This is a genomic window from Sporomusa malonica, from assembly GCF_900176355.1.
Classification (GTDB): Bacteria; Bacillota; Negativicutes; order Sporomusales; family Sporomusaceae; genus Sporomusa; species Sporomusa malonica.
The window spans coordinates 1-56372 of the sequence record NZ_FWXI01000003.1 but is presented as its reverse complement, the minus strand read 5'-3'; the positions used below and the strand labels follow the sequence as shown (position 1 = coordinate 56372).

The following is a 56372-nucleotide window of genomic DNA, read 5'->3' as shown; positions in this document are numbered from 1 at the left end:
TAGAAAAAAAGCGAAAGGGTGTAGGGAATAATGGCACATTACGGGTTATGGCCGATAGTAATAATCAACTCGTTGATTATTATTGTCTTTGCGTTTAGTTTTTCGCGACCGCGTTCATTTAAAGATTGGCGTACCTTTGGTACATTTTCGGCTTTTATTGTGGCGTTGTTTACTGAGATGTATGGTTTTCCCCTGACAATTTATTTGCTCTCAGGTTGGCTGGGAAGCCATTATCCGGAGCTGGATATCTTTTCCCACGACAACGGGCATCTTTGGTATACGCTGCTTGGGTTTACCGGTGACCCGCATAGTAACCCTATACACGGAGTTAGCGATCTCCTGATATCTGGCGGGTTGATTTTTCTTGGGTTTACCTGGATGTTCTTATATCGAGCCCAGCGTAAGGGCGTAGTTGCGACTAGCGGACCGTACGCCTATGTACGCCACCCCCAGTATATTGCGTTTATCGCTGTCATGACCGGCTTTTTAATCCAATGGCCGACACTGCTTACGGTCCTAATGTATCCGGTACTTATCCGTATGTATGTGTGGCTGGCGCGTCAGGAAGAAAAGGACGCCCTGGAACAATTCGGTGAGGAATATGCCAGTTATGCGGCAGTTACCCCAGGGTTTATTCCTTTTAGTCGTTCAGGGATGAGTAAAGCCTCATAGGTTACACTATATTTTTTGCCTAGCTTTACAGCTAGGCTTTTTTACTCAGGGCATAATAATACTCTGCTAGTGTGTCTTTAAAAAATATCACAATTTCTTCATGACTTCTTCAAAATTTCTTCATAATTATAGTGTATACTGAAGTCATAGAATAAGTTCGAGCAGCTTGGCTCTCGGTCATATAGAGTGGCTGTTAGCAAGAACACGTAAGGAGGAACGACTATGAATAAAACGGTATGGATTGTTTTGGCGGTTGTAGCGGTTATAGCAGTTAGTATTTTCTCGGGATATAACAACTTAGTTGGCATGAGCGAGAACGTGAATGGCAAGTGGAGTCAAATCGAAAACCAGCTTCAACGCCGGGCCGATTTGATTCCCAACCTGGTTAATACGGTAAAAGGCTATGCCGGTCATGAGCAGCAAGCTATACAGGCAGTAGCCGATGCGAGGGCTAAATTGGGCGGTGCCCAAGGCCCTGTTGCTAAAGCACAGGCCAATAGCGAACTGAGTTCGGCTTTAAGTCGGCTGCTAGTAATATCGGAAAACTACCCTAACTTAAAAGCGGACAAGAACTTTCGGGCCCTCATGGACGAACTAGCAGGAACAGAAAATCGTCTAGCAGTTGCCCGTAAAGATTACAATGAAAGCGTCCAAGGGTACAACACGGCTATCCGCTCACTGCCTACCAGTATCATTGCTGGCCCGATGGGGTTTGGCCCCAAAGAGTATTTTAAAGCCGATGAGGGCGCAAAACAGGTACCACAGGTTAAGTTTTAGTGTTTGATTGGTTAGCGAAACAGAAAGGCCCGGCAATTGCCGGGCCTATAACCTTACTGCTTTGGATTGTTATTTTGAAAATACAATACAATCTTTATGAACTTTTGCCTGGTACAGAGCCTCATCAGCAAGAGCTAGTAACTTATCACTGCTAGTGGCTGCTGTGCTGGAGACTATCCCAATACTGACGGTCGAATTATACTTGGCAAGCTTTGAATTTACTGTTTGTCGGATGGTTTCCACCGTGGTACAGGCGGTCTCCTGCGTGGCATCTCGCAGAAGGAGGGCGAACTCGTCTCCGCCCAGCCGAGCCGCAACATCGGTGGGATTTGTGTGTTTTTGCAATACCACGGCAAGGGTTTTGAGTGCATCATCGCCTGCTTGGTGACCGTACGTATCGTTGATACACTTGAAATTATCCATGTCAAGCATACAGAGGAAGCCGTCATTATTAGCATTTGGCGGCCGCAATTCTTGCTTTAGTGTTTCAAAAAAATACTTGCGGTTCCATAGCTGGGTTAAGCTGTCAGTATAGACGAAATGGTAGAGCTTGCGGATCAGTAGGCCGTAGGCTATTCCGACAATTGCCTGAATAACAAAAAAAATGGCCCAATAAAAATAGTGCCACTCATTACTAATAGCGTGCTTTTCCAAAAGGTAACAGCTTAGTCCGAATAATAGGCCGAGAATACCTAAGATGACGGGAAGACTTTTTAACATAATAGTGCGGTGTTTGTACATAATCACAGTCCTTTGCCCTAAATATTCCAGGATGTGATTTTATTATACTGTACAGCCTCGGAGCTGACTATATATTTTTAAAAGGCTCTAGATAGATCTTTGTGTTGTTGCTTGTCCATTGAAGGGGGCGTTTTCCGTTGCCAACGTTAAAGTTTTCTTTGCAGACCAAACTTTTCGCAGCATTTTTTTTACTTTCGGCCATTATTACTATGGCTATCTCATATACCCTGTTTTTACATATGCGCACCAATCATTTGGATACATTAAAGCGTGACCTGATCGTCACGGCCAACATGGCTGTCATGCATGTTGCCGGTGAGGCCCAGTTGGAGCTTATCGGACAGGTGCCGGAGGAGACAGCCGACAGTCGGCTGCGACATCTTCTACAGTCGATTGGCAAAAACAGTCAAGATATTGCCAGAGTATTTCTGCTGCGGCGTTTAGAGAACGAGTTGGTAGTACGGAGTGAATGGGATGCCCGGAATGAGACCGGGCGGCAAACTGGCACGATACACTATGACCAGTCAGTTACTTTTTGGGATACCAACCGCTCGGTGGTAACAGAAAATGGTGAAAACGGTACTGTCACTGTATATGCCCCGGTAAGGGCCAACGCGCGAACGGTGGCCTGGCTGGCGCTTGAGGTAGATGCAGCAGCCGTGGCCAATGATACCCGTCATTTTGCCGAGCGGGTGTTTCTAGTCGCATTCGGAGCGGTAGCCGTAGTCGGGGTGTGCAGTTGGTTTCTTGCTAGGAATTTCGCCGCTAGAATTCAGAGGCTTGATTTAGCCATCGATCAAATTGCGGCCGGCAAGCATGATATTCACCTGAGAGTAGAGGGGAGCGACGAAGTCTCCCTGCTTGCTGCCCGGATTAATGGTCTGGCCACGGCCTTACATGGCGAACGGGAAAGTTTGATGATGGCTACGATTGAATCGCTGGTCACGGCCTTGGAAGCCAAGGACGCTTATACCTATGGGCACTCTTCCCAGGTTGCAAATATCGCGGAGGCCATTGGACGCGAGCTTGGGTTTGCTGAGGACGAGCTATTAACCTTGCGGATTGCGGCGCTACTCCATGATATTGGCAAGATAGGCATTCCTGATCACATACTCAACAAGCCAGGCAGGCTGGATGCAGAGGAGTGGGCCATTATTAAGCAGCATCCTGAAACCGGCGCTAAGATTATCGCTGGTATTCCTGCCCTTAAAGCGGTAGCCGAGAGTGTAAGACACCATCACGCCCGCTGGGATGGTGAGGGGTATCCAGCGGCCTTGTCCCGAGAAGCTATCCCCTTAGGAGCGCGTATCATTGCCGTGGCTGATACCTATCAGGCCATGGTCTCAGATAGGCCGTACCGGGCAGGTATGCCGGAAGAGGTGGCGCTGAAAGAGATTCGTCGTTGTGCTGGCACTCAGTTTGATCCTCAGGTAGTGGGCGCATTTGTGAAAAGTACATATGGTCTTAGTTAGGCGTAATAGGTAGGGCGGCAAAGGGCCGCCCTTTTTCTGATTTTCTGGTTAGTAAAATTCAATTTACATAAGTTTTTCATAGTTTCTTCAAAAGTTCTTCATATTAAAAGTGTATACTGGTGGTAATTAGGGAACACATGAGTAATTACTAAACTATATTTTACATTGCAGTAATAGGAGTCACAAAGGTAAACGAGGAGGTAATACAATGGTGCAAAATTCAGTGTTACTAGTGGACGATGATGCTAAATTGGTAAAATTGTTAAAAATATATTTTGAGAAGGATGGGTTTATCGCCTATACGGCGGCTGATGGCATTGATGCGTTAATGGCTGTGCGCGACCATCGGCCTGATATTCTGGTGCTTGACTTGATGATGCCTGGCATTGATGGCTGGGAAGTATGCCGGCGGCTGCGCAAAGATAATGATATCCCGATTATTATGCTTACTGCCCGCGATGAAGAAAGTGACCGGTTGGTTGGCTTGGAGCTGGGTGCCGATGACTATGTCACTAAACCTTTTAGTCCCAAAGAGGTGGTGGCCCGTGCCAAAGCCATATTGCGGCGTACCAACAGAGCCGTTTTACGCAAAGAGGCCATTAAAATTGGTGGTTTGACAATTGACATGGATTCTTACCAGGTAAGCCGAGACGGCCAAGTGGTGGAGCTAACACCCACCGAATTTAAGATCGTAGAACTGCTGGCTACCAACCCGGGAAAGGTGTACAGCCGCCTCCAAATCGCCGAACAAGTTCATGGGTACACGTTCGAGGGGTACGAACGAACCATTGATGCCCATATTAAGAACCTGCGGCGCAAGTTGGAGGCCAACCCTAAAGAACCGGTGTATATTCAGACCGTTTATGGGATGGGCTATAAATTAGCAGGGGTGGCCAAGGATGAATAGCATTGTCTACCGGATTACTGGCCTCATGTTTTTGTTTGTGGCCTTTACTGTGGTACTACTAATCTATCTTGCCGATTATCAGATGAATCAGCTCTTTCGGGAGTATTTGCTGGTTATGGGGCGCGGCGGCATGATGCATCACATGGGGCAAGCTGAATTGGCATTTTTGGCCTCTGTTCATAGGTCGCTAAACTGGGTCGGGGCCATACTCATTGTGCTAGGGCTGTTGGCAAGCTATTCTTTAGCACGCAGTATCACCGTACCCCTACGTAGACTTAGCATTGCTGCCGAGGCTATTGAACAGGGGAGGTTTGAGCAACGGGTACCCGTTTCCTCAAAAGATGAGGTGGGACATTTAGCCAATATATTCAATCGGATGGCCACAACTCTTGAAAGCAATATGAAATTAAGGCAGCAGCTTTTGGCCAATATTGCTCACGAATTACGTACTCCTATTGCTATTATCAAAGGACATCTGGAAGGCATGCTAGATGATGTGATTGACATGAATAAAGAAGAAGTGGCATCGTTACATGAGGAAAGCATTCGGCTCAATCGCCTAATTACTGACCTTAAAGACTTGTCCTTGGCTGAAGTTGGGCAACTTTCCCTGGATAAGCGGCCAACCAATATTAACTATCTGATACGCCGTACAATCCAACTCATGAAAACAACGATTGACGAAAAGAAAATGGTTGTCCAGTGTAATTTAAATGATAAATTGCCTGAGATTAACGTCGACCCTGACCGGATTAGTCAAGTAATTAGCAATATTTTTGTTAACGCGCTACGATATACCCCAGATAGGGGCAAAGTTTCGGTAACAACAGGATTAGAGAAAAAGGAAGGTCAGCAGTGGGTAAAAATTGCTGTCAGTGATAACGGGCCAGGTATTGCGCCTGACGATATTCCCCACATCTTTGACCATTTTTACCGCGGAGAAAAATCCCGGGACCGTAAAAGCGGCGGCTCTGGTCTGGGACTGGCGATTGTGAAGCAATTGGTGGAATTCCACGGTGGTAAAGTTATGGTCGATAGTGGACAGGGCACAGGAACCACGTTTTTTGTATATCTACCTTATATTACTGAGCGGTAACGACTTGGCGCCAAAACAATATTATGGAAATGTTATTTTAACATTTAAGAATTCACAAGTTATTCATAAATGTTTGCTATAATATTGATAAGGCTTCCATTATTTTTTGGTGAGTGGGGGTGTAAGACGGCGGCGTACAATTGTGTTCTACTCGACTAACGATAAGGAGGTGTACTGTATGGGTTATGGCATGATGGGTTATGCAGGGCAGGGCTACGGTTACGGCACTTCACTGTTTGGCGGATTCTTCCATAGCATGTTTAGCCTGCTTTATTGGGTACTGCTCTTGGCGGGGCTATACTTTCTAATGAGGTGGCTAATGGAAGCTGTATCAGGTAAATCTGCCTGTCTGGTTTCGGCAGCGCCTGTTGCAACTACCTCAGCTCTCGAAATACTGAAACAGCGTTATGCTCGCGGCGAAATCAGTCGTGAAGAATTTGAATGTATTAAACAAGATTTGGCTTAACTGCAGAAGTATAGCTATAAAAAGACAGCGTCCTTTAAGGCGCTGTTTTTTTATAGCTATACTATGGTAGAATAAAGTAAACATAGAAATGATTATAAAAAAAAGGGGGGCCATGCTTAGTATGTCTAATTCGTTTACTAATCCTTGGCTTAAAAAGGCGGCTTACTTTTTGTTGGGGGCTTTACTTGTAGCCGCTATACTTGACGCCACTACTCCCCGCTATGGTATGTACGGAGCCAGATATGGTGTTGTACCACCAGGCACTACGTCTGCCATGGTTACTAACGGCTCAGGTTGGAGTTGTTCTGGGCATATGGGAGTGCATGGCCGATATATGGGGGGGCATTCTGTGCCAATGTACAATCCCTATATCAGGCCATAATGATTGACAAATAAGGTTTAACGTGCTACAGAGATTGCGGTTCTGGCTGACAGGGCCGCATTATTTTCATGCTAGTTGGTACTTATTTGTATGTGTCGGTATTGGGGGGATTTTGGTTTGCAAAAGTTGAACGCTGACCTTTATCGGGTTACAGCAACGAATAGAAGGATGCAAAATCACAAAATATTCATAGCTAATTCATAACTTATTCACATTGTTGTGGTAATATTTATCTAAGTAAATGTTGGAGTCTTACCTAAGCCCTACATATCATTACAATTAAAAGGAGCTGGATCGTATGAATAAGATGGTATCTAAGCTAGTAGTCGCACTAATGCTGGGAGCATTTGTAGCAACCTCCGGGATGGTTTCGCCGATTGTACTCGCTGCTGAGCAACCCAATACCCAGCAAAATGAGCAACAAGTACCGCCGCCTGCTGATGGCAATAATCAGTCAAACGAGCATAGCGGTCACCACTAAGATTCAACAAAAAACGAAACCGTTTTGCCAGAGGCAAGGGGTTTCGTTTTTTTTCTTTTCTCAAACAATCTTCATTAAATCTTCATTTTTATTTGGTATACTAAATACAACCCTCAGTAATGAACAATTGATTTACACTCCCACCATGGAGAGCAGCTTGCCGGGAATATCTCCCGGCTTTTTTTTGCGAAAAAAGGGAGATATTCTTTTGTTAGAAATTCAGGGCTATCTTCATTAGATCTTCATATTGATTTGTTACAATATATATAGGCGGATGGGAATGTCTGGCCAAGCTTAAAAAACGGGAGGAATACGAAAATGAATATGTCAAGTGTTTCAGCAGGTGGTTCAGCAGGTGGCATGGCAGGTATGTCCGGGTGCAGCGGGTCTCAGCATAGCCAGATGACTGCTGGCAAAAATACAGCGGCAACTGAAAAAAATCGGATAGTGCCACCAAGCAGCTTAGTATCGATCCGAGATTAGGTAAGACAGTCGATATTTCAGCATAAAGATTACAGCGGAAATTACATAATTTGTTCATCTCGTATTCATAAGATCTTCATTTAAGTTTGTTATACTTAAATCATAAGGCACATCGATTACGATAGTAAAGAATAAGGAGGTTATTAGCATGATGATGATGATGAATGGCATGGGTGGTGGCCAAGGCATGAGTCAAGGCATGAGCCAAGGTATGAACATGGGCATGAGTGGCATGAATCAAGGCATGAACATGGGCATGAATGGTATGAATCAAGGCATGAACATGGGCATGAATGGTATGAACCAAGGTATGAACATGGGCATGAATGGCATGAACCAAGGTATGGGTGTCATGAATCATGGCGCGGGTGCGTACAACCAAATGGGGAACATGGCTATGGCCAACAATGGAGGTATGACCAACATGCCAGGTATGATACCTGGTTCCGGGTTTGAATCTATCTTGGGTAATCTGGCCGGCATTGCAATAACACTGCTGTTCTGGGCACTCCTTATTGGCGGCACTGTTTTCTTGGTAAGGGGTCTATGGGAGATGTTTAAACCGAAAAACACAGTGGCAACTGCTCCTGTTGTAGTGGCCAAGCAAGTAGAAGTGCTTGAATAACGCATAAAGTAGAAAAAGTCAGCCTCATGGCTGGCTTTTTTTGACGCTTCAAATACCGCGCATATTCATTAAAAATTCATATTCATTGTGTATAATGAAATGGCTCATGCTACTTTAATTGGGAGGGGGCTAAGGGTGCAGGAAGAATAGCTTGGACTATAGAGCGTAACAACCATATCAATTATAATGAAAAGGAGTCATTATATGCAAAACCTTCATCCTGCAGTGATACATTTTCCTATTGCTTTGCTGTTAATCGGTTTTTTGTTTGACATAGTAAGTGTAGTCCTAAAAAAAGACTCGCTGCGCGGAGTTGGCTGGTGGTGTCTACTGGTAGGCGTTATGTCTATAACCGTTGCCATTGGCTCAGGAATTTATGCAGAAAACACGGCTGGTCATAATGATGTGTCTCATGCTATTATGGAGCGGCATAAAAATATTGAGTATGCCGCCGCAGTTCTTTTTGGTCTAATGTTGGTTTGGCGTAGTATAAGAAAAACATTATTGCCTGGGACGGTAAGTCAGTTAGTTATTTATTTCGCTATTGGCGTATTGGCCGTAGGCTCAATGGCCTATGGTGCCCATCTGGGCGGGCGTCTGGTTTATGAATTCGGTGTCGGGGTGGTGGCTGTACCACAAGAGACTGGAGTACATGAACATAGCCATGGCGAAGACTCAGAACATCATCACTCCCCACCAGCCCCCGCACCTAACAGTACATCAACGGTGCCCCATCCCAGTGCACCTAGCGTCCCCAAATCGGGTGAGACTCATGTACATAGTGATGGAGCTTCTCATACCCATTAAACCATGTTAAGGCCAGCCGGTGACTCGGCTGGCTCATTTACATAGAACATAGGTCAGACATTGTTTGACTGGGAGCTGACGCGGGGATAATGAATAACGGATATACACGTTCTAGGAGGTAGACTATCATGACTAAAATATCGGAAAGCCAAACCGATACCATTCGTAGAAGGTATAACCGGACGTCCTCATTTTACGACTGGATGGACAAAATGATTCCGGTTAAGCTTCGCCGTAAGGCTGTTGAGCAAGCTACAGGCAAGGTGTTAGAGGTGGGGGTAGGCACCGGCGCCAATCTTGAATTTTACTTACCTGGTTGCCAAGTGACAGGGATTGACTTTAGTCAAGGCATGCTAAATAAAGCCAAGCAAAAACTAACAAAGGCCAGGGTGCCTGTTACTCTTTTAGAGATGGATGCTCAACATATGACCTTTCCCGATAATTCCTTTGACACTGTGATTGCTACCTGCGTTTTTTGTTCTGTACCCGATCCGGTTCTAGGCTTAAAAGAGATTAAACGAGTGTGTAAGCCAGGTGGGCGCATCGTTCTGCTTGAGCATGTACGCAGTGAAAACCCAGTTTTGGGGTGGTTAATGGATGTCCTTAACCCGCTAGCCTTACATATGATTGGTTCGAATATTAATAGGGAAACAGTAAAGAACATCAATATGGCAGGCATACAGCCGTATTCGCTTGAGGAGTATTCAGGTAAAATAATCAAGCTTATTGTGGCATCGCCAGTCTGAATCGGTTTTTGAACAACTGCAATTTTAATAACGAGTAAAGTTTCACAGGATTTACATCTAGCCTTCATGAGATATTCACATAGACTTGATACAATAAATGTAACGGCAGGACGGTGGCGTTTACATGGGTACATGGATCCAGAGCGTCTCCAATATCGGCCAAGTTTTAACTAGATATACTAGGAGGTTTGGGTATGATTATAATGTTACTATTATGGGTGGTTACGCTTGCAGGTGCGGTTTACTTAGCTAGGTGGGCATGGGAGGCTTATGGGCATAAACTGAGACTTCCGAAATTCGAGTTAGATGCTCTTGAACTGGCCAAGCGTCGTTATGCCAGCGGGGAACTTGACCGTGATGAGTATCTTTTGATCAAGCAAGAATTGGCTGGGGCTTAGCAATAACCATTAGGCTGTGAAGTAACTGAATATGTGTTTTTTTTGCCCAGTAAAAATTTACTGGGTAATTTTTTTTCTCACCCAAAGCGGTTAAATATTGCAAAATTTAGCCAATCTTCATAGGTTATTCATATTGGATTGTTATAATACAAGTACGGGAGATAATTCAAGCTAGAAAGGGAGGAAGGATATGGGTCACTACACAACACCGATGTATTCCTATGCCGGCTATGGATATGATGGACTGTCAATTGTCGGTAGCATTGCCCACCTGGTGATAACGGTGTAACTGTGGGTATTTGGAAGGTAGAAAAGATGGGTAAGAACATATGGCTTCGGTATGCGGTGTACTCTTTCTTCGGCTTGCTGCTGCTCATGATTGTATCCTCAGCTGTTTTACCGGCGCTGAGCATGAATACAGTTCAAGGTGGAATGGCGGGCAACATGAACATGGGCCAAATGCCGATGGGTTACACGAACATAAGTCAAATGCCGATGGGCATGAGTTCCAGCAGCTGTATATAAATATAAATTTAAACGGAGGGATGGTATATGTATTATTGGGGAGGATATCCAGGCAGTTACTTAGGAAGCCTATTATCTATGTTGGCTTCATTGCTTTTCTGGGGGCTAGTGATAGTAGGTTTCGCCTATCTTATACGCTGGGCGTGGGACTTGGCCGGGGAAAAGTTTGGCCAACCAAAACCTGTAGCCAATTCCCCGGAAATCGCCAAACGGCGGTATGCCAATGGCGAAATAAGCCGGGAAGAATATTTCGCTATAAAAGAAGAGTTACGCTCTTTGTAATAAGAAGCAACTTAGCAAGCAGCGTCGTGAATAACGGCGCTGTTTGCTTTTATGTACTGTCATATTTGGGGAACTACCTGCATATCATCAATAATGCGATTGGCCTATTTAAATCTAGGGGGCTGAATAAAAGTGCGTTTGCCTATGGTAACGATAAATGGATTCAGGTTGTTTTCAATTGCATTACTGTTAGTGTTATTACCAATTGTTAACTTGCTGGCGGAAGACCCACTGGAAAGTCAACCTATTGCCGCAGTTCAAACACAGCCTAGCCAACCGCCGCAGGGAGAAGTGAATATAATTGTAAAGATACCTGAGCGTGTACTTGAACTCTATGACAGTAACGGATTATATAAAAAGTACCGAATTGCGGTGGGCAAAAGTGATACCCCTACACCGATAGGGGACTGGAAGGTGGTCTGGAAGGATTATAACTGGGGAACCGGGTTTGGTACAAGATGGATGGGCGTTAACGTACCATGGGGAATTTATGGCATACATGGTACCAATAAGCCGTGGTCTATTGGCAAGTACGCAAGTCATGGCTGTATCCGTATGCGAAACAGCGATGTAGAACAGTTATTTGAGTGGGTACCGATAGGAACTATAGTTCGCATTGAGGGGCCGATAAACAAAGTCAAGAGAGAATTAAAACATAAGATGTCAGGGCAAGATGTAGTGCTCCTGCAGCGCAAATTAAAAGACATGGGCTTTCTTTCTGACAGGGCGGATGGAATCTTTGGCAAAGCCACCGAGGACGCAGTTAAAAAGTACCAGGAAGCCAACAATCTACAACCCACTGGTGTTGTAGATAATGGACTCGTTAACCTCCTGCAGATTTGAAAGGTCATTGTAGATTTTAATATAGAAGAAAATCTAGTAGCTAAAAAATCATAATTTGTTCATTAGAAATTCACAAAAATAACATAAGAAATTCACAAGATCTTCATACGAACTTCATAGTTTATTAGTATAATTAGGTAATCGCTCAAAAGGCGATAACAAACAAGTATTTGTCAAAACTGGTCTTTTGTTTAAGGGGGCGGCTTCTTTACGGCAACTGTATTATAGGCTACCTGTACATAACGCTTGTGCGGCTGAAGCCGTTACAGAGCAACGTGGTTAGCACTAATGCAAGTCAGCAAACAGAACAACCTCAACTGAATATCCCCGAAAACAAAGCTGCTCACTCAAGTCATCACGGCAAAAGGAGGAACACATTATGGCAATATCAGGAATGTCAGGAATGTCAGGAATGCATGGTGCGCATCATGGGCAACAAGCAACAAAAACCGCTGCTAACAGTAAAGCTACCGTTCAGGAGTCGCCTGTAGCAACTGACTTGGCAAAGTCCGTCGAACCCCATAAAGGACATGCAGTTGATATTTCTGCCTAATTCAGAAAACAACAAAAAATACAGACTCTTTTGAGTCTGTATTTTTTATCCTGTCAGAAAGTAAACTTTCCTTCTGGATAAGGGCAACATCGGCTTCCACTTTCGCTAAAGGCTCGGCGTAAGCCGTGTTTTCTTTATGATGAGTAGCATGGTTTCAAGCGATTAGCCGGCACAGGGTACGAGTACACAAACGCTCTGACAAACATATTTTGTTTCGCACCAGATAGTGATTTTGTACTTGGTGGCTACGCCCTGAAATTTGGCAATCCACTTACGGAAGCGAGTTTATTCACTTGGTTCTTGTCCTTATAGGATTTAAACATGTGGGAAGTTCAAAGCCAATAAGCGAAAGATTTTATAACCGGGCGCAGGCCCGGTTTGTTGCTGTTCTGTCGAAAGTATGTGGCTGTTGAAAAAAAACGCATAAAGCCAAGGAAATGTTGTCATATTAACCTTGAAACCATGAGTTGGAGTTGATGTAATGAGGTTCCTGTTCGTTCTCGTTGTTGTTGTATTAATTGCTGGTGTGGCGCTATACGGCGCACAAATGATGGGGATTCAGATTCCATATGTGTCCCAGTTTTTTGCCAATATGGCTCCTGGTGGCGGCCATGGCGGGCATCAGATGCCTGGCATGCAGGGTGGAAATGTGATGCCGCCCAGTCCGTTCAATAATTTGGCCAGTCAGAATAAAGACAGGTTGGTACAAGCCACTACCATATTGAATCAGGCGATGGAGCTCATAACTAATGATCCGTATTCCCAGATTACCCAACCCAGTCAGACAACCCCGCCGGCGCGGGATAGTGGTGGCACAGGTGCTATTACTATCCCCCCGCGCGACGGTGTAACCATTAACATTAATCCAGGCAGCCAGCGGCGGGATTTTCCGCCCAATACTGGCAATATTGTGTATGATCAAACAAAATTAGAGCAGCTGCACAACGGCATCTTTAAGTTTTCGCAGGCCATGATGCTGCTTAACGAACTCAATAACGATTTAACCGACCAGAGTGTTATGCCTGAAGCCAATCCCCCTACGGCTGACACCTATGTTGTCAGATACAACCTGATTCAGCAGAACCGGGCTAAACTGGTTCAGGCCAACCGACTGCTCCAGGAATCGGTAGCCATGGCCAACGTAAACCCGTATGCTCCTGCTGATGGGTATGTGTATAATACCCAAAAGATGCAGCAGCTGCATCAGGGAATTTTTGAATTGGCACGTAGTGCACTCATCTTGAGTCGATTGAGTGACGATTTGAACCAGCAAATGACCCAAATCGCTTTTGAGGCCAGACAGGCTAGGGTGCAAATGCCGGCTAACTCCATGGCCGGTATGAGCGGCATGGCTGGCATGAATACCATGACCAACATGCAGCAGCATGGGTCGATGACTGGGGGAGACAGTTCCTGGATATTTAATCTAGCGATTATTATCATTGCGTTTGGTATGGTGCTGGGGGTCTTGATTCTCATCAAGAGGCTGATTAATGATGTGAAAGCCTCCCAGTAATCATTTACCATAAATTAAAAAGAAAGGAAGGGACAGTATGGGTGATACGACAAAAGGGGATCCCATTTTAAGAGTAGTCCTCATTGTCTTTGTGGGGCTGCTGGTCTTCGGTTTCTTATTTGGCGGTAATTTCGGCGGTACCGGTTATGCTGGCAATAATGCAGGTCATATGGGGGCTGCAGGCGGCTATGGAGGAGGAGCCTTCTTCGGTAGTTTAATCCCTGGGCTCATCGGGTTTCTCATGCATCTGCTAGTATTGGTTTTGGTGTTTGCGCTGATTGCCGGGTTAATTATGGGCATCCGCAAATTCATCAACCAGCCGGACGGTTTTGTAAAGTCGTCCAAGGCCATGGAATATGTTAATCAAGATCCGGTGCTTAGAACTATGGCCGTCGTGCTCGCCGTTGTGTTTGGCTTATACTTTATTACGGCGCTCTTTAATGGTCTGCAGTCTGGCGGCGGGTATGGTGCGTCACCACAGGTTATGCTGTTTATGCTCATTGGGTTCTTAGTTAAGCTGTTAATGCTGGCCCTTGTTATCACCTTGACGGTGGCTTTGGTGCAGTATTTGAAAGCCCAATTTGATAACGAGCAAGGTAGCCAACAAGTAAATGGTGCCAGCGCAATTCAAGCAGAACCGCCGGCACAACTGTCTTCGCCGCCTTCTTTTAACCCAAATGGTAATAAACCGGGAGATAAACGCGAAGGGAAATAGTTGGTAACCGTGAAACTTCAACTGGAATTTGTTGTGCATTGGCTGTTGACTGTTGTTTTTGCCGTGCTTACAATTAGCGGCTTGGCTATGATCGGTGCCCGCTATGGTTGGTTGCTTAACTACGATATTGCTACCGCCGACTTTGTCCACAGGGTAATCGCCGTTCCCTATATATTGCTAGCCTTCCTTGCCCTTGGACAGGAGTTGGCGCGGGTGCTTAAAGATGACAGTCAGCGTGATTTAGGCTGGGGAATATTTGGTAGACAAGAGTATGGATTATTCACTCTACTGACAACCCTTCTGTTTATTGTCACCGGCATTATCTTGTGGAAAAGCCATCATGGCAACAAGGCTGCTCTGGCGTTTGCTATGTTTGTGCACGAAAAACTGACCTATATTGTACTGGCTAGTTTAGTATGGCATATGTACCAGAAAGCACACGCTTTTGTTTGGCCAAAACAGCAAACGTCGGGTAATCTGATGACCCAGCAATGGTTCAAGGTAGCAATATGGTTTATTGCCTCTGCCTTTTTCTTTGCTGTGGCAGTTATCATGATATCGGTCGGTGGGCCTGACCCTAGTAAGCAGCAGGTTGAGGCGTTCATGGCCGGCATGATGCAAGCCATGAAAAATTCACTGATGGGCATAGCGGCGATGGACTCTGGTGGGCAAGGCGGAGTAGTAGAGATGTCAGTACCTCTCTTTACCAACTTATTGGTAATAGCGTTTGTTTTGGCAGCTTACCTGGTATGGAGGAATGCGAAATCGAATGGATCGAGTTAAACTTCCCTTTTGGCAACTCTCCTTTATATTTTTGCTGGTGATAGTCTTGGCGTTATTCAATGTATGGCAAAATCATCAGGTTGAGACGAGTAACATGATGACCCAGATGATGGGGCAAAGCATGGGTGATATGATGCGCATGATGCATGCATCTAATATCACACTCTCTGATCTCCTGGTCTGGAAGCAGGAAATGGCTCAAACCATGACCAAGAACATGCATGACCAGGGCGGATATCTGCGGTGGGTGCATGATTTTACCACAAACATCATTTTTTTCCTTACACCGTTTATTTTGTCCATCACTCTATTTTTGTTAATTGTGTGGCACTTGAGGTGAATGTATTGAGCAGTCTGGGATTCCTGGGATCGATGTATATGTTTTTCCTGATCGCCTTGCTGGTAGTAGCGCTGGGCGCAGGGGCTAATTATTTAGCTCACGGCGTGGTTGGCGTGCTAGGCAAGCCGGATACCGCGCCTTCCAACACGAATTACACTACAAAATTTAAGGGAGGATATAATTTTATGGAAAACAATCCGTGGCTCAGATATGCCTTGTATTCGTTTCTGGGTATCTTGCTGTTAATGGCTGTTGTTGGTCTGCTAGCTCCAAATCAACAATCGATGTATGGCCAGTCGTATGGCCGCGGTCAGATGATGCCAGGTATGAATGCCGGTTTTGCTGGTAACATGCAAATGCCGAATGGTAATGCTGGATTTAACGGTGGCATGATGGTGCCGGTCATTATGGTACCTGTCAACAGTATGCCAATGGGAATGCAGTATGGTATGCCGATGGGCCAAATGGCTATGGGGCAGATGCCTATGGGCATGCAAGGTGGTAATATGGGTATGCAAGGCCAAATGCCAATGGGTATGCAAGGCCAAATGCCAATGGGTATGCAAGGTCAAATGCCAATGGGCATGCAAGGTGGTAATATGGGAATGCAAAGCCAAATGCCAATGCAAGGCGGCGGTATGGGCATGATGGGTATGCCCATGGGTATGCAAGGTGGTGGCGGTATGGGTAATATGCAAGGTGGCGGTGGCATGGGTATGATGAACATGTCTGGTGGCGGTTCTAGCGGTAGCATGTCAAGCGGTTCCAGTGGCGGCTCGTCGGGTGGTTCCTCTGGCGGCGGTATGGGTATGATGTAGTATGAATAAAGCGTTTCTGGCCGCTTGTTTAGCAAGCCTACTAGTGATAGCTGGTTGCAGTGGTCAAAAGAGCCAGACGCCGGCAACTCCTCCAGCTCAGCAGCAGGGCGGCGGACAACAAGCGCAGCATAATATGGCTAACATGGCCAATATGGAAGACCCCAATCCTATTATGGCGCAAATGAATCAAGCGCTTGATGATGTGACCGCCAAGTCACAAGCCAATAAGCTTACCGAAGCCAGACCTTCGGCAAGTAATCTGGTTACCCTCAATAATCGCCTGTCATCACATTTTTCGGATACAGGGTTTCGAGATCGCTTAAGTCAAGCCATTACGGCTCTAAATAGTGAAGTCAACAAACCCACACCTGATAAGGCGGCAGTTGAAAAACAAGTAGAGAATATAAGAAGGCTTATGACAGAAGCTCCGAATAAAATTATGGCCCATTAATATTAAAAACACAGATAGTCGCTTCCAAGCTTATGGGCTAGGAAGCGACTTTGTCTTTTCTATGTAGTAAAATGAACACTACGCGAGATAAGCTTGAGAGAAAACTTATAAGATATTAATAAGGTTTTCATAAGGTATATTCACAGGAGTTACGTATACTTATTTTATGTTTATTGCAGTTGAGGAAGCTGCCATTTTATAGGTCTGGCCTTTGTTGCCGCAGTCAATGCTCACCAACTGATACATGCAAAAGCGCAATATACTCAGATTCACTGATGAAGCTAATCAGTATATTTAGCTCTCGTTATTTTTACTGGGCAAATCTAGAGTTGAGCTAAGGGGAACTACATAATTTAGGGTTTGTGATGTCATATATACACTGCTTGCTAAAGCTGTACTAACAGGAGCATATGTATTAATATTGCGATATGATACAGCATAGTTGATAGCGACTTTCTCTGAATTTCCATAGATTTGAACACTAGCCAAGGAGTTGTTAACTTGGCTAGTACCGTCTTTTGTTTCTTCATAAGGAATTTCTGACTTCGATAATTCGGCTGCAAAGGACGACTGGACTTGAATGGGGGCTCTTTTAGTTTGGGGGCTATGACAAGTCATACGTTCCATTCCTGTCATTCCTGAGTTATGTGACATACCAGACATACTTAACATACCAGAAAAACCTGGAATCTGCATGCCTTGCTCCTCCTTTATTTGGCGACTTATTGGATCCAAAATAACGCACACAAAATATTTCGTAATTATATATTTAAAATTACATAATCGATATTTCTGTTAATATCGGTAAAGGGGTAATCACTGGAGTAGCACTGGTTTCGTCAAAGTCAGATATATAGCTCTAGCAGCACTTTGGTATGGGGTGCATTCCCTGAATCTAGGCGGAAAGAAATCGTTGTCAGTGGCTTGTGCCTGCGCCTGGGCGATTTTTTGTGAAGGCACTGGAGGCTGCGCCACCGGTAGGTTCCGCAGTAACGTCGATATAATCATCAGCGTTATCGGATGGAGTGTACTTTCTGACTCGGGAGCGTAGTCTAGCGTCATCGTATGCTTCTTTGCTGCGTTCGTAGAAGTCGCCAGCTTTGGCCTTGCCTTGCTCGAATACTTCCTGTGCACGAGCACTGCCCGCTTCGTAGATATCTTCGGCTTTAGCACGGCCCGTTATTAACACCTCCTTGGCGCAGGGAGCATATTCTTTATATACATCTTCCAGATTGTTGCGCACGCTTGCAAAGTTGCTTTTAGCAGAAGTGAATGCGCCTTTTGTTTCTCTATAGGCTTGATCTAAACTCTTTACGCCGCCTAACACCAAGTCTTCGGTTATATTGAGTAATCCCACGAGAATTCACCGCCTTTCTGTGCTATGCTGGGCTTCGTTGCATGGTATTGTTTGTTGGAGATTGTATTGGACTTTTGCAAATGAACTATCTAAATTATAGCAAATGAATATGAAGTTTTAATGAATTTTGTTATGTTTCTAAAAGATCAGTTAATCCACTTGTACGGAAACTTCACTAGATATTTACTTAGTACAGGTATCACGCTCTTATTATTAGCTCTTTTAGTTGCCGTACAGTATTTTGGCCAGAGCGCTCTGGGAAGTGTTTAAAACCAGGAAGGCTGCAACCCAGACTCCGGCTTCTGTCGTAGTAGCCAAGCAAGTAGACGGTGTAGAAGGAATCTTGTACTGTTGGTGCATATTCATAGAGATCAGGGAATGGGTAGCGACCCGTATAACCTATGGATAAAAGATAAACAATATAGTGTAAAAATAATAGTGAAATCTTAAGGAGGCAATAAGCCTATGGACAGAAATATAGCTGGCCTTATCGGTGGCGTGATTGGCGGGGTGGCCAAATTGGTACTGGATCAGCTAACGTTTGCCAGTGGAATTTCGAGTGTAGATACAATAGGCACAGTTTCTAATTTATTATCTGTTCAATCCGGTATAGGGTGGTTTATTTACGCTATAGCTACTGGGTTTGCCGGATGGCTTGCAGCTAGGCTGATATCTCAAGAACACTTAGTTTACTATTTTTCATCAGGGTCCATCTTAGGTATAGTTCTCTGGGTACTTATGAATATTTTCTTTATTGTGTCAGGAGTAGCTACTCCTACTTGGTTAATGGGGACAGGAAGTTTTGTTATAAACTTAATTTCCCATCTGGTACTCGGCATAGTAATTGCTTACACTATTTCGAACGCGAAAATAGACATTGCGAGATAGCTAGGAAGCTGTTCAAAAGTCAATATCTGAATAAAATCAAACCAGTTTTTGCGCCCCAATGCGAAAGGTTCGTATGGCATTTTCAGCCCGGTTGTTCGAAATTTCGGTTCGCCCGTCAAGATAGACATTTATCAGCCATTTGCGCTGTTCTAGGGCATATTTCATAGCTTTTCCCACTGCGGTCTTCGGCAGAACACGGCGTTTGAAGCCACCTGCTTGAAGCCGTTCCATCCGCATCAGTCGGGGAATTGGATGCCCTACTACCGTGGGGCGAAGCTGTTCCGGAAAAATGCCGAATGCCGATGAAAAAGGGGTCTGTTTGAGATGCCAAAGAATACCGCCACTGAATTTATGATGACCTTTGTCCAGTCATATCTGAAGGGTGAACGCAGTCGACTGGATTTCAACCTTGATTTCAATCATTATCTGATAAAGCACTATGCAAAAATGGAAAGAGAAAATCGTGATCTGGCTGAATGCTTCAACTTTTACCTTGCTGAAGAAGGATTCGACCAGACGGAAGGTCTGTCAAATGATCAGCACAAGAAGCTAATTCAAAAGCAGCTTAATGAATTTAAGTCCGCTTTACGAGATGGATTTTTCTGAGATACATGGCTAACCATATCTCAAAAGAATCCATCTCGTTCTTTTCTTATTATGTTAGCATGTCTGAAGTTATTGAATAATAGGTGATGAAAGGTTTGTCGCTTACTTTGGGACAACCCCGTTCAATGTTTCTTAAACTGCACACAATTGAGTTTAGTACACTTGGTAAGATTGTCGGGCAGTACTGTCTAACCTCGAAAAATTTCACGAGATTTTCATAGGCTATTCATAAGATATTCATTTGGGTTTGTTATACTTAAATCAAATCAGAACCACTGATAAATTAGATAAACAAAATATAAGGAGGCCTTCTAAAATGATGATGAATCAAGGTATGGGTGGCATGAATCAAGGCATGAGCCAGGGGATGAATGGTATGGGGCAAGGCATGGGCGTTATGAATCAAGGCGTAGATGCGTATGGCCAAATGGGTAACATGGCTATGTATAACCACGGTAACATGGCGAATATGACTAACATGGCAAGCATGCCGGGTATGATGCCTGGTTCAGGGTTTGAAAGCTTACTTGGCAGCTTAGCCGGTATAGCTATTACATTACTCTTCTGGGCACTTTTCATTGGCGGTTCGGTATTTTTGGCTAGAGGACTGTGGGAGGTGTTTAAGACTAAGAAGGCTGCAACGCAAGCTCCCATCATAGTAGCTAAACAGGTAGAGGTTATGGACAACTAGATTATCTATAAAAAGCAGTTAGCGTGTGCTGACTGTTTTTTATTTGTAGGCTAGTTACGCTTTAAGTATATTATGAACTATCATACAAATAGCTAATATAGTGTGTTTTGAGTGTTTAGTGATTTGTGATAGGTTATACAGTTTGGAGGAATTAATTTTGGCAATATGGCAAAGAAATGATGCAGTACGCGAACGGGCGAGGGAGATTGCCGGTGTTTTTATTAAAAGCGGGTTTGGTTTTCTGGTAAAAGATTTGGGCCTGCGTCGGTTTATGGCCTTTGGTGTGCTCAGTGGTGCAGGGGATTTAGAAAAAACGCTAAAGAGCGAAGAGTTTCGCTGTCTGGTGCAAAGATTGCCGGGAATGCTGGAAGAACTTGGCCCAACATTTATCAAGTTAGGGCAATTTTTAAGCAGTCGCCCGGATCTTGTTCCTGATTTTGTTACCGATGCCCTGAAAAGCCTACAAGAACAAGTAACACCAGTTGCTTTTGAGCGAATTGAACAGTTGGTTGCCGAAAATTTGCCAGAGTATAAAAATATTTTTACTTACATAGACCCCCAGCCGCTTGGGGTGGCCTCAATTGCCCAGACTCATGCCGCTACTTTGGCTGACAGGCGCAAGGTAGTGTTAAAGGTTCGCAAGCCAGAGGTTATCAACAAGATTGAATTGGATTTGAGGGTAATGCAAAAAATAGTTACCTTTTTAGCAAAACAGCCAGAAGTCAACAACCTAATGGATATAGAAAATAGCTTTGCTATTTTCGCCCATTCTCTCAAAAAAGAATTTGATTTATCGGTAGAGGCGGGAAATATCCAGTTGTTCCGCAATCTCTTAGCCGATGCCGGGTTGGCCCGCGCACCGAGGGTAGAATGGGAGTTAAGTAACGAGAATTTGCTGACTATGGAGTATATTGAGGGAATTAGTATTGAACAAGCGGCTGAAACTCAAAATCCTGCTGTCCGCAAGGAATTATCCAGGAAATTTCTGGACAGTTTTTTACGTCAAGTGATTTTATGCGGCGTATTTCACGGCGATCCCCATTCAGGTAATATTCGTCTTACTAAGGCGGGAGAAATAGTCTACCTTGATTTCGGTATTGTGGGGCGAATTGATTCGCGCATGACAGAGCGGTTAATTGAAAACTTCACCGCCATTCAAAATTCAGATGTAGATAAGTTGATGAATGTGGCACTAGAAATGGGCCATTCAACAGGGGAAACAAACTGGCAAAATTATTATGAAGATATGGCAGAGCTAATGTTTGTTTCCCAGAATATGTCTCAAGGCAATGTTGAAATAGGAAAGATGATTTTCGGCATGATGCATATTTCCCAAAAACATGGTATTCGCATGCCTGAGCGCCTGCTGTTATTAGGCAAGGCGTTTGCTCTCGCGGAAGGAAATGCTCGCAAAATCGATCCAGATGTTAACTTTCTGGAGATAGCCCGTCCTATTATTGCGACCTTCCTCCAAAGCAATGTCTTGCCCCAGGTGAGTGAAGCGGCCATGTTAGGAAATATACTGGATGTCAAAAAGAAGCTGCGAATACTCTTTAGTGAGCTACCCACATTCATTTCGGGTATGACAAGAGGGGAGAAGAAAATTCCTTTGTCGATCAGCGGTATGGAGTTTCTTGGCGATAAACTTGACAAGTCCATCAACCGTATTGCCTATAGTCTGATAATCTCCAGTATGCTATTAACTTCAGCCATTATGATGCACTCTGGCACAGGTCCGCTACAGGCTAAAATTCATTACACAGGTTATTATTTGTTAGTAGTCTCGCTGATTGGCACAGTATATATGTTCTTTAAAATATTCCGGCAAGTTAAGCATTAAATAATCAGGAATGGCAGAGCTGCAGGGAATTTCCTATAGAGTTCGGCAAAATCCTTAATGGAATTACCTTTAAGTCGTAAGCAGAAATAAGGGATATGAAATAAGAATATAGTGCTGCGACTGCCTGGCACATGGTGCTGGGCTTTTTACTTTCCTAAGCTGTGGAAGGCTTAATGCCGCCATTGACATAACAGCTGGATTTACAGTTCATGCTCGATTTTACCACATACTTCAGAAGCTATTCTCAAATGTAGATAAAGACAGGTAAAATAGCACAAGTTTTACACAATTCCTTCACAGGATATTCATATCAGCTAGGTATAATATGGATAAAGAACAACAAGGAGGTAATGAAAATGAAAAAGACTTTTATAACTGCAACTTTACTGATGAGCATGATGGTAGCGGGTGTGGCTTCGGCCAACGAGTTTCTCCCGGAAACTAACAAAATTAAATCAGACATCCAAACAGTGATGGTTAGTCTGGGCAGCACTAAGAATGGTCCCCAATATGTTACGGTCGACCTCAATCCTACTGGATATAACAAACAGGTAGTTGGCGGCCAAACCATTGAGGGCTGGATCAAAGACGGCGTAGCATATACCGCCATTGACGGAGTCACTGCTAAGGCGTATCGCATTAATGGGAACATTGAAACAGTCATGGTGAAGCAAGGCAGCAGTAAGAACGGTCCCCAATATGCCGTGATCGACCGTAATCCTACTGGATATAGCAAAAAGGTAATTGGTGGCCAAACCATTGAGGGCTGGATCAAAGACGGAGTAGCATACACCGCCGTTGACGGAGTCACAACTAAGGCGTATCGCATCAATAAGGACCTCGAAACAGTCATGGTGAGGCAGGGTAGCGGTAAAAACGGTCCTCAATATGCCGTGATCGACCATAATCCTACTGGATATAACAAACAGGTAGTTGCTGGACATACCATCGAGGGCTGGATTAAAGACGACGTAGTTTACACCGCAGTGGACGGAGTTATTGTAAAAAAGGGAACACAGTCGGCAGGGGTAAAGTAGTATAAGAAATAGTTGCTCTGCTTGGCAGGTTGAAAAGCAAGACAGGACAAACGTGTAAGGCGTTTGTCCTGTAATTATTTGGGTTTTGGTATTTTTCAGATCACCTCAACAAAGCGGGCGTAAGCCCGATTTTCTTCTACCTTGACAACGGTGTAGCGTTTGTTGGTGTCTGTGACCAGTTCATCACCTACGGTAGGAGGTACAGAGATTTGCATTAATGTTCCCCTGTTGTTTCCTCTAAGATAACGTAAGAAGTATAGCTCGGGGACTGGGGTGCCGGGTGGTTTTTGCTCCGGGGTGGCAGGTTGGCTTGTCACATAAAGCCAAGGCTTACGGCAAGCAATATTGCACCAATTGCTAATGTAGAACGAGGAATACAGAAAAAACGGCTGTTTTTCATGGCTTACGACTCCTGATTATTTTCGTTTTTTCCATGATCGGAAGATGTCACCAAACTCATATTTACCGAAACGGAGGAGTTTGGATTTGGCTTCTTTAAAACTGCCTGTACTAAGAAAAAGGAAAGCACCTGTACCCGCAACTAATGCGCCAATGATAAGGAGGGTATCTTGGCGTGGACCGGGATCATTGTTGGCAGCAATATCTGGTGATACCGAAGGTGTTGCTTGAGCAACCGGAGCTTGACCCGCTGGAGCCTGAGTGGTGGGTACAAGAAAAGAAGGGACTACATCAGCAAATAGAGCGGCGCTGCGGTCGGCGGCTTCCCGGTTATTGTACTGGGTGCCAATTTCAACAAGGATACTACGAGGGTTTAAGTCTTGGTTATAGCCGCCTTTAGCGATAAAGATACCACGTACTAACCCTTTGTATTTGTCATCAGCCGCTGCTTTAATGGTTTTAGCATAATTCATAGTGGTATTGATAGTTTGATTTTGGCGGCCAACGACTAATAATATTTTGGTTGCGTCCTGGCCGTTGACTTGAAAGTTATATATTTTGGCTGGCGCGCTGTCGCGATGGATATCAAATAGTGCGGCTGGCTGCTGTTGAAGGAGTTTCATTACAGTGCGCCGCGAGCGCTGATAAGCATTGGCGTCATGGGGGTCGTGAAGGGTTTTGTCATGATTGGTCTGATAGCCAAGTTCAGACAATCGTTTACTAAAGGCTTCTCCGACAAGCAGGATGCTACCGTCACCCTTGACGGTAGCTTTACCGTCGGTAGGAATATAGGATTCATCTGTGTGTGTATGATAGATACTCACCAGTTGACTTGCCGGCTGTGCGGGTGCTTGCACAGGTACAGTTTGCGGCCATAGGCTGCTAAAAGACTCCTCACGCACATATTCGGCTGTTGCAGTTGTACCTAGAACGGCAGTAACAACATAGACCCGGTTATCCTCATCAATAAATTCATCACCAGGATGGACGGCAAGGCCAGTTTGAAAGATAATTTTGCCCATTGTATCTGTGATTGTCACAAAACCGTCGTTTACTTCTGTGGCGCTATCAACTGGCGCTGCTACACTATTACTGGCGTTTAGTGACGCTAGTATCATCACGGAAACAATAGCAAATAAACGTAGAATTCGCATAAGTCACCTCGTGAACAGATAATTACTGGTAGCTTGACCTGGTTTTACAATTTATATGCCAAAGTATATTAAGCCAGATAAAGAAAGACTTAGCTTCAGGTGGGGTTTTAACCCCATCTGAAGTTTAGTCGACCTTATCCAGGGACTTAGACGCTCTTAACTCCCGCTTGTAGAAGCGGGAGTCTTAGAGCGACTTAGTCATCGGATAAAGAAAACACGGCTTGCGCCGAGCCTTAGCGAAAGCGGAAAGCCGCCTGTGCCCTTTGGGTAATGTTGCCTTATCCAGACGGAAAGTTATACTTTTTTACAGGACAATGAAAAACCTGTAAGGAAGATTCCCTACAGGTTTTTAAGGCTGGCTAGTCAATAAATTTTTGTACTACATAAACAGAGCCTTGGGGGCTATAGCGCACACCAATACCAACTTGTTTATATTTGGCATTAAGGATATTCGCTCTGTGGCCGGGGCTGTTCATGAAGGCTTGTTCGGCCGCAGTGACGTTACGGTTAATGGCTAAATTCTCGCCAGCATAGCCGAAGGAGATACCGGCGCTGCGCATCCGGTCAAAGGGAGACTTGCCGTCAGGATTGACGTGGGCAAAGAAGTTCCGGTCGATTTGGTCCTGCGCATGCTGCCGAGCGACTGCAGTTACCGCTAGGTTGAGTTTAAGCGGCGGCAGTCCGTTAGCGGCGCGATCAGCATTTAATAAATTAACGGCGAGTTGTTCGTCGGCAGTGACACCGCTAACCTGAGGTGCTTTTGGTGCAGAGGGTGTTGGATTAGTTGCTGGTGGGGACGCAGGCGCTGTGCCTTTCGCTGGGGCAGCACTATCGGCTTTGTCGCCTTGGTTGGTTAGGGCAGCGATGAGACCTATCGCCAATATTCCCCCGAGAATAGTATTTGTTGTTCCCGTGCTAGGCGCAGTGATTTCCAAAGCTTGCTCATCAGCGGCAGCCGCATGAGCGGTGGCCCAGGCTCCCCCCCATGATGTTGTAACAAGAGATAGAGTCAGGAGACTTAAGGTTAATGTTTTACATAGTTTGCGTTTGAACATTAGGTTCCTGCTTTCTAGTTTTAGCTAAAGTCAAACGGTATTCTTTTTTTACCGTATATCAGGATATTCGCCACAACCAAGCCAATATCCTTTGGTAAGGTTCGCCAAAACGGTGCACCAGGCAAAAGAGGCCTTGTCGAATTTAGGCGAATTTAGTTATAATGCACTAGGAAGGAGGTGACATTAGGTCCATTAAATACGCCGAATCCTGGACAGGTACGGAGGACCCTTTCATTTGGGGTGAAGCGCAGTAGCGCAGGGCTAAGCCTGGCCCTAACCCGGCAGCTAACTCCGGAGGCGACGAGAGGCGGTTCGAATTTGATAAAAGGCTCATGGAAAAAAGCAGCAAAAAAAGCATTATTGGTTGTACTTACGAGTGGGCTGCTGATGGGTAGTGCAGAAGCAGCTGCCCTCCGGTGGGGAGACAGTGGCTCTGATGTGGTTCTGTTGCAAGAGAGGCTGCAAAGCTTGGGATATAGCGTCGGCGGTGCCGACGGTGCCTTTGGTAGTCAAACCGAAGCGGCGGTCAAGGCCATCCAGGCTGACCGGGGCTTGGAAGCCGACGGTATCGTTGGTGAAGCTACCTGGAGTGCACTCAGGCTACCCGGTACGCCGGTAAGCCGAGGACGTGGTGACAGTATCGCCGTTAGCCGCATTTTGGCAACAGCCAAGCGTCAGCAAGGAGTTCCTTATCTATGGGGTGGCACCACCCCCAATGGGTTTGACTGCTCGGGCTTTACCCAATATGTATTTGGTCTGAACGGCATTTCCTTGCCAAGGACGGCCGATGTTCAGTTTGGAGTAGGGCTGCCGGTCACAAGAAGTCAACTGCAGCCAGGCGACTTGGTCTTTTTCAGCACTTATGAGCCTGGCCCGTCACATAATGGTATTTACCTTGGCGACGGCAAGTTTATTAGCGCATCATCCAGTCGTGGTATAGCCATTGACCGTCTTGACAGCTCGTACTGGGGCCCGCGGTATATTGGTGCCCGGCGGGTTTTGCGGTAAGAAGTTTTTATATTCTAGTGAGATGCCCCAAGCTTTCATTCAAAAGCTTGGGGCGTTTTATTTAGAAAAGGCCAGTAGTGTAAGAAGAAGAGCATAAACAAAGTGAGTGGAAGTGCCTGTTGGCAAATTTATCGAAAGGCAAACATAGTTTATTGCAAAAATAATTAATTTGGGAATCGTAATACTAAACCATAGGGATATTTACCCACTATCCGGGTTTTTGAGGGAACCAGAGTGAATTTTGCAATAGATTAGGCCCTGGTGAAAAAAGAGAGCAGAGGTGGTAAGGATGCAAAACAAGTTCGTGAGGGGTTATCTGGCAGGGACAATCGCTGGGGTTGTAATGGCTGTGCTAAATTTGATATCCTATACACTCGGTATCGCCAAGGTTAGATATCTCGATATAGCAGCAATAGTGGTATGGGGTGACTTTCCGGAATCGATGCGGGAAGAAATCTTCGCGCAGGTACTTCAAATAGCGGTTGCAGGTCTGCTGGGTATTGTATTTGTGTATTTGCTCCCAAAATTAAAATACAGTTATCCGCTAATTTCAGGCTCTACCTATGGGGCGGCAGTCTGGGTTATAATCCACACCTTAGGTACAATTTTTCATATACCCATGTTGGAACACGCTACGCCGGAATCAAATTTATCACACCTTTTCACCGCAATGACATATGGTCTAGTTCTCACTGTGGTACTTGCTCGGTTAGATTGCTATGCCGAGAGCTGTAAGCACTAGAATCCGTTCAAGCTTCTCTTTGACACTATTTGCATTGGCAACCGATCTGCGATCCTTAACCTTGCTATGTTAGGAAGCCTCGTGTTAGTATCCACAGTTGGCGTTGCGGAATGAAAACTCAGGTAACACTATTGTTGTATTGCTTTGTTACGTGGAAGGGTACTTAAATGCCCCAAGCTTTCATTTGCGAAAGCTTGGGGCATTTATAATTAGAAGCTGGTTAAGTAAGAAACCTAGGGCACAGGCAAGGGGAATTGTCTCTTGCGTTATTAGTTAGCCACCATGATGTGCAGCGTGATTATTCATGCCAAGGGAAGTATTTTGCAAAGAAACTTGACTTTGTCCTCTAGATAAGACTTCTTTCCATTCATTCAGCACTTTTTCTGAAATCTTCCAAGTTATTGTACTCGTGTTGCGGAAAGAAACTTGTAGCGAAACGTTTTTGGCGTTTTGGATGTTAGCTATTTGCTCTTGGTTAAATTCGTAGCGACCAAGGCTACTGGTTTGTGTTCTGTAGTTTGTAGGATTCCGGTATGTAGCCATGAGTTTCAAATCAGAAGCCACTCCATCAGTAACCAGTTGTGTTTTATCAGAAAACAAATAATCCCTGGAGTCGGTTTTGGTCAGCGTAAGAGTGGGTAAGGTTTTGTCATTTGTGTATTGTACTTTCATCGAACTCCACGGACCGATATTAGTTATTTGGCTAACGTAGGTAGTATTAGAAGAATTGACCTTTGTGCTGATGGAAGCATCTGCAGCAAGCGGTAATAAGAGCAACGAAGAAACTAGAATCCCTGCTATCTTTTTCATTGTGAAGCCTCCCTTAGATATATGTATGAAGTATATTTCCATGGGCTAATTATAACGAACTATTATGAAGTTATCATGAATAACCTGTGAAGAAATTGTGTTTTTTGGGAGTACAACAGAACACACTTCATAAAGATAACATAATTTATTCATAGGAAATTCATGGGATATTCATAATAACTTGGTATTATGAATACATCGCCTGGGAAATTCCACAGTTCCCTGAGGGTAAATGCCAGTGAAGAAGAGAGTGAAGCTTTCATTAGCATCAAGGGGGGCTAACCCAAGGTGAATGTAAACATGCATTCCGCAAGTCGGAAACAAGTCTAATAGCGTAAAACGTAAGACTTGAGTTTACACATTATTAATCAAATTAACTGGAGGAATACAAATGAAAAAGAAGTTGTTAAAGACTGCTATTTGCACCGCTCTGACGGTGGCTTTCGCTGTACCGGCGTTCGCGAATCCCTTTGCCGATGTTCCCACAAAGCACTGGGCTTACGATGCCGTAAATAAACTAGCTGCTACCGGTATTGTCAGCGGCTATGGCGATGGAACCTTCAAAGGGGACAAGACGCTTACTCGTTATGAGATGGCGCAAATCGTGGCCAGCGCAATGGGTAAAGTTTCTACCGTTGACCAAAAAGTAATTGTGGATAAATTAGCAAGTGAATTTGCTACTGAACTTAACAGCCTGGGAGTTAAAGTTGACGGTATCCAAAAACAATTGGACAATCAAATCAAATTCAGTGGCGAAGCGCGCGTTCAATATGACAATAACACCGAAGATACGTCCTATCGTTTCCGTCTCGGTGCAACAGGCAAAATTAATGAGGATACCAAGTTAAATGCCCGTTTAACCACAGCTGACGCTGATGGAATAGACAAGACTTCTCTTGATAATTTTGGTTCTCCCAGCATTGACCGGTTTAACATAGAAACTAAGCTAGGAGCTGTTGACACTGTTTTAGGTAAACAAGACCTTAAACTTGGCCAAGGTCTTCTGTATAACTCCTATGAAGTTGATGGCGCTGCGATTACGGGTGCCAAGGCAAAGTTAGGTGGTCTGACGGTAGCCTATGATAATAGCGGCGACACCAGCGTTCAGGCCGCAGAATATCAGAACCAACTCTTTGGAACCAACGTGGCGGCTGATTATCTCAAAATTGATAACATAGGTACGGCAAACGAGTATGCTGCCTTAAGCACAGATGTCAGCGTGTTCGGTAAAAAAGTGGGAGCAGAATATGTCCGTAATGTTTCGCAGAAAGCCAATGCCTACCGTGTCGGTACAGATATCTTAGGTGCGCGGGTAAGTTATATTAACTTTGATGCTAATGCCCTACCAGAACAATCGGGCTTTAACTTTGCCGGCACCACTTCTACCGGTTTTGGCAACAGTAGCCAGAAAGACAAAGGACTCCAAGTTACTTATGGCAGGGATTTGGCGAAGAACGTAAATCTTGAGCTTGATTATAAGAATCTGGACGTAGCTGGCAATCAAACCAAAGCTACTGTAAACGTTAAATTCTAAAAAGTAAAGAGGCTCCGGCAAACCGGAGCCTCTTTACTAATAAAGGTTTTTAACGTCAGTATTAAACGATGGACAAAATGGGTTATTCTTAGTGGGTAACAAGAATCCCTTTTACCTCGTGGTGTTTGGTGCTGCAATCATTATTGAGGAAGGGGATTTCTATGTTTGGTCTGGTACTTATCGCTATACTGGGTGTCATGGGCGGCGCTATCGCCTATATTGGTGACAAGATTGGTACTAAGGTGGGAAAAAAGAAGCTGTCTTTGTTTGGACTGCGGCCCAAATACACCTCGATTATCGTGGCTGTAACAACCGGGATTCTGATTACCGCATCTACCCTTATCATCCTAACCATTGTATCCTACGATGTGAGGACAGCCTTATTCGGTATGGAGAAACTGCGTACAGAACTGACAACGCTTTCTTCCGAGGTTGTCCAAAAGAACCAACAACTTGAAGCCAATCACCTTGTTTTACAATCAAAAGAAGAGGAATACAGCAATCTTGTAAACAAAATCAATTCCGTAACCATTCAGCTTTCCCATTCAAGAACAGAGTTGGCCAGCGCGCTTGAACAGCATGATCAAACAATGGCAGCACTGAGTAAAGGACAGGTGGATTTAGCGCAAGCCAAGTCGGATATTGCAGACCTTGAAGCAACCAAAGCAAAATTAGATACCCGTATTGCTGATTTGAGCAGGGTGCGAGACACTCTTAATAGTGATGTTGATAGACTATCGAAGACAACAGCTCAGCTGAGCTCTGGTATTAAATACCTGCGAGCTGAAACTGTGCTCTACAGAGCCAATGAGGTATTAGCTACCGCGGTTATAGACACCTCGGTTGGGCAAGTACAAAATCAATTGCTGCGTGTTATTTCTGAGACCAATCGGAAAGTTCTGCAGCAAATAGGAAAGCAGGATACAGAGACTGAAATGCTATGGATTAGTCAAGCCGACTTTCAGAATGCAACCAAGGCTTTGCAAAAGTCTGATAGCAGTATGGTAGTGCGGATTGTTGCCCACGAGAATACAGTAGGGGATGAAGCGGTCATTGCGTATCTGGAGGTTTATCCCAACAAACGAATCTTCGCTAAGGGCGAAACGATTGCTAAAACTACGATTAACGTACAAGAAAATAGAGGCGGTATAGAGCCGGTTGTATTACAGTTCTTACAGCAAGTGAACAGCATCGCCGTAGAAAAAGGTGTACTGTCTGATCCTCTGCAGGGTACAGTAGGCTCAATCAGTGGTACTGAACTATTCAATGTGGTAAACCAGCTTGAGAAGAAGGTGGGCATCGTGCAGTTACGCGCGGTTACCCTTGCAGATACTTCTGTGGCTGGTCCGTTAGAAATCAAGATTGTTATAGAACATCCATAAAAATACCATCTTAATGAGCGAACATACCGGTATCACGGTGGCACCCAGCGAGTTTATACGGTAAAGTTCAGCAAATGCCCTGCAATAGTGAAGTGCAGGGCATTTGTGTGTAAAAATTTCTCCGCACCGTTCACAACATCTTCGTAAATTGTTCATAAATTCTACATAACTATATGATATTCTAAGCTCAAAGGCCCCGGAGGAAGGGGTGACTAGGTTATTGTAACCACGTGCTATTTAGTAGAAGATATTGATGAAGGGGATGATGGATTTTGAAAAATTTTGTTACCCTTAAAGGCAAACTAATAATGTCTTTTGTTTTAGTGGGTGTTCTGCTTGTTGCTATGACTATGGGGCCGGCAATATATTTATTTTCTAGCACCATGCAAAAAATCAATGAAGATAGGGCTAAGCAAGGAATGGAAGGTCTATTTGCTATCCTGGAAGGCTATAAACGCGATGCAGTAAGCTATGGCTCTGTTTTGGCTGAAAATCCGGCTGTAATTGACGCGATTAACGCCAAAGATACTACCCAAGTGCTGGCGGTATTATCGCCGTTACTTCGTCAAGGTAAGCTTGATTTTGCCACCGTTACAGATACCAATGGTATTGTCATTGCACGCACTCATGCACCGGAGCTAAAAGGAGATAATATTAACGGTCAGACTCATGTCCGAAAAGCGCTGCAAGGCATTGCTTTTTCGGACATAGCAGCGGGAACTGAAAATAAGCTGGGTGTTAGCGCCGCAATCCCGATAAGAAAGGACGGGAGTGTTGTAGGGGTGCTGTCTGTCGGGTATGATATGAGCAAGAATGAGGCGGTTGACCAAGCGAAACGATTATTTGGTACAGAGGTGACCTTGTTCGCGGGGAATGTACGCAGTTCAACTACCATTATGCAAGATGGTCAACGGGTAGTGGGGACTAAGTTGAGTGAGACGATTAGCACCAAAGTCCTGCAGGAAAAGCAACAATACATTGGCGAAGCCGATATTCTCGGTACTAGGTACATAACCGCTTACAGGCCGTTGTTAGGGGCAGATAATAGCCCAATTGGGGTGGTTTTTGCCGGTCAAGCGGTATCTGAGGCAGCCCAAGCCCGGAATCAATTGATTTATACAATAACCGGTATAGCAATCGTTGCTTTGCTCGCTGCCAGCGGTTTGGCGCGAATGATCGCCAAACGCATAGCTGACCCGGTTAGGGAATTAGCTGATAGTGTAGAGAAGGTTGCCAATGGTGATCTTACAAGTACTGTAACTGTCAATACCAAGGATGAGGTAGGCGTATTGGCACAGGGCTACAATACTATGGTCAGCCAGCTCAAAAATTTGATTACCCGAGTCAATACGTTAACCCAATCTGTGGCGGCGTCGTCTGAGCAGCTTACAGCAAGCGCCGATCAATCGGCTCTAGCTGCCAGTCATATTGCGGCTACTATAGTAGATGTAGCGCAGGGCTCAGAACACCAGCTTGAAGCTGTAAAACGCACTATCACCGTAGTGGAAGAGATGGTAACCGGGATCCGGCATGCTGCAGCAAATGCTAAAAGTATTGCAACCTCGGCGGCGCAGACGGTTGCCGTGGCTGTAGAGGGGCGGAGAACGCTCGATACGGCTGTTAGCCAAATGATTAGTACCGAGAAGGTCGTTGCTGACTCGACCGCTAAGGTCAACAGACTAGGACAGCGCTCTGAGGAAGTTGGGCAAATTATTGGGACCATTTCCGCCATTGCCGGTCAAACCAATCTGCTCGCACTCAACGCAGCTATCGAAGCGGCTAGAGCTGGGGAGCAGGGCCGTGGTTTTGCCGTTGTGGCGGAAGAGGTACGAAGGTTAGCCGAACAATCGGCAGATGCTGCAAAACAGATTAGTTCCTTAATTATGAATATCCAACGCGAGACGTATGACGCGGTATCAGGTATGCAAGAAGGTTCCCGCCAGGTAGCAGCAGGCAGCCAGGTAGTAAGGCAAGCAGGCGAGTCTTTTGCAATAATCGTTTCACAAGTCGAGAAGGTTACAAAAGAGATTGGTGACATTTCAACCGCAATTCACCAAATGACGACAGGTAGTCAGCAAATCGTCGCGGCTGTCCATGATATAGAGGTCATAAGTACAAGGGCTGCAGATAAAACACAAGAGGTGTCGGGTGCTACCCAAGAGCAATCGGCAGCAATGCAAGAGGTGGCTGCTGCAAGCCAAGCGCTGGCGGGGATGGCAGAAGAGCTGCATACAGCAATGGCAGAATTTAAAATATAGACATTTATCTTTACTAGATATATCCAGGTGGTTATTATATGTGATTAGTTGTCTTGCTGCCGGTAGGCGAGTATTTTCAACTTTAGTCCAATTAAAATATAGACCGTTCCCAGCAACCATAATGTTGTTGATTGACTCACGGCTGTCGCTCCTCTCCTGTTTTCCCCAGTATATGCTGCTTAACGCAAAAATTGCCACAGAGACAAGTGGCGCCAGGCAACATGGACATACAGAAAGGCATCGGTTGTATCATTAATAATACAACTGAAAAGGTTATGCGCAAGGTTAAGGTAGGTAAAATTCCCAATGGAATTATGTTTAAGCAGTAAATAGAAATACCACTGGTGGATGAAAAATATCCTGTAAGGAAATTTCCCTACAGGATATTTTTTTTGACCATTCCCTCAGATGAAGTTATTGTACTATATCATAGTCTTCATTGCTCTTCAGGTGGAGCTGTTTCCTCTCGCCAAGTATCCGGATCCGGATGCATTGCCTGCTTTTTCTCTGGCTGTTCGTCAATTTTAAGTGCTTCTTCGATATCGGCTTGCGTAGTAAGGCCGATAATTTTTGGCGTACCTAGGATAAACCCATGCATGAACGGCGGCATGGGGGGCATACGTAGAGGTGGTTTAAGGTATTGCAGGTAATTCAGTACTACCGGGGGAGCGCAATCGGCTTCGACAAGCAGGAGCGGGGTATGCTTTCCCTGATGGGCCATAGCTGAGGCAGCGAGAATTAAGTCCCAGCGGGTAATGTTGCCGAACGTAAAAGCATCGCCTAACCCTTTACGATTCCGGTTCCAGCCAAGTTTTGTTGCCGGGTCGTAGTAGGTTGAAAACTCAACCGATGTTTCAAAGGGGTCCTCGCCAGCAATGCGCCGGACAGGTGGTTCTACGATAGAACTGATTTCTCGGGCAACACTATCGGACACCGAATGTTTACTGCCTACAATATACACGTTTTTATCAGCCATATCCTGTAAGGCTGTAGCTGTTGCCCGGGGGAGCCGGTCCTTATGAGTAAGTAGTATCGGCACACCGGAATGTGTCGCATAATAGGTTGCCAATATGCCTTCGTAGGGATTATCGGCGGACAAGATAAATAAGCTCACCGGGCCTTCGGGTGATTCGGGTGTTAGTTGTTCCCTTAATTTAGCCACTTTGACAGCAGTGGCAAAGACATTTTTTCCAGTGATGTGAAGCACGTCATATCCCATACTCTCGATTTCGCGAATGACTTGAGCGGCAAAAGGGCCAACAGCTATGATTGGCGGCACAGAGTTGGTACCGGGCGGGTCAAGGCGTTCTATTTCTTGGCGGGTAGGTGAAGCAAGCTCGTTAACTGGCGTAAACAATAAATTGCCCATAATGGGGTCATGAACCAAGCTGGTCGCAGCAAAGGCGTAAGGAAAATGTTCATCTGGTACCAGTATGATCACCTTAGGAGCTTTCTCCATATCTGGCTTAGGCCACTGCATGCGTGATACGGTAACCGACAGGTCAACGGCCGTATCGTAAGGAATGCGCGTTGTATCCACTGTATTTAAGGGAAACATTCTGAAACTCACCTCGTCCTGATGTATTCGCTAGCTGGAATTGTTTCTGAATATATTTTATGCAAGATGAGTAGTAGTTGCCTTACAATGTTGCTCAGAAAATAAGCAAAAGGAGTCTCAGCAAGACTCCTTTTTAGACACTAATTATAAAAAAGATTTTCATCCTGAAGATAACAGTATCAGGAGAAATTGCGCCTTTACCCTCCATATTTTAGCCTCCATACTGTTATTTACATTAGATTCCTACATTTCCTTCACGAGAATCGCACAATGTCTTGGTATAGTATTCGTAGTACCTTATATCAACCATTGAAGGAGACGCAAACAATGATGAATAAAATAAATCGTGAAATAGTAGTTAAACTCGCCGCTGTCGTGATGCTGGCGGTTCTGATTGTGGGCGCTTACCTGGCTAAACCGGATTTGTTTGCGACTATCTGGTTTTTGGCAACAAGCGGCGATATAAACGGTACAATTGAATATCTGCGTTCCTTCGGGGCGTGGGCCGTTGTCATTAGTATTGTTATCGATATAATCATAAATATGGTAGGGTTTCTGCCTTCCATTTTCATATCTACTGCCAACGGGATAGTCTTCGGCATTGGACCAGGTATTGTGATTTCCTGGTTTGCCGAGACTGTTGGTGTAATTTTAAGTTTTATTTTAATGCGAACGGTGCTGCGCAGCTCGGCGGAGGAACTAATCAAGAAGAGCAATATGCTGCAGAAAATCGATGAGTTTAGCGGTGCCAGCGGTTTTAAAATGATGCTCTTTGCCCGGACATTACCCTATTTCCCTTCCGGAATTATTACCGCCTTAGGCGCAGTGAGCCGTATATCACTGAAGGATTATATTATGGCTAACTTTCTTGGCAAGTTGCCTTCAACCGCGTTAGAAGTGGTGGTGGGCTATGATGTTGTAAACTATCAGGAAAATCTGTTGCGTCTTACCCTGGTTGTTGTTGGGGTAACATTTACCTATGGTCTGTTATGGTGGTATAACAAACGCAGACTGGTAAATGGTCAACCTAACTAAATTGGATACGGGGCGGGAATTGTTGCCTTCTGGCAACAACTCCCGCTTTAGTTTACCGGAGTAAGAATAGCAAGCTTGTGATATTTGTTTAGCCGACCCCATTGATGGATGCCTAAGTCCTGGTCAAAATCAATCAGTCGAATATGCCAGCGGCCGTTATTAAATACATGCAGGCTTTTTGGACGGTAATATACAAGAGTTATCGTTTTAGCGTGCGCCAGTTTAGTGATATGTGATTCAAAATTATAGAACTTTTCGCGGGAAAAGGGGTTATAGAGATAAAAGACGGTTCCGTCCTGGGGGAGATTCTTAATAGCATCACCAGGCAAGATGGTAACATTAGCCCAAGCGCCGAACTGCTCAGCCGTTTCTTGCGCCACAACTGGGTCAAGTTCAAGGCCATAAATTTTATTGGTATATCCCTGGCTGAGCCAGTAGTTAATGACGCGTCCTTTACCGCAGCCGACATCAACCAATACGTCATGTGGCGTGATAGTCACTTGGTTAAAAATGATCGACATGGCCGAGTATTCAGTATGATATACATCATTTGCACCAAGGTGCTTATAGGCGGTAGGTAGATGTCCTGTCAGCAGGCGACCGCTGTACTTTAGGTCAAGTATGGCGTCTTGTAGTGATGATTTTATTCCATCCCAGCCAGCATAGCCGAGATACTTAATGGTTTTTCCCAGTCCTTCGGCTTGTATTCTGCGTGCTAATCGGTCAAGTATGTTCATAGGCTACACTCCCCGTTGTAGGGTCAAATCGGTATTGGTTATATGGTAGCCTGTACTTTATAATTTATGTAAGGGGTAGTGCAATCTAAAGGAGTTTTCCTGATCGGTATGCTCTGAAACCTGGAAATTAATATACAAAAACACCATTTTATTCATAAATAATTCACATTCTTTTGTTATACTGAAGCCAAAACCATCATATCGGGAGGTTAATAAAATGAATATCATTATTGAGCCTGATGCCCGCAATTATATAATGAAAAATAATAAGGATAAGGCCATCACCGTTACCGTTGCCAAACGACCAGGCAGTGTCTGAAAGGGCGGCCGCGAGGCGCAGCTCCCGTCCGTGCGACTGGGAATTGATCCAGGAAAGGTTCAAAACTATCCGAAGGTTGTAGTAGATGATATAGACGTGTACTACCTCGAAAGTGTGGCAACAAGCTTTAAAACTGTTAGAGTAAAAATAGAAAAGCTGCTGTTTTTTAAAAAGCTAATTGCTGTCAGTGAAAGATAGGGGAGAGACAGTTTTTATAGTAAATCGCATAAAAGTTTTAATTAATTTTATTAAAAGCAAGAAGATGCAGTGTAGAAAGGTATGCATTGAGATGGACTGTAAGTTTTAATTTGATTATTGACAATAAAACTACACCATGTTATTATGTGAATCACAAATTAAATACCAAGCTGATTGGAATGACCAAAGGCTAAGGGTTTCTTCTGTAAAGGAAGAAATACTTTGGCCTTTTTATTTTTACCTGAGGGAGGTAGATGGTACGCGGGGAGAGCTGAAAAATTACCTTTGGGATACATAAATTTAAAAGGAGTGTGACTAAGGTGGCAACCAGAACTCATATAGATACATGGTATAAAAAAGAAGATTACTGGGCCATTATTATCGCTTTAGGACTTATAGTGGTCAGTACCACAGCATTTTTGGGTGGGGCGACAAAATTACTTCCGGCTATGGCAATCAACGTCCCCGGGTGGTCTGGAGACTTTGGCAAGATTGTTGAGTATTTTTCTAAAAATCTAGTAGGTGTGGCATACTTATTCGGTTTTTTTGCTGTAGTTTTTACCGGCGCAGGCAGGGTATTGGGTTACAAAACAGGTAATTATCTATCAAGTTTTTCAGCACTTTTTCTGCTATCGATCATTGTAACCGTACTCGGCTCAAATAAGTTTTTCAAAGAATGGCAGTTGGAAACGCCGCTGTTGGCTTTGTTAGTTGGTATGATTATCAGCAACACCGTTAAACTGCCGCAGTGGTTTCAGGCCGGTCTTAGAACTGAGTTTTATGTCAAAACAGGTATTGTCCTTATGGGTGCTACCTTACCGTTTACCGTCATTATGCAGGCAGGCCCCTTGGCAATTATGCAAGCAACAATTGTCGCGGTGGTAACTTTTGCCACAATTTACTTTGCTGCTACCCGTTTATTTGGTCTTGACCAACGTTTTGGCGCTACGCTAGCTGCTGGCGGTTCAATCTGCGGGGTATCAGCGTCAATTGCCATTGGTGGTGCATGTCGGGCAGAAAAGGAACATGTTTCCGTCTCGATTTCCATGGTTATCATTTGGGCGGTGGCAATGATTTTCTTACTGCCGACGATGGCAAAGTCGCTGGGCCTAGCACCAGGACCGGCCGGTGCCTGGATTGGGACTTCAGAATTTGCGGATGCGGCAGGGTTTGCAGCCGCTGAGGCCATGGGGGATGAACGGGCTGTTAAGACCTTCACCTTGATGAAAGTTGTTGGACGAGACATGTTTGTTGGTATTTGGGCATTACTAGTAGCTTTCTTATCAGTAACACGCTGGGAAAACAAGACTGCCGCAGAAGCCAGCCGAGTTAGCTTCAAAGAGATTTGGCAGCGGTTTCCCAAATTCATTATTGGCTTTTTTGCCGCTTCCATTTTCACTACATTTGTGATTGCCTATCTTGACCCTAAAATTGGTGCTAGCTTTACCAAAGAAGTTATCGGACCGGTCAAGTCACTGCGGGGTTGGACCTTTACCTGGACCTTCCTATGCATCGGGCTTACTACCAGACTGAAAGATTTGACTTCGTTCGGCTGGAAGCCTTTGGCCGCTTTTGCTATAGGTGTACTTATTAATGTTCCACTGGGATATGTACTGTCTAATGTTTTATTTGTAGATTACTGGTTGGGGATTAAGTAATGGTTGATTACACAACACGAGTGATTATTAGTCTTAAAGATATGGAACAATTAAAAAAACAAATAGTTGGTACTGCTCCTACGCCTGAAGACTTACGTAGTTACGGTAAGACGATTGCGATGGCAACAGATCGGATAGCTGGTATGATTGAGGTATTGTCTGCTAACGGCTTCCGGGTTACCGCGAAAAAAGACTACATCTATGCTGATTCAGAAACAGTTGAAGCCGCAGCAGCCAGACGTCTGTTGGCCGAGCATGGTTTTGCTGATAGAGAGTATCAAATATACCTTGAATATCGTAGGCAGTGGGGCGTAATGTAGCAGACTCCCCGCTAACGGTGTGAGCGGTAGTAAAAATAGAAAAACAGGGCAATAGCAGCATGCTGTTATTACCCTATTTCTATTTTTGCTTTCTCTAAAACTAGCCCCCAATAGATAAAAACCGTAGGAAAGCCCCTATTCTATAAATAACCTTTAGCGTTTAAGCATATAACGGCGGATAATGGCCAGGTTTTGAAAAACACGCAGACCAAACGCCAGTAGAGCTACATAATAGAGGTCAATGCCGATACGCTCGCCAATGTAGACTAAGACAGCTGCCATGAGAGCATTGGTAAAGAATCCGGTGATAAAGACAACATTATCAAAATGACTGCTCAGTACGGCCCGCAGTCCGCCAAACACCGAATCCAGCGAGGCTAAGAGTGCAATCGACATGAATTTGGCGTATTGTGCAGGAACCGTTATGGGAAAGGCCATACCTATGCCAAGGCCAATAAGTAGTCCTGTCAGTGGCAACCACATCACTTACCAGCCTCCTTCATGGGGTGTGCATGTTGAAACTGAAAGCCGCCAGTGTAGGCCGGAATTTGTACATCAGGTTTCTGGGAAACAGTAATCTTAATTCCCCAGAAAGACAAAGTTTCGATAACCCCGCCTCGCATCTTTAGCGAATTCTCCAGCGTTGCCGGGTCTCCGATTGCTCTTATCTCAAAGGGGGCAGCAAAGGGCGTGCCATTGACTGACATGGATTGTCCATTTTGGCGAATTCCCGAACCCGTAATCAGTCGCTGATTATTGATGGCAATGGCTTCGGCGCCTCCTGCCCTCAGTTCGTTTAATATTTTCAGCATGTCCTCAGCCCTGATGAAATATAGGTCAGAGCTTCTATTATCTGTGGTTGGTTTGCGGTCTTCCTCTATAGCAACAACAATGCCGGGACCTACCAGTGGTATTGTACCCGCTCCCATGGAAATACGCTGAATTTCTTTATAAGACGCGTTGCCGCCAGTGGTCTGTAATTCCCGTACTTGAGATTGCAGGCTGTCTCTTTCCTTTTCGGCAGAACTTAACCGCAATGTTAAATCCTCTGCTCGTTGATTTTGTAGAGAATAACGGAAGTCTTGCTGGCTCCTAAATTGCACTGCCAGCATGATACCTAAAACAACACATACCAAACTAATGGCAGCTTGGCCTTTTTTCACTAACATAAAACCACCTCTAAAATAGTATACTGCGTAGCTTGATAGTAAGTGTATAACAAACATTGCCGCTATTATGCGTATAGGCTATATAGTAACAGAAAACAAATGGACAGTAAATTACACAAGTTCATAAGTTCTTCATATTTTTATGATAAACTTGTTATAAGAATATCTGCAATACAAACTCGATACTATCGGAACATCCGGAAAGGGGGATTTATTATGGTATCTAAAAAAACGGTTGCACTCAGTCTTCTGGCAGCATCTGCCGCCATTGCTTTTTCCTTCAGCACCTTTACAGGCCAGGCCGCCAACATCAAGTTGGACATGAAAGAGGTTAACTGGGAGATAAAGCCGGGATTGACTACTAAGGTTTGGAGTTATGGCGGGACTGTACCAGGAACACCTATTATCGTTAAAAAGGGTGAGACAGTCAACGTTTCCGGTGTGAATAATTTGCCTTCAACAACAACCATTCACTGGCACGGCCTGGTGATACCAAACGACCAGGATGGCCCGGGAAAAACCATCAAACCGGGTGAAAAGTACGCCTACTCCTTTAAAGTCAACGAATCCGGTACCTATTGGTATCATTCCCACTATCGCCCTGTACTCGACCAGGTTGACAATGGACTATATGCGCCTATTATCGTCAAGGCACCGGAAGACGATAAATACAGCGGCGATCATATTTATGTCTTAGATGACTGGTACCTTGACGCAAACGGCAATCGCCTCCAAGGAACAGCCAGAGGCGACATGGAGCGGTTCGGTAATATAGAAACAGTCAACGGCAAATCAGGTTCAGCGATTGAACCATTATTCATGAAGAAAGGCGAACTCCACAAACTACGGTTTATTAACGCGTCGACTGCTGCCGTTCACACCATAAAAATAGCAGGTCATCGCTTCCGCGTTACCCATACTGATGGACATCCTCTGCCCCAGCCGTACGAGACGGACGTACTGACCTTATCGCCTGGCGAGCGCCTTGATGCTGAAGTGGCAGCAGTCGGTGATGTAGGGCAATCCTATACAATGGAAAGCGAGCGCAGTGAACTAGGGATCAAAATCCCCATACAATACCAACAAGGGCAAGTCGCCACTGTGGCATCACCTTTTGTCGCGCCCCAACCGAAAGGGTTTGCCGGCATTGAGAACCGCACACCTGACTTTAAGCTTGATCTAAATTCAGTGATGGACATGCCGTCTCATGGTGCTAATCCTGCGCCTGCCGCTTCAGCGGGCGGTCATGCCGGACACGGAGCACCGGCTCCGAGTATGACCAATGAGATGCAGATGCAGGGCGGCATGCGTTGGACCATTAACGGCAAATCGTACCCTGATGTTGCCGCGTTACAGGTTAAGCTTGGACAAATTGTGAAGGTTCGGATTGTCAACAATGACATCAGCACAGCTGAAAAAATGGATCACCCCATACACATTCACGGCACTGAATTCCAGATTGTATCCCAAAACGGTAAAGCTCCCGAACGGGAAACGTGGAAAGATACCGTTAATGTACCTGCCGGCGAGTATGTAGATATCGCCTTTACAATGACTAACCCTGGCACTTGGATGCTCCACTGCCACATTCTCGATCACGAAGATGGTGGCATGATGACTACTGTTGTAGCTAAATAGGGTAGAGAATCGTTATTTAAATTAAGATATATAGGAAATGGGATATTCAATGCCAGCACTGGCACGAATATCCCATTTTTGTTTTCCTCTTTTACGAAATGTTCTGCTCAACTCATAAATCCAGAGAGAACCCATATAATAATGGTATATATTGGAATGTGGGGGAGTACTGGATATGAGCATCATGCAAACATCTCTTCAAATAGGTGATATGCAGTGCCGGTCGTGTGAGAAACGAATTGAGCAGGCGCTGCAGCAGGTCGGCGGCGTAATATACGTAAAGGCCAGTTACACAGCAGGAAACGTGCGGGTGAAATTCGATACTGCGCAGTGCACATCCATGACAATCAAACAGGCCATTCATGGTTCAGGATACACCATCGGTGTGCCTGTGCCCTCAAAAGCTAGCGTTAAAGATATGATAGGTATGTTGCTGGTTTTTCTGTTAATCCTGTTCCTGGGGCAGTTCGGGACCGGTTTTAATACGAATAGTCAATTACCAGGCCAAGTGACATATCTCCTGCTTTTTGCGGTAGGCATTTTAACTTCGCTTCATTGTGTTGGCATGTGTGGTGGCATTATGCTTTCGCAAAGTGTTACCGTATCTGGTGGTGGCACACTCTCCGCGTTAAAGCCGTCGCTGGCCTATAACGCAGGCAGGCTTACAGGGTACACACTGCTGGGTGGGATTGTTGGAGCGGTTGGTTCAGTAGTGTCGCTTTCGCTAGGTGTAATCGCTGGCATTAACCTATTTGCCGGGATATTTATGATACTGATGGGCTTAAACCTTGCTGGATTTAATTTTTTAAGAAAATACCTAAAACTACCGATGCCGTCTTTAACCTCTTCTCGCAACAAAACACCATACTGGGTAGGTGTAATAAACGGGTTAATGCCCTGTGGGCCACTGCAAACCATGCAACTATATGCATTAGGTACGGGAAGCGCTGCTGTAGGGGCCATGTCGATGTTTGTTTTTGCACTGGGCACCTTGCCGCTGATGCTTGCCTGTGGAACACTTACCAGCCTGTTTAGCAAAGATGCAACTGCCAGATTGTTACGTTTGAGCGGCGTGTTTGTCATAGTACTAGGTATAGTCATGACCAATCGTGGTCTGGCATTGGTGGGGGTTAATACGGTTCCCGTGTAGTAGCGAGAGGTAAAACCCGTTCCTAATCTAGTGGCTGGTACAAAAGCCGAGGTATCAGAGGTAAAACCCGTTCCTGATCTAGTGGCTGGTACAAAAGCCGAGGTATCAGAGGTAAAACCCGTTCCCGATCTAGTGGCTGGTACAAAAGCCGAGGTATCAGAAGTAAAACCCGAACCTAGTAATGACGTTCAAATCATCCGTATGACGGCAGACCGGAATGGCTATCAGCCTAGCACCCTCTATGTGCAAAAAGGAATACCGGTAAAATGGATCATTGAGGGTAAGGCAATTAACTCCTGTAACAATGAGATTGTAGTACCTACCTTACAAATTAAGAAGAAGTTAACTAAGGGAGAAAACATGATTGAATTTACGCCCAAAGGCGGGGATGTTACCTTTAGTTGCTGGATGGGAATGATACGTGGTGTCATCAAGGTAGTAGATGGCGTGAATCGATAAGGATATATCTTTGGGGGAGCAATTTCCCCAGTGTTATAAAGTGGTTGGAAATATCCTGTAAGGGGAGACCTTGCAGGATATTTTGTTGTTCGCCAGTTCTCAGCAAAACTCATAATATCTTCATGCCATATTCATAAGATATTCATATTTAATTTGTATAATATAGGTAAATGAGTAATGAAATTGGAAACGGAGAGTGGAAAGAATGGATAAACAGCAAGAAGGTATCGTTCTGGAAGTAATCGGTAAGATGGCCAAGGTTAAGGCTAGCCGGCATAGCGACTGTGAAAATTGCGGCTCATGCCCAGGCAATACAGCCCTCATTGTTGAAGCCCTAAACTCGGTTGATGCCAAACCCGGTCAGCGAGTAGCCATTGAGATTCGTGAGGTGAATATGCTCAAGGCGGCATTTGTTGTCTATATGGTGCCATTACTTGCGGCGTTCGCCGGTGCGCTGGCGGGAAATTACGCAGCTCCCTACCTGGGGATAGACAGCTTGGTGACATCAATTGCTGGAGGATTTGGCTTTTTTGCACTGGCGGTATGGTATGTCAAACACTTTGATCATATGGCGCGTACCGATGAGCGGATGCGGCCAGTGTTAGTAGCTATATTATCCAAAAACATCTAAAATTTCCTATAGAGTGACAAAGTAAAAGGTTATAGAACATAATGTAACGAAATAGACAATGGAATTATATATGTAAATAAGGCAATACGTCAGGGTCTAGTTTACTCAGTAATCCCCCATGTTTAGTTGAAAAAACAAAAAAAATCCCCCCATTAATATGGAGGGAAGTGAATTTTGGTGCTAGGAGAAAACCCTTGATTTATCTACTTTAATAAATGCCAAGAGATTATCAAAAATTGAGAGGGTTTTCTTTAAGATGGCAGATTGATACTATTGTTGCGAGTGCTTAGTGTGATCAGCCGATTGTTGCGGCGTTTCAGCTGTATGTTTGGACATCATATCTTTCATCATATTCTGCATCATATCTTTCATTTCGGGCGATTGCATCATATCTTTCATCATATCCATCATCATGGGCTTCATTTCCGGTGACATCATCATGTCTTTCATCATGCTCATCATCATAGGCTTCATTTCCGGTGACTGCATCATATTCATCATTTTGTCTTTATCCATCATGGGAGTCATTTGGGCGGGCGACTGCTGGGCCGATGCGGCCGATACTGGCAAAGCAGGAGCTAGTGCAGCACCGACAAGAAGAGTAATTAGCGTGAAAGATAGCATGAGTTTGGACCAACGTTTGTTCACAATTGATCATCTCCTTCAACATAATATGTTTATCACATTCGGCGAAGGCAGCAAAAATCCTCTCGAACGAATAGTTAAATGGTTGTATTTGGTAAAATTTTGTGACAATAGGTGGCGGGGTAGCGGTATTAAACACAAACCTTTGAATTATCTGCGTTAATAAATGCCAATAGTCTATCATAAATTGAGAGGGGTTTTTAGGAAGATGCAATGGTTTCGGAATTTGCCAACAGCGCGGAAAATACTTAGCTTAGTACTCATGATGGTGTTTTTTTCGGGAATTATCGGTTATGTAGGTTTTAAGGCAACCACCCATATTAAAAAGTCGCAAGATGACATGTATGCCAAAAACCTGCTGCCAGTCAAATGGGTTAATGCCGCCCGCAGTCAGTCGCAGGCTGCGCTGGGTATTACTATGGAAGTCCTTCTGGCCCACATGGATAAAACCAAAGAAAATAAGCTGCTTGCTGAAGCCAAGACCCGGATGGACGATGTTGAACAGCTGTTTAAACAATATGAGACGGTAGTTCATGATGATGAAAAAGAAAAGCTGATGCAGATTGAGAAAATGTTCAATACCTATCATCAGGAACGGCATAAAGCGATAGAATTGGCGTTGGCGGGTAAAAAACAGGAAGCCTACGCCTATTTTGAGAAAAATGCGGCCGGGCATGTTGAGCATGCGAACAGCATGCTAGAGGAAATGGCCAACAACGAGGCCAAGCAAGCTGCCACTCGAGCAGAGCACAGCGCTAAGGAGGCATCTGAGGCAATTACCTGGATTATTGCTATCACTGTGATTGCCATGATAGCAGCACTTGGACTTGGCCGCTATATCGCCCAAGTTATTGTTAGCCCGCTGCAAAATATGGTTGAACGGGCCGAAGAAATGGCCAAAGGAGATTTCACCGGCAAGACCGTTGTCGCCCTATCCCAAGACGAGATTGGGAAGCTTGGCCAAGCGTTCAATATTATGACCGAAAACCTGCGTAAACTAGTGTCGCAGGTTACAGACTCAGTCGAGCAGGTAGCCGCCGCCTCAGCCGTTCTGACTGAGGGCGCTGAGCAATCAGCGCAAGCGGCAACCCAAGTTGCCACGTCGGTAATGGAAGTCGCCCACGGGACACAAGAGCAATCCCAAGCGGTAAACGAAACGTCTGGCATAGTAGATAAGATGTCAGCCAGTATTCAGCATGTAGCCGAAAACGCCGGTACTGTAGTTGGGGTTGCCAACCAAGGGGCTCATACTGCCCAAGAGGGTAATAAGGCTGTAGCAGCGGCTGTACGGCAAATGGCCAGCATTGAAGGAACGGTGGCTAATCTGGCAACACTAGTGACCAAACTAGGCGTGCGGTCAAATGAGATTGGTCAGATTGTTGATACCATTGCCGGTATCGCCAGCCAGACCAATCTACTGGCGCTTAACGCCGCCATTGAAGCTGCCAGAGCTGGGGAACAGGGGCGCGGTTTTTCCGTGGTCGCCGAAGAAGTGCGCAAGCTTGCCGAACAATCCCAAGAGGCGGCTAAGCAGATTGCCGGACTCATTAGTGAAATCCAGGGTGATACCACACAAGCCGTTACCGCCATGGAATCAGGAACCAAGGAAGTGAGAGCAGGTACCGAGGTGGTAAACACAGCCGGGTACGCATTTGAACAAATTATGGTGCTTGTAGAGCAAGTATCCACCCAAGTCGCCGATATATCGGCTTCCATTCATGAAGTAGCAGGCGGCAGCCGGCAGATCGTAAGCTCTATTCAAAATATCGAACAAATCAGTAAGAATACCGCCGCTGAAGCACAAACCATCTCGGCCGCAACCGAGGAGCAGTCGGCTTCCATGGAAGAAATGGCAGCGTCCAGCCAACGCTTGGCCCACATGGCTCAGCAACTCGAAGATGCAGTGCAAAAGTTTAAAGTCTAAATAAAGACTGGCGTCTGTATAGGGCGCCAGTCTTTGCAAAGGATACTACTGGAGGGAAGAACATGACACAAAGGTCGGTTTTAATTGTTGATGATGATGTAAAGTTGGTAGAGTTGCTAGAATTGTATTTTCAGAAAGATGGGTTTATAGTGTACACTGCCAATGATGGTCTGGCTGCTTTGAAAACAGCCCGTGACAAACAACCCGATATCCTGGTGCTTGACTTAATGTTGCCAGGGATGGATGGCTGGGATATCTGCAGGACGCTCAGGCGGGACAGCGAGGTGCCTATCTTAATGTTGACTGCCAGGGATGAAGAGAGTGACAGATTAGTCGGCCTGGAAATTGGCGCCGATGATTATGTGACCAAGCCGTTTAGCCCCAAAGAAGTCGTGGCCCGTGTTAAAGCTATCTTGCGCCGGACCAAGGGGACAACTAGTAAGCCTATACCCCTGCGAATGGGAGATGTACTCATTGACTTGGAACAGTATCAGGTAACAAAAGGCGGGCAACCTGTTGAGCTCACACCGACCGAGTTTAAGATATTGGAACTATTGGCTGGTAACCCGGGGCGGGTATTTAGCCGATTACAAATTGTTGAGCAGACGCAAGGCTATTCCTTTGAGGGCTATGAACGCACAGTTGACGCACATGTCAAGAATCTGCGACGAAAGATTGAGGATAACCCCAAAGAGCCGGTATACATTTTAACCGTCTATGGTGTAGGCTACCGTATGGCAGGTAGCCAAAATGAATAGCATTATCTACCGGATTACAGGACTCATGTTCCTGGCAGTGGCCATAACCGTAGTTTTGCTTATCTATTTGGCTAACTCGCAAATGACCGATTTATTCCAAGAGTATGTTACCGTTCAGCAAATGGAAATGCACCGCAGTATGATGACTCACATGAGCCCAGGCGGTCATGGGCAGGCTGTCATGATGGGAGCATCAGAGCAGAATTTTTTAACATCAGTACATCAATCACTTATTTGGGTTGGCGTAGCCCTATTAGTCACCGGGTTGGCGGCAAGTTATGCCTTGGCCCGCAGTATTACCATACCTTTGCGCAAAGTAAGCGCCGCTGCTCTGGAGATTGAGCGGGGAAATTTTGCTCAGAAAGTACCCGTAACCTCAAAGGATGAAGTAGGAAGCCTTGCCCTGATATTTAACAGCATGGCGGAAACGCTGGATAATAACAATAAGCTAAGGCAGCAGTTTCTCGCCAACATAGCCCATGAACTCAGAACACCGCTTGCTGTTATCCAAGGCCATCTGGAGGGAATGATTGATGGCATCATTGAGCCTAACCAAAAACAGTTAACTTCCCTCCACGAAGAGGCTGTCCGCTTATCGCGCCTAATCAAAGACTTGAAGGACTTGTCGCTTGCCGAAGTGCGCCAACTGTCATTAGAGGTCAAAGCAGTTGCCGCCAATCAGACGATTGAGCGGGCCTTGTATATGCTAAAACCTCTTGCTGATGAAAAAGAAATCATAATAAAGCAAAACTTGGCGCAAGAACTACCGCCAATTACCGCTGATGGCGATAGAATATGCCAGATATTCTATAACCTCATCACTAACGCCATTCGCTATACACCGACCGGCGGGCAAGTAACCGTTTCTACTAAGTTAACAAAAATAGAAGAGCAAGACTGGATAAAGGTTACTGTTGCCGACAATGGCCCAGGTATTAACACTGCTGATTTACCGTATATTTTTGACCATTTTTACCGGGGCGATAAATCGCGAGATAGAAAAAGTGGGGGTACAGGCCTTGGCCTGGCTATCGTCAAACAACTTACGGAAATTCACGGTGGTAAAGTACAGGTAGAGAGCACAATAGGTAAGGGTAGTTCTTTTTATGTCATGTTGCCCGCAAAAGTTCACGAAAAAGCCATAATATCTTCATCAGTTCTTCACAATGATCGTGTATTATATACATATCAAGACAAAGCGAACTAAATGTAGTGGAGTGATGGCAGATGATGTGGATTCTGTTTTTTATGAACTTGTTTGTGATAATGTATGTTATCAATGTAATTGCAAAACTGAAGGCGAACGAAGATATGGGATAGTAATAGCGACCCGGATGGTTAACAGCCATCTGGTTTATATAAATCAACCAACCTCCCCCCTACTTATAGAACCCTAGCCCAAGGCTAGGGTTCGTTGCTTGTTATGAGTAAGTTATATTGGAAAGATTCATAAGTTTTTCATTAATAATTCACAGGTTCTTCATAATTATATGGTATCTTTAAAGTGATCGAATTCCAAAGACTAGCTAATTAAGTCAAGCAATACTTGTAAAAAAACCTTACATACGAACCCCAAGGGCTGGTGGGGCTGCCGGTCTGGTACGATACGTGTATAAGACAACAAGATGAATAAAGGATGCTGTCTCATTCCTAACGATAGGCAAAATAATGACCGAGGTGACAGAATGCAAAGAACAAACCAATTCTCTGTGCTTTTAGTGACTAAAGACTTAGGAATGGCAAAGGTGCTGAAGACATTTTTGGAGAATGACTATTTTTGCCTATATAGAACTGCTACTGGTGATGAAACGTTGCAACTGCTGACAACCTGGAAGCCGGATATTATCATTCTTGATATCGTCTTACCAGATCTTGATGGTTGGGAAGTGTTAACTCAGATAAAAGAAAAAATGGATGTTCCAATCATTGTAGTCGGTGAGAATGGTAAAGAGAGTGAACGTCCCAAAGCCTTAGCGGCAGGTGCTGATGACTATCTGTTAAAACCGTTTAGTTGCCGAGACATTGAAGAACGTGCCAAAGTCATCCTGCGGCAAGAGACTAGCAAACCAAAGCCAAGTGAGATTTTTCAGGCTGGCGACCTGGCAATTAACCTGGAAAATTTCCAAGTCACTTACAAGGGGCGTGACATTACATTGACACTGACCGAGTTTAGAATCTTGGGAATGCTGGTTTTGCACTCAGAGCAGACACTAAATCGGGCAGATATTATTGAGATGATATGGGGTAAAAATTTGAAAGGAACTACACGTTCGATTGATGCCCATATTCACTCATTAAGACGGAAATTAGCGAAAAATATGGGAGAACACGAATTTATTCAAACAGTCCATGGAGTGGGTTATCGGTTTGCCAGCGCCAACAAATTGAGAGATAGCACGTCTGGTATACTTTAGTTTCTGAGATGTAGGCTAAGGACTTGGCCGAGTACGTCTGGCAGATGGAAATGACTGATAGAATGCGCCTTGAACGGCACGGTGTTGCCGTAGACGTGATCAGTACGTGCGGCCAAGGCACAACCATTATCATCCGGTTTCGACGTAACAGAAAATAAACACGAGGTGAAATAGTATGTGTTCATGGTTTTACGGCCCAGGGGCCGAAGGCTTATTCGGAGGTGGAATTCTAATGATGTTGCCGATGCTCCTATTCTGGGGCCTTATCCTCTGGGGCGGCATTGTGCTGGTGAGGAAAATGTCCCAGAGAAATCAAGATGTCAGGTCATTGACAACCACTCGGACGGCGCTTGATATTTTGAAAGAGCGTTATGCTAAAGGAGAAATCAGTCGCGATGAATACGATCGGATAAAGAAAGAAATTGAGTAGGTGAATGCAGGAAAGCGACGGGGAGTAACAACCCGTCGCTTTCCTTATCTTATCAAATTAGGGGTAGAAACAAATTTTATTATTTATTCATGCTTTTTATCTATTAAGAGGGTGGCACAGTACCCATTATCTATAAACAACATAAGATATTACATAAAGAGTTCCCGTACATCATTATCTGGAGGGGTAATTATGAAAAAACTTTGGGATGACCCAGAATTAGAAGAATGGCCAACTGAGTTTGAACTACGGCAGACATGCGCACCCAATTGTATGCCAAAGTGTCTGCCGAGCTGTATGCCACTTTGTTATCCTTCCTGTAGACCGAGAAAGCCGCCGGCATGCAACCCTGCTTTCATGAAGTGTTCCCCTTATTATTATTGAGCATTTCACTTGCATTAGTATGTTTCCACTCATGCTCCGGCAACTGTAAATGAACCCCAAATTCTTAGCCAATTAGTTTGAAAAAGATTAACATTCCACTGATCGCCAGCAGTATACCGGCCATACGCTGTACCATATTCATCCGGCGTGAAAAGAGGTGTATCCTATTTAGATACCGCTATGTAACTACCAACAACGCGAAGGGCAGGCAAAACCCCACGGCATCGATGAAAAATAGGGAGACCACACCAAGCCCGCTCCGCGTCCCTCCGGGCGGCGCTGCAGCCGCTCACGCGTCTTCCGCCTGCCGTCCTCGGGCCGCTCCGCTCATCGGCAATACCAACGGATACCACTGCATGGCTGTCCGTCCGCTCCTTGCGCCGTTTCGCTTTTGCTCCACTATCCTCATTCGCTCCCAGCCAGCCACCGCTGACGCTTGCAGTCGTATCCTGCTTGGGTGGCAGCTCATAGCCTGGCAGGGGTAGCAGGCCAGGGAACTCCTTTCACTCGCACCCAGACCTGCCGTCCACCCATCCCTACCCCTTCCCTGTCTAGGTAAGGGAAGGCGGCCATCCGATAATTGGGCTTTATGTCCACGCCCTGCCCTGACGGGTACGCTTTGCCGGGCTACCGCGTCGCTGGACATAAAAAAGCCATTATCGTACGTCCGCCACCGCTCGCGCGGCACCCTTCGCTATGGCTTCGGGGCTATCGTACCCTCCCCTGGCCCCTCCCGAGTTTAGCGGGAGGGGAAGGGGTTACCAGAGTACGGCGGCTTGGGGCATCCAACTCTGCGCCTGGCCAGAAAACCATTGGCCAACCGCGCCGCGCATACCCCATCTGGCCTGCACAGGCGACAGCCGCAGCGGAAACACCATCGCCGCACCTATCGCCGCACAGGCCAGACTGCCGCTAGGATACGAAAGTACGAGGGAAAACGGAGATAACCGCCCCGCCCGCCGGTCTTGCCATTGTATCACGCCGGTCAAGGCACTGCCTGCGCTGCTTCGCTCTGCCCCTACGGGTGACTCGGTGTGCCGCGCCGATGATTTGTTCAAACAGTACAGTCTTGTGCCCGCGCTCGTTTTGTAGGTGACGGCGGCGGGGAAGCCGCTAGTACGGAGGAGGCGGTACATGTGCTGACACTCGAGCAAGTCAAGGCAAGACTGAGGAGCCGGCGGGAAATCTACGGCAAGCTGGTCACCAGCCCGGACGGGTCGGAGTGGATACGGGTCAGCTTGACGCGGGCCCAGCTCACATATTACCTTACCCGGGTAACTTGCTACGGGTTTATCCCCGACTAGGGCCGAGGGGCCCTTTTTTTGGTTGACGGAGAACCGAGTGCCGGCAAGATGACGGATTGGAACCGCCCCGCCGCCGGTCTTGCCATTGTATCACACCGTCAAGGCGTTGCCTGCTCCACTTCGCTCCGCCCCTGCGGGTGACTCGGCGTGCCGCGCTCCTGTCTTGTTCCACATAGTAGTGTTGTGCCCGCGCTCGTTGAGTAGGTGACGGCGGCGGGGAAGCCGCTGACACGGAGGAGGCATTAACGATGTGGGATAGCTTGGTTCGGTGGTGGCGGGTGGAGGTAGCACTATTTATCTGCTACCTGTACGCAGTCAGACGGGGTGACCGCCCCAGCTACCGGTATTGCGCTGACCGTAGCATACTGGTGTCTGCATTTTGCGTGGTAGTACTAATGGCCGGCCTGATGCTGGTCGGGGCGGTAGCTACGTTTTTGCAGCAGGGCTGCCGGTAACCGGCAGCCCGTTCTGGGGAGTTGGCCCCATTTAAAATTTGTTAGGGAGGAAAGTTTAGCCAAGAATTATAAGGTTCCATAGCTTCTTCACAGGTTTGGTATATAAAGGCAGACAAAGAAGCTGCACCGTTAAGGAGGACGACTGTGCAGCGGATAGACCGGTAAAATTCCGAAGGTGTGCCTTTAATAAATCGTACATGGCCGTATTAAACTTGCCATAAGGGTAGCTAAAAAATGTTGACCAGTAATGCTCTTTTATGCTATTATTTAGCCACGATAATGAAATTCATTATCAATTAAAAACAAACCGGAGGGTTATTAAAAAAGTGAAGAAGCCTATTACTCTAATGTTATCACTACTAATGTCAGCATCTCTTGTGTTTGCCGGTTGCGCCTCCACAAAGCAGTCAGCTGTGCCCCAAACCAGTCAGCCTGAATCCAAAGAAGTCAATGTTTACACAGCTAGGCATTATCCTGGTGTGGATGATGCAATTTACAAAGCTTTCACAGATAAAACTGGCATTAAGGTAAATCTTATTAAAGCCAGTGGTGAAGAACTTATCCAACGAATAAAAACTGAAGGCGCTAGTAGTAAAGCCGATATTTATATTACTTCTGATGCCGGCAATCTTCACCTAGCAAAAGAAGCTGGCCTGTTACAGCCTATCAAAAGCCCTGTGATAGAAAAGAATATTCCTGCAAACTTTATCGATAAAGATAAAATGTGGACAGGCTTGACGATGAGAGCCAGGGTGTTGGTATACGCTAAAGATAGGGTCAATAAAGAGGAACTGTCTACATATGAAGATCTAACTGCTACTAAATGGAAAGGCAAAATTGTAACAAGGTCGTCTAACAATATTTACAATCAATCAATGCTGGCTTCGTTCATAGAGCTGAATGGTGAAGACAAAGCCAAAGAGTGGGCTAAGGGTCTTGTGAGCAATTTTGCCAAACAGCCTGAAGGTGGCGACAGAGACCAAGCTAAGGCCATAGCCGCAGGTAAGGGCGATGTGGCGATTATGAACTCGTATTATCTTGGCCAAATGCTAAATTCAAAGGATGCGGAAGAAGTCAAAGCTGCTGAGAAACTTGGCGTATTCTTCCCCAATCAAAATACAACAGGTACACATGTTAACGTAAGCGGTGCCGGAATCGTCAAGACTTCCCAAAATGTTACCAACGCTGTGAAGTTACTTGAATTCTTATCAGAGGCCGATGCCCAAAAGACATTTGCCGAAGCAAGTACTGAATATCCGGTAAATCCTAACGTAGAGCCTTCAGCGCTTCTTAAGTCGTGGGGTACCTTCAAGAAGCAGGACATTAATCTTTCAAAATTAGGCGAAAACAACAAGAAAGCTGTTCAAATATTTAACGAGATTGGTTGGAAGTAAGAATAGAATTCACGAAAATGAACAAGCATGAGATTCTCCTCATGCTTGTTCGCTTTTCAATATTAATTGCAGATACTGTGAAAGGAATTATTAACATTGATAAGACCGAGTAAATTGATAAACGAATCGAATGCATGGAGTCTTTTGGCGTTTGCCGTAATAGCTGTTACCATAATTCCGGCACTGAATATTATATTTGGTGTTGTATCAACTGAGACAGAAAATTGGCCACATATCAAACAGTACTTGCTTCAGGAATATATAATAAATACCGCTATTCTTTTTGTATTCTCCGGATTTTTTGCTGCCTTACTTGGCGTCAGTCTTGCTTACATAATTACAGTTTTTGATTTTCCGTTACGAAAGTTTTTTAAGTGGGCGCTCATTTTACCGTTGTCAATACCAGCCTATATTGGAGCTTATACGTACAGCGGTATGGTCAGTTATACTGGCGTTATCACCAAAATACTGACCTTGCTTTTCGGCAAAATGATTTTGATTGACATTATGTCGGTACCAGGAACAATATTCATTTTTACCTTTTTCCTATTCCCCTATGTGTACATTATAAGCAGGGCATTTTTGGCAAAGTACACAGCATCACTTATTGAAAGCGCCAGAATGCTTGGCAAGAATTATATGCAAATATTTTTCAAAGTGATACTTCCAGTCTCGCGCGGTGTAATTGCCTCAGGCTGTGCTTTAGTTTTAATGGAAGTTGCCAACGATTACGGAGTTGTCAGTTATTTCGGGATTAACACTTTCAGTATTGCAATTTTCAAGGTATGGTTCGGGATGGGGGACATTAGCTCGGCTGTTCGGTTATGTATGTATTTGATGGGGTTTATTGTTTCAATTATCTTATTAGAAAAGATAGTAAGGGGTCAAAAGAAGTTTGCTATCGCTACTTCTAAGGTTAGAGTGTTGGCACTACATAGACTTCCCAAAACAAAAGCACTGGCAGTCAGCTTCTATTGTTTTATAATATTTAGTCTGGGATTTTTACTTCCTTTTTTTCAATTATTAGCATGGGCATCTATGACCTATGATGAAGTATTAGAACCCAGCTTTTTTGATGCTGCAGTCAATACTGTTGTTGCAGCAGTTATTTGTGCTGCTATAATTGTTTGCTGTTCTATAGTGATAACGAACAGCGCCCGAATCAGCCAGAACATGTTCGCCAGGACTGCGGCTAAACTTACCGTAGTAGGCTATTCGGTGCCAGGGGCTGTTATTTCTATCGGTGTTCTGATATTGTTTATGTGGTTAAATAAATTTACAGAGAGCGCGTGGGAATACTCTGTCATTACCAGTCTATACATGTTGTTTTTCGCATATATAGTCAGATTCTTAGCGGTGGGCTGCAATACACTTGAAAGTGGTTTTGAGAAAATAGGGAAGACGTTTTTTGAGGCATCCAGAACCTTAGGATGTGGTGTCACAGAAACATTCTTCAAAGTTGATTTTAAAATGATTATCCCTTCTTTAGTAGGTGCTTTTTCTTTGGTATTTGTGGATATGGCCAAAGAGCTGCCGCTAACGCTTATATTACGTCCATTCAATTATAATACACTTGCCACCAAGGTGTACGAATATGCTCATGATGAACGAATTCAGCATAGTGCTCCGGCCGCGCTAATCATCATAGCCATCTGTTCTATATCGGTTTACTATCTGTCCAAAGCAGAGAAGGAGTGAGTCAATTGTTTCTAGACTTGAAAAATGTATCATTTAAATATAAAGGTACAGATAAGTATGTTCTTAAGGACTTAAACATTAGTGTGGAAAAGGGAGAGATAGTTTCTATTGTCGGGTTAAGCGGCAGCGGAAAAAGCACTGTGCTACGACTTATAGCAGGCTTGGAAGTACCGGCATCCGGGAGTATAACAATAAATAATAGGGTAGTGGCTGATAAGAATAGTTTTGTTCCGCCAGAAAAAAGAAAAATCGGTATGGTTTTTCAAGACTATGCGCTGTTTCCTCATTTTACCGTTCATAGCAATATTGCTTTTGGCATATCAAATATCCCTAAAAAAGATCGCGATGAGCGGGTTAATCGACTATTAAGTCTAATTAATATGAACGAGTATAAAGATAGATATCCCTACCAGCTTAGCGGCGGTCAGCAGCAGAGAGTAGCAGTTGCAAGGGC

The 56372-nt window shown here is 45.0% G+C and carries 65 protein-coding genes, 1 pseudogene and 1 riboswitch (1 of these 67 running past the window's edge); of the genes and pseudogenes, 51 read left to right on the top strand and 15 right to left on the bottom strand.

Features of this window, described 5'->3' with window-relative positions; genetic code table 11:
* From lgt to B9A22_RS03940, 3 genes are all read left to right on the top strand, one after another.
* Nucleotides 1-31: the end of a prolipoprotein diacylglyceryl transferase gene (gene lgt, locus B9A22_RS03950; RefSeq protein ID WP_084574420.1), read on the top strand. 794 nt of this gene lie to the left of the window's left edge; only the last 31 of its 825 coding nucleotides appear in the window; its start codon lies off the left edge, out of view; its stop codon occupies nt 29-31.
* Complete coding sequence (locus tag B9A22_RS03945) at nt 31-672, top strand: methyltransferase family protein (RefSeq protein ID WP_084574419.1); 642 nt, start codon at nt 31-33, stop codon at nt 670-672. Before lgt ends, B9A22_RS03945 begins: the two co-directional genes overlap by 1 nt.
* A 222-nt stretch (nt 673-894) precedes the next feature.
* A complete protein-coding gene (locus tag B9A22_RS03940; protein WP_084574418.1) occupies nt 895-1449 on the top strand; it encodes a LemA family protein in 555 nt (184 codons plus the stop codon).
* 69 nt (nt 1450-1518) lie between these two features.
* On the opposite strand, the gene B9A22_RS03935 is transcribed toward B9A22_RS03940, so the two are convergent.
* Nucleotides 1519-2169 (bottom strand): GGDEF domain-containing protein, encoded by a 651-nt coding sequence (locus B9A22_RS03935; RefSeq protein WP_176215384.1) that lies wholly within the window; start codon nt 2167-2169, stop codon nt 1519-1521.
* 158 nt (nt 2170-2327) lie between these two features.
* Between B9A22_RS03935 and B9A22_RS03930 the strand changes: the two genes are divergently transcribed.
* The 21 genes from B9A22_RS03930 (at nt 2328) to B9A22_RS03840 (ending at nt 16879) form a co-directional block, all read left to right on the top strand.
* The gene (locus tag B9A22_RS03930; RefSeq protein WP_084574416.1) at nt 2328-3662 is read left to right on the top strand and encodes an HD-GYP domain-containing protein; all 1335 of its coding nucleotides are present in this window, start codon (nt 2328-2330) and stop codon (nt 3660-3662) included.
* A gap of 208 nt (nt 3663-3870) precedes the next feature.
* A complete protein-coding gene (locus tag B9A22_RS03925; RefSeq protein ID WP_084574415.1) occupies nt 3871-4569 on the top strand; it encodes a response regulator transcription factor in 699 nt (232 codons plus the stop codon).
* Complete coding sequence (locus B9A22_RS03920) at nt 4562-5665, top strand: sensor histidine kinase (RefSeq protein WP_084574414.1); 1104 nt, start codon at nt 4562-4564, stop codon at nt 5663-5665. The genes B9A22_RS03925 and B9A22_RS03920 overlap by 8 nt, the downstream gene beginning before the upstream one ends.
* Nucleotides 5666-5843: 178 nt before the next feature.
* Nucleotides 5844-6131, top strand: a complete 288-nt coding sequence (locus tag B9A22_RS03915; protein WP_217805870.1) for an SHOCT domain-containing protein — start codon at nt 5844-5846, stop codon at nt 6129-6131.
* Nucleotides 6132-6252: 121 nt separating this feature from the next.
* The gene (locus B9A22_RS03910; protein ID WP_084574413.1) at nt 6253-6513 is read left to right on the top strand and encodes a hypothetical protein; all 261 of its coding nucleotides are present in this window, start codon (nt 6253-6255) and stop codon (nt 6511-6513) included.
* Nucleotides 6514-6811: 298 nt separating this feature from the next.
* Nucleotides 6812-6994 (top strand): hypothetical protein, encoded by a 183-nt coding sequence (locus B9A22_RS03905; RefSeq protein WP_084574412.1) that lies wholly within the window; start codon nt 6812-6814, stop codon nt 6992-6994.
* A gap of 318 nt (nt 6995-7312) precedes the next feature.
* Nucleotides 7313-7477 (top strand): hypothetical protein, encoded by a 165-nt coding sequence (locus tag B9A22_RS25240; RefSeq protein WP_176215383.1) that lies wholly within the window; start codon nt 7313-7315, stop codon nt 7475-7477.
* A gap of 148 nt (nt 7478-7625) precedes the next feature.
* Nucleotides 7626-8102 carry a hypothetical protein gene (locus B9A22_RS03900; RefSeq protein WP_084574411.1) on the top strand — a complete coding sequence of 159 codons (477 nt, stop codon included), beginning with the start codon at nt 7626-7628 and terminating at the stop codon, nt 8100-8102.
* A gap of 204 nt (nt 8103-8306) precedes the next feature.
* Nucleotides 8307-8909: a DUF2231 domain-containing protein gene (locus tag B9A22_RS03895; protein ID WP_176215382.1), complete on the top strand. Its 603-nt coding sequence runs from the start codon at nt 8307-8309 to the stop codon at nt 8907-8909.
* A gap of 128 nt (nt 8910-9037) precedes the next feature.
* The gene (locus B9A22_RS03890) at nt 9038-9655 is read left to right on the top strand and encodes a class I SAM-dependent methyltransferase (RefSeq protein ID WP_084574409.1); all 618 of its coding nucleotides are present in this window, start codon (nt 9038-9040) and stop codon (nt 9653-9655) included.
* 194 nt (nt 9656-9849) lie between these two features.
* Nucleotides 9850-10053 carry an SHOCT domain-containing protein gene (locus tag B9A22_RS03885; protein WP_084574408.1) on the top strand — a complete coding sequence of 68 codons (204 nt, stop codon included), beginning with the start codon at nt 9850-9852 and terminating at the stop codon, nt 10051-10053.
* Between the two features lie 291 nt (nt 10054-10344).
* Nucleotides 10345-10578: a hypothetical protein gene (locus tag B9A22_RS03880; protein WP_139796158.1), complete on the top strand. Its 234-nt coding sequence runs from the start codon at nt 10345-10347 to the stop codon at nt 10576-10578.
* A gap of 27 nt (nt 10579-10605) precedes the next feature.
* Nucleotides 10606-10860, top strand: coding sequence for an SHOCT domain-containing protein (locus tag B9A22_RS03875; RefSeq protein ID WP_084574406.1), 255 nt, complete (start codon nt 10606-10608; stop codon nt 10858-10860).
* A 132-nt stretch (nt 10861-10992) separates the two neighbouring features.
* On the top strand, nt 10993-11703 hold the full coding sequence (locus B9A22_RS03870) for a L,D-transpeptidase family protein (RefSeq protein ID WP_425441369.1): 711 nt from the start codon (nt 10993-10995) through the stop codon (nt 11701-11703).
* A 379-nt stretch (nt 11704-12082) separates the two neighbouring features.
* Nucleotides 12083-12256 carry a hypothetical protein gene (locus tag B9A22_RS25235; RefSeq protein WP_176215381.1) on the top strand — a complete coding sequence of 58 codons (174 nt, stop codon included), beginning with the start codon at nt 12083-12085 and terminating at the stop codon, nt 12254-12256.
* A 481-nt stretch (nt 12257-12737) separates the two neighbouring features.
* Complete coding sequence (locus B9A22_RS03865; RefSeq protein ID WP_084574405.1) at nt 12738-13772, top strand: hypothetical protein; 1035 nt, start codon at nt 12738-12740, stop codon at nt 13770-13772.
* A 37-nt stretch (nt 13773-13809) separates the two neighbouring features.
* Nucleotides 13810-14487: a hypothetical protein gene (locus B9A22_RS03860; protein WP_084574404.1), complete on the top strand. Its 678-nt coding sequence runs from the start codon at nt 13810-13812 to the stop codon at nt 14485-14487.
* A gap of 9 nt (nt 14488-14496) precedes the next feature.
* The gene (locus tag B9A22_RS03855; protein ID WP_139796157.1) at nt 14497-15270 is read left to right on the top strand and encodes a hypothetical protein; all 774 of its coding nucleotides are present in this window, start codon (nt 14497-14499) and stop codon (nt 15268-15270) included.
* Nucleotides 15257-15610, top strand: a complete 354-nt coding sequence (locus tag B9A22_RS03850; RefSeq protein WP_084574402.1) for a hypothetical protein — start codon at nt 15257-15259, stop codon at nt 15608-15610. Before B9A22_RS03855 ends, B9A22_RS03850 begins: the two co-directional genes overlap by 14 nt.
* A gap of 32 nt (nt 15611-15642) precedes the next feature.
* On the top strand, nt 15643-16428 hold the full coding sequence (locus B9A22_RS03845; RefSeq protein ID WP_139796155.1) for a hypothetical protein: 786 nt from the start codon (nt 15643-15645) through the stop codon (nt 16426-16428).
* Nucleotide 16429: 1 nt separating this feature from the next.
* Nucleotides 16430-16879 (top strand): hypothetical protein, encoded by a 450-nt coding sequence (locus tag B9A22_RS03840; protein WP_084574400.1) that lies wholly within the window; start codon nt 16430-16432, stop codon nt 16877-16879.
* A 294-nt stretch (nt 16880-17173) separates the two neighbouring features.
* On the opposite strand, the gene B9A22_RS03835 is transcribed toward B9A22_RS03840, so the two are convergent.
* The 3 genes from B9A22_RS03835 to B9A22_RS25230 form a co-directional block, all read right to left on the bottom strand.
* Nucleotides 17174-17575 carry a hypothetical protein gene (locus B9A22_RS03835; protein WP_084574399.1) on the bottom strand — a complete coding sequence of 134 codons (402 nt, stop codon included), beginning with the start codon at nt 17573-17575 and terminating at the stop codon, nt 17174-17176.
* Nucleotides 17576-17795: 220 nt separating this feature from the next.
* Nucleotides 17796-18236: a hypothetical protein gene (locus B9A22_RS03830; RefSeq protein WP_084574398.1), complete on the bottom strand. Its 441-nt coding sequence runs from the start codon at nt 18234-18236 to the stop codon at nt 17796-17798.
* 222 nt (nt 18237-18458) lie between these two features.
* The gene (locus tag B9A22_RS25230; protein ID WP_176215380.1) at nt 18459-18602 is read right to left on the bottom strand and encodes a hypothetical protein; all 144 of its coding nucleotides are present in this window, start codon (nt 18600-18602) and stop codon (nt 18459-18461) included.
* Nucleotides 18603-18701: 99 nt separating this feature from the next.
* On the opposite strand from B9A22_RS25230, the gene B9A22_RS03825 reads away from it, so the two are divergent.
* The gene (locus B9A22_RS03825; RefSeq protein WP_084574397.1) at nt 18702-19124 is read left to right on the top strand and encodes a hypothetical protein; all 423 of its coding nucleotides are present in this window, start codon (nt 18702-18704) and stop codon (nt 19122-19124) included.
* Nucleotides 19125-19165: 41 nt separating this feature from the next.
* Here B9A22_RS03825 and B9A22_RS25975 read toward each other — a convergent pair.
* Nucleotides 19166-19301, bottom strand: a pseudogene (locus tag B9A22_RS25975) (IS66 family transposase); the annotation flags it as partial.
* A 147-nt stretch (nt 19302-19448) separates the two neighbouring features.
* Between B9A22_RS25975 and B9A22_RS03815 the strand changes: the two are divergent.
* From B9A22_RS03815 to B9A22_RS03800, 4 genes are all read left to right on the top strand, one after another.
* Nucleotides 19449-19730 carry a hypothetical protein gene (locus tag B9A22_RS03815; RefSeq protein WP_084574395.1) on the top strand — a complete coding sequence of 94 codons (282 nt, stop codon included), beginning with the start codon at nt 19449-19451 and terminating at the stop codon, nt 19728-19730.
* Between the two features lie 316 nt (nt 19731-20046).
* A complete protein-coding gene (locus tag B9A22_RS03810) occupies nt 20047-20421 on the top strand; it encodes a hypothetical protein (protein WP_084574394.1) in 375 nt (124 codons plus the stop codon).
* A 157-nt stretch (nt 20422-20578) separates the two neighbouring features.
* A complete protein-coding gene (locus B9A22_RS03805; protein WP_084574393.1) occupies nt 20579-22261 on the top strand; it encodes an ABC1 kinase family protein in 1683 nt (560 codons plus the stop codon).
* A 356-nt stretch (nt 22262-22617) separates the two neighbouring features.
* Complete coding sequence (locus B9A22_RS03800) at nt 22618-23298, top strand: hypothetical protein (protein WP_084574392.1); 681 nt, start codon at nt 22618-22620, stop codon at nt 23296-23298.
* Between the two features lie 416 nt (nt 23299-23714).
* On the opposite strand, the gene spoIIP is transcribed toward B9A22_RS03800, so the two are convergent.
* Nucleotides 23715-24851: a stage II sporulation protein P gene (gene spoIIP, locus B9A22_RS03795; protein WP_084574391.1), complete on the bottom strand. Its 1137-nt coding sequence runs from the start codon at nt 24849-24851 to the stop codon at nt 23715-23717.
* A gap of 359 nt (nt 24852-25210) precedes the next feature.
* Nucleotides 25211-25906 carry a CAP domain-containing protein gene (locus B9A22_RS03790; RefSeq protein WP_084574390.1) on the bottom strand — a complete coding sequence of 232 codons (696 nt, stop codon included), beginning with the start codon at nt 25904-25906 and terminating at the stop codon, nt 25211-25213.
* Between the two features lie 189 nt (nt 25907-26095).
* Nucleotides 26096-26221, top strand: a riboswitch (cyclic di-AMP (ydaO/yuaA leader).
* Between the two features lie 72 nt (nt 26222-26293).
* On the opposite strand from B9A22_RS03790, the gene B9A22_RS03785 reads away from it, so the two are divergent.
* Both B9A22_RS03785 and B9A22_RS03780 read left to right on the top strand, forming a co-directional pair.
* Nucleotides 26294-26914: a C40 family peptidase gene (locus tag B9A22_RS03785; protein ID WP_084574650.1), complete on the top strand. Its 621-nt coding sequence runs from the start codon at nt 26294-26296 to the stop codon at nt 26912-26914.
* Nucleotides 26915-27203: 289 nt separating this feature from the next.
* Nucleotides 27204-27656 (top strand): hypothetical protein, encoded by a 453-nt coding sequence (locus tag B9A22_RS03780; RefSeq protein WP_084574389.1) that lies wholly within the window; start codon nt 27204-27206, stop codon nt 27654-27656.
* Between the two features lie 273 nt (nt 27657-27929).
* On the opposite strand, the gene B9A22_RS03775 is transcribed toward B9A22_RS03780, so the two are convergent.
* Nucleotides 27930-28466, bottom strand: coding sequence for a hypothetical protein (locus B9A22_RS03775; protein WP_084574388.1), 537 nt, complete (start codon nt 28464-28466; stop codon nt 27930-27932).
* A gap of 391 nt (nt 28467-28857) precedes the next feature.
* Between B9A22_RS03775 and B9A22_RS03770 the strand changes: the two genes are divergently transcribed.
* The 3 genes from B9A22_RS03770 (at nt 28858) to B9A22_RS03760 (ending at nt 33640) form a co-directional block, all read left to right on the top strand.
* The gene (locus B9A22_RS03770) at nt 28858-30000 is read left to right on the top strand and encodes an S-layer homology domain-containing protein (RefSeq protein WP_084574387.1); all 1143 of its coding nucleotides are present in this window, start codon (nt 28858-28860) and stop codon (nt 29998-30000) included.
* A gap of 161 nt (nt 30001-30161) precedes the next feature.
* Complete coding sequence (locus B9A22_RS03765; RefSeq protein WP_084574386.1) at nt 30162-31382, top strand: DUF3084 domain-containing protein; 1221 nt, start codon at nt 30162-30164, stop codon at nt 31380-31382.
* Between the two features lie 272 nt (nt 31383-31654).
* Nucleotides 31655-33640, top strand: a complete 1986-nt coding sequence (locus B9A22_RS03760; protein ID WP_084574385.1) for a methyl-accepting chemotaxis protein — start codon at nt 31655-31657, stop codon at nt 33638-33640.
* Between the two features lie 436 nt (nt 33641-34076).
* Here the strand turns inward: B9A22_RS03760 and B9A22_RS03755 are convergent, their stop codons facing one another.
* Nucleotides 34077-35198, bottom strand: coding sequence for a cell wall-binding repeat-containing protein (locus B9A22_RS03755; RefSeq protein WP_084574384.1), 1122 nt, complete (start codon nt 35196-35198; stop codon nt 34077-34079).
* 327 nt (nt 35199-35525) lie between these two features.
* Here B9A22_RS03755 and B9A22_RS03750 point away from each other — a divergent pair, with 327 nt between their 5' ends.
* Nucleotides 35526-36233, top strand: a complete 708-nt coding sequence (locus tag B9A22_RS03750) for a TVP38/TMEM64 family protein (RefSeq protein ID WP_084574383.1) — start codon at nt 35526-35528, stop codon at nt 36231-36233.
* 47 nt (nt 36234-36280) lie between these two features.
* On the opposite strand, the gene B9A22_RS03745 is transcribed toward B9A22_RS03750, so the two are convergent.
* Complete coding sequence (locus B9A22_RS03745; RefSeq protein ID WP_084574382.1) at nt 36281-36970, bottom strand: class I SAM-dependent methyltransferase; 690 nt, start codon at nt 36968-36970, stop codon at nt 36281-36283.
* Nucleotides 36971-37319: 349 nt separating this feature from the next.
* Between B9A22_RS03745 and B9A22_RS25225 the strand changes: the two genes are divergently transcribed.
* The 3 genes from B9A22_RS25225 to B9A22_RS03735 all read left to right on the top strand — a co-directional run bounded on the left by B9A22_RS25225 (nt 37320) and on the right by B9A22_RS03735 (nt 39465).
* Entirely contained in the window at nt 37320-37487 is a 168-nt protein-coding gene (locus B9A22_RS25225; protein ID WP_176215378.1) for a hypothetical protein, read from the top strand.
* A 320-nt stretch (nt 37488-37807) separates the two neighbouring features.
* Complete coding sequence (locus B9A22_RS03740; protein WP_139796154.1) at nt 37808-39145, top strand: YeiH family protein; 1338 nt, start codon at nt 37808-37810, stop codon at nt 39143-39145.
* Entirely contained in the window at nt 39145-39465 is a 321-nt protein-coding gene (locus B9A22_RS03735) for a hypothetical protein (protein ID WP_084574380.1), read from the top strand. The genes B9A22_RS03740 and B9A22_RS03735 overlap by 1 nt, the downstream gene beginning before the upstream one ends.
* A gap of 153 nt (nt 39466-39618) precedes the next feature.
* Here B9A22_RS03735 and B9A22_RS03730 read toward each other — a convergent pair whose 3' ends face one another.
* Nucleotides 39619-39948: a small basic family protein gene (locus B9A22_RS03730; protein WP_084574379.1), complete on the bottom strand. Its 330-nt coding sequence runs from the start codon at nt 39946-39948 to the stop codon at nt 39619-39621.
* Nucleotides 39948-40634 carry a DUF881 domain-containing protein gene (locus B9A22_RS03725; protein ID WP_084574378.1) on the bottom strand — a complete coding sequence of 229 codons (687 nt, stop codon included), beginning with the start codon at nt 40632-40634 and terminating at the stop codon, nt 39948-39950. Before B9A22_RS03725 ends, B9A22_RS03730 begins: the two co-directional genes overlap by 1 nt.
* A 216-nt stretch (nt 40635-40850) precedes the next feature.
* Here B9A22_RS03725 and B9A22_RS03720 point away from each other — a divergent pair, with 216 nt between their 5' ends.
* The 4 genes from B9A22_RS03720 to B9A22_RS03705 all read left to right on the top strand — a co-directional run bounded on the left by B9A22_RS03720 (nt 40851) and on the right by B9A22_RS03705 (nt 44512).
* Nucleotides 40851-42272 carry a multicopper oxidase family protein gene (locus B9A22_RS03720; RefSeq protein ID WP_176215377.1) on the top strand — a complete coding sequence of 474 codons (1422 nt, stop codon included), beginning with the start codon at nt 40851-40853 and terminating at the stop codon, nt 42270-42272.
* Nucleotides 42273-42447: 175 nt separating this feature from the next.
* The gene (locus tag B9A22_RS03715) at nt 42448-43422 is read left to right on the top strand and encodes an urease accessory protein UreH domain-containing protein (protein ID WP_084574376.1); all 975 of its coding nucleotides are present in this window, start codon (nt 42448-42450) and stop codon (nt 43420-43422) included.
* A gap of 30 nt (nt 43423-43452) precedes the next feature.
* Nucleotides 43453-43881: a cupredoxin domain-containing protein gene (locus B9A22_RS25970; protein ID WP_084574375.1), complete on the top strand. Its 429-nt coding sequence runs from the start codon at nt 43453-43455 to the stop codon at nt 43879-43881.
* Nucleotides 43882-44086: 205 nt separating this feature from the next.
* Nucleotides 44087-44512 (top strand): SoxR reducing system RseC family protein, encoded by a 426-nt coding sequence (locus B9A22_RS03705; protein WP_084574374.1) that lies wholly within the window; start codon nt 44087-44089, stop codon nt 44510-44512.
* A 270-nt stretch (nt 44513-44782) separates the two neighbouring features.
* Here the strand turns inward: B9A22_RS03705 and B9A22_RS03700 are convergent, their stop codons facing one another.
* Nucleotides 44783-45160 (bottom strand): hypothetical protein, encoded by a 378-nt coding sequence (locus B9A22_RS03700; protein WP_084574373.1) that lies wholly within the window; start codon nt 45158-45160, stop codon nt 44783-44785.
* A gap of 205 nt (nt 45161-45365) precedes the next feature.
* On the opposite strand from B9A22_RS03700, the gene B9A22_RS03695 reads away from it, so the two are divergent.
* The 5 genes from B9A22_RS03695 (at nt 45366) to B9A22_RS03675 (ending at nt 50683) form a co-directional block, all read left to right on the top strand.
* Nucleotides 45366-47081, top strand: a complete 1716-nt coding sequence (locus B9A22_RS03695) for a methyl-accepting chemotaxis protein (protein WP_084574372.1) — start codon at nt 45366-45368, stop codon at nt 47079-47081.
* 62 nt (nt 47082-47143) lie between these two features.
* Complete coding sequence (locus tag B9A22_RS03690) at nt 47144-47839, top strand: response regulator transcription factor (protein WP_084574371.1); 696 nt, start codon at nt 47144-47146, stop codon at nt 47837-47839.
* The gene (locus tag B9A22_RS03685; protein ID WP_084574370.1) at nt 47832-49046 is read left to right on the top strand and encodes a sensor histidine kinase; all 1215 of its coding nucleotides are present in this window, start codon (nt 47832-47834) and stop codon (nt 49044-49046) included. The genes B9A22_RS03690 and B9A22_RS03685 overlap by 8 nt, the downstream gene beginning before the upstream one ends.
* Before the next feature lie 478 nt (nt 49047-49524).
* Nucleotides 49525-50253: a response regulator transcription factor gene (locus B9A22_RS03680; protein WP_176215376.1), complete on the top strand. Its 729-nt coding sequence runs from the start codon at nt 49525-49527 to the stop codon at nt 50251-50253.
* 232 nt (nt 50254-50485) lie between these two features.
* Nucleotides 50486-50683, top strand: a complete 198-nt coding sequence (locus tag B9A22_RS03675) for an SHOCT domain-containing protein (protein WP_217805869.1) — start codon at nt 50486-50488, stop codon at nt 50681-50683.
* Nucleotides 50684-51356: 673 nt separating this feature from the next.
* Here the strand turns inward: B9A22_RS03675 and B9A22_RS03670 are convergent.
* Both B9A22_RS03670 and B9A22_RS03665 read right to left on the bottom strand, forming a co-directional pair.
* The gene (locus tag B9A22_RS03670; RefSeq protein WP_176215375.1) at nt 51357-51713 is read right to left on the bottom strand and encodes a hypothetical protein; all 357 of its coding nucleotides are present in this window, start codon (nt 51711-51713) and stop codon (nt 51357-51359) included.
* A gap of 112 nt (nt 51714-51825) precedes the next feature.
* On the bottom strand, nt 51826-52047 hold the full coding sequence (locus B9A22_RS03665) for a hypothetical protein (RefSeq protein ID WP_176215374.1): 222 nt from the start codon (nt 52045-52047) through the stop codon (nt 51826-51828).
* A 572-nt stretch (nt 52048-52619) separates the two neighbouring features.
* On the opposite strand from B9A22_RS03665, the gene B9A22_RS03660 reads away from it, so the two are divergent.
* The 4 genes from B9A22_RS03660 to B9A22_RS03645 all read left to right on the top strand — a co-directional run.
* A complete protein-coding gene (locus tag B9A22_RS03660) occupies nt 52620-52826 on the top strand; it encodes a hypothetical protein (protein ID WP_084574365.1) in 207 nt (68 codons plus the stop codon).
* A 347-nt stretch (nt 52827-53173) separates the two neighbouring features.
* Nucleotides 53174-54220 carry a Fe(3+) ABC transporter substrate-binding protein gene (locus tag B9A22_RS03655; protein WP_084575905.1) on the top strand — a complete coding sequence of 349 codons (1047 nt, stop codon included), beginning with the start codon at nt 53174-53176 and terminating at the stop codon, nt 54218-54220.
* Between the two features lie 114 nt (nt 54221-54334).
* Nucleotides 54335-55918, top strand: a complete 1584-nt coding sequence (locus B9A22_RS03650) for an ABC transporter permease (RefSeq protein ID WP_217805868.1) — start codon at nt 54335-54337, stop codon at nt 55916-55918.
* 17 nt (nt 55919-55935) lie between these two features.
* Nucleotides 55936-56372: ABC transporter ATP-binding protein (locus B9A22_RS03645; RefSeq protein ID WP_176215373.1), on the top strand; the 437-nt coding region annotated here is incomplete at its 3' end.

Bases quoted from the DNA above. Each gene is read 5' to 3' on its own strand.
- B9A22_RS03945 (WP_084574419.1), top strand. From the start codon at position 31: ATGGCACATTACGGGTTATGGCCGATAGTAATAATCAACTCGTTGATT.
- B9A22_RS03940 (WP_084574418.1), top strand. From the start codon at position 895: ATGAATAAAACGGTATGGATTGTTTTGGCGGTTGTAGCGGTTATAGCA.
- B9A22_RS03935 (WP_176215384.1), bottom strand. From the start codon at position 2,169: ATGTTAAAAAGTCTTCCCGTCATCTTAGGTATTCTCGGCCTATTATTC.
- B9A22_RS03925 (WP_084574415.1), top strand. From the start codon at position 3,871: ATGGTGCAAAATTCAGTGTTACTAGTGGACGATGATGCTAAATTGGTA.
- B9A22_RS03920 (WP_084574414.1), top strand. From the start codon at position 4,562: ATGAATAGCATTGTCTACCGGATTACTGGCCTCATGTTTTTGTTTGTG.
- B9A22_RS03915 (WP_217805870.1), top strand. From the start codon at position 5,844: ATGGGTTATGGCATGATGGGTTATGCAGGGCAGGGCTACGGTTACGGC.
- B9A22_RS03910 (WP_084574413.1), top strand. From the start codon at position 6,253: ATGTCTAATTCGTTTACTAATCCTTGGCTTAAAAAGGCGGCTTACTTT.
- B9A22_RS03905 (WP_084574412.1), top strand. From the start codon at position 6,812: ATGAATAAGATGGTATCTAAGCTAGTAGTCGCACTAATGCTGGGAGCA.
- B9A22_RS25240 (WP_176215383.1), top strand. From the start codon at position 7,313: ATGAATATGTCAAGTGTTTCAGCAGGTGGTTCAGCAGGTGGCATGGCA.
- B9A22_RS03900 (WP_084574411.1), top strand. From the start codon at position 7,626: ATGATGATGATGATGAATGGCATGGGTGGTGGCCAAGGCATGAGTCAA.
- B9A22_RS03895 (WP_176215382.1), top strand. From the start codon at position 8,307: ATGCAAAACCTTCATCCTGCAGTGATACATTTTCCTATTGCTTTGCTG.
- B9A22_RS03890 (WP_084574409.1), top strand. From the start codon at position 9,038: ATGACTAAAATATCGGAAAGCCAAACCGATACCATTCGTAGAAGGTAT.
- B9A22_RS03885 (WP_084574408.1), top strand. From the start codon at position 9,850: ATGATTATAATGTTACTATTATGGGTGGTTACGCTTGCAGGTGCGGTT.
- B9A22_RS03875 (WP_084574406.1), top strand. From the start codon at position 10,606: ATGTATTATTGGGGAGGATATCCAGGCAGTTACTTAGGAAGCCTATTA.
- B9A22_RS25235 (WP_176215381.1), top strand. From the start codon at position 12,083: ATGGCAATATCAGGAATGTCAGGAATGTCAGGAATGCATGGTGCGCAT.
- B9A22_RS03865 (WP_084574405.1), top strand. From the start codon at position 12,738: ATGAGGTTCCTGTTCGTTCTCGTTGTTGTTGTATTAATTGCTGGTGTG.
- B9A22_RS03860 (WP_084574404.1), top strand. From the start codon at position 13,810: ATGGGTGATACGACAAAAGGGGATCCCATTTTAAGAGTAGTCCTCATT.
- B9A22_RS03850 (WP_084574402.1), top strand. From the start codon at position 15,257: ATGGATCGAGTTAAACTTCCCTTTTGGCAACTCTCCTTTATATTTTTG.
- B9A22_RS03845 (WP_139796155.1), top strand. From the start codon at position 15,643: ATGTATATGTTTTTCCTGATCGCCTTGCTGGTAGTAGCGCTGGGCGCA.
- B9A22_RS03840 (WP_084574400.1), top strand. From the start codon at position 16,430: ATGAATAAAGCGTTTCTGGCCGCTTGTTTAGCAAGCCTACTAGTGATA.
- B9A22_RS03835 (WP_084574399.1), bottom strand. From the start codon at position 17,575: ATGCAGATTCCAGGTTTTTCTGGTATGTTAAGTATGTCTGGTATGTCA.
- B9A22_RS25230 (WP_176215380.1), bottom strand. From the start codon at position 18,602: ATGAATATGCACCAACAGTACAAGATTCCTTCTACACCGTCTACTTGC.
- B9A22_RS03825 (WP_084574397.1), top strand. From the start codon at position 18,702: ATGGACAGAAATATAGCTGGCCTTATCGGTGGCGTGATTGGCGGGGTG.
- B9A22_RS03815 (WP_084574395.1), top strand. From the start codon at position 19,449: ATGCCAAAGAATACCGCCACTGAATTTATGATGACCTTTGTCCAGTCA.
- B9A22_RS03810 (WP_084574394.1), top strand. From the start codon at position 20,047: ATGATGATGAATCAAGGTATGGGTGGCATGAATCAAGGCATGAGCCAG.
- B9A22_RS03800 (WP_084574392.1), top strand. From the start codon at position 22,618: ATGAAAAAGACTTTTATAACTGCAACTTTACTGATGAGCATGATGGTA.
- spoIIP (WP_084574391.1), bottom strand. From the start codon at position 24,851: ATGCGAATTCTACGTTTATTTGCTATTGTTTCCGTGATGATACTAGCG.
- B9A22_RS03790 (WP_084574390.1), bottom strand. From the start codon at position 25,906: ATGTTCAAACGCAAACTATGTAAAACATTAACCTTAAGTCTCCTGACT.
- B9A22_RS03785 (WP_084574650.1), top strand. From the start codon at position 26,294: ATGGGTAGTGCAGAAGCAGCTGCCCTCCGGTGGGGAGACAGTGGCTCT.
- B9A22_RS03780 (WP_084574389.1), top strand. From the start codon at position 27,204: ATGCAAAACAAGTTCGTGAGGGGTTATCTGGCAGGGACAATCGCTGGG.
- B9A22_RS03775 (WP_084574388.1), bottom strand. From the start codon at position 28,466: ATGAAAAAGATAGCAGGGATTCTAGTTTCTTCGTTGCTCTTATTACCG.
- B9A22_RS03770 (WP_084574387.1), top strand. From the start codon at position 28,858: ATGAAAAAGAAGTTGTTAAAGACTGCTATTTGCACCGCTCTGACGGTG.
- B9A22_RS03765 (WP_084574386.1), top strand. From the start codon at position 30,162: ATGTTTGGTCTGGTACTTATCGCTATACTGGGTGTCATGGGCGGCGCT.
- B9A22_RS03755 (WP_084574384.1), bottom strand. From the start codon at position 35,198: ATGTTTCCCTTAAATACAGTGGATACAACGCGCATTCCTTACGATACG.
- B9A22_RS03750 (WP_084574383.1), top strand. From the start codon at position 35,526: ATGATGAATAAAATAAATCGTGAAATAGTAGTTAAACTCGCCGCTGTC.
- B9A22_RS03745 (WP_084574382.1), bottom strand. From the start codon at position 36,970: ATGAACATACTTGACCGATTAGCACGCAGAATACAAGCCGAAGGACTG.
- B9A22_RS03735 (WP_084574380.1), top strand. From the start codon at position 39,145: ATGGTTGATTACACAACACGAGTGATTATTAGTCTTAAAGATATGGAA.
- B9A22_RS03730 (WP_084574379.1), bottom strand. From the start codon at position 39,948: ATGTGGTTGCCACTGACAGGACTACTTATTGGCCTTGGCATAGGTATG.
- B9A22_RS03725 (WP_084574378.1), bottom strand. From the start codon at position 40,634: ATGTTAGTGAAAAAAGGCCAAGCTGCCATTAGTTTGGTATGTGTTGTT.
- B9A22_RS03720 (WP_176215377.1), top strand. From the start codon at position 40,851: ATGGTATCTAAAAAAACGGTTGCACTCAGTCTTCTGGCAGCATCTGCC.
- B9A22_RS03715 (WP_084574376.1), top strand. From the start codon at position 42,448: ATGAGCATCATGCAAACATCTCTTCAAATAGGTGATATGCAGTGCCGG.
- B9A22_RS03705 (WP_084574374.1), top strand. From the start codon at position 44,087: ATGGATAAACAGCAAGAAGGTATCGTTCTGGAAGTAATCGGTAAGATG.
- B9A22_RS03695 (WP_084574372.1), top strand. From the start codon at position 45,366: ATGCAATGGTTTCGGAATTTGCCAACAGCGCGGAAAATACTTAGCTTA.
- B9A22_RS03690 (WP_084574371.1), top strand. From the start codon at position 47,144: ATGACACAAAGGTCGGTTTTAATTGTTGATGATGATGTAAAGTTGGTA.
- B9A22_RS03685 (WP_084574370.1), top strand. From the start codon at position 47,832: ATGAATAGCATTATCTACCGGATTACAGGACTCATGTTCCTGGCAGTG.
- B9A22_RS03680 (WP_176215376.1), top strand. From the start codon at position 49,525: ATGCAAAGAACAAACCAATTCTCTGTGCTTTTAGTGACTAAAGACTTA.
- B9A22_RS03675 (WP_217805869.1), top strand. From the start codon at position 50,486: ATGATGTTGCCGATGCTCCTATTCTGGGGCCTTATCCTCTGGGGCGGC.
- B9A22_RS03670 (WP_176215375.1), bottom strand. From the start codon at position 51,713: ATGTCCAGCGACGCGGTAGCCCGGCAAAGCGTACCCGTCAGGGCAGGG.
- B9A22_RS03660 (WP_084574365.1), top strand. From the start codon at position 52,620: ATGTGGGATAGCTTGGTTCGGTGGTGGCGGGTGGAGGTAGCACTATTT.
- B9A22_RS03655 (WP_084575905.1), top strand. From the start codon at position 53,174: ATGTTATCACTACTAATGTCAGCATCTCTTGTGTTTGCCGGTTGCGCC.